Genomic DNA, 56,153 nt, shown 5'->3' with positions numbered 1-56,153 from the left:
GGCGGGGAGGGTGCGCCCTTCGCCCCTCTGTTCCACGCGGCCCTCGCGCAGAACCTGGCTAAGCCTCTCGCGGTTCTAAATGTCGGCGGCGTTGCCAACGTCACCTTCCTTAGCGCCGATGGCGGCGTCTTCGCGGGCGACACCGGGCCAGGAAACGCTTTGCTCGACGATTGGGTAACGCGCCACACGGGCGCGAGCCGGGACGAGGATGGCCGCCTCGCCGCGAAGGGGAAAGCCGACGCCGCCGTGCTCCGGCGCTGGCTGCAAGACCCGTATCTCGTCCGCGCTTTGCCAAAATCGCTCGACCGCCTGCATTTCCACGCTTGCCTTGACGACATCGCGGCACTTTCCCCGGCGGACGGCGCGGCGACATTGGTCGCCTTCACCGCCGGCGCCGTCGCCCGCACCGCGCTGCCCCAGGCCCCCCAAAGATGGCTGGTCACCGGCGGCGGACGACACAATCCGACGATGATGCACGCGCTCCGCGACGCGCTCGGCGTTCCGGTCGAACCCGTCGAAGCTGTGGGCTGGCATGGTGACGCGCTGGAGGCACAATGTTTCGGCTTCCTCGCCGCCCGCGTGACGCGCGGCCTGCCACTCAGCCTGCCGACGACAACCGGCGTGCCAAACCCCTTGTTGGGCGGCCGCATCGTCAACCCGGCCAAGCCCTGAGAGCCACTCACCTTCTTGCCAGCACGTCTCCCCTTTATGTTGCGTTGCCGGCCTGACCTCGCGATGATCGGCTCCTCTCTAGGGGGGGAGGGTCTCATGATCAGCCTGCGTCCCTATCGTAGCCTCGGTGGCGGCCATCATGGATGGCTCAAAACCCGCCACCACTTTGCTTTCGCCGATTACCAGGATCCCGAGCGCCCCAACTGGGGCAAGCTCCGTGTCTGGAACGACGACGAGATCGCGGCTGGTGCGGGATTCCCGGCGCATCCTCACGCGAATATGGAAATCATCACCTATGTCCGTGATGGCGCCATCACCCATGGCGACAGCCTGGGCAACAAAGGTCGCACCGAGGCCGGAGATGTTCAGGTGATGAGCGCGGGGATCGGCCTGCGCCACGCCGAATACAATCTGGAACCGAGCGCCACCTCGATCTTCCAAATCTGGATCACGCCTGATACGGAGGGCGGCGCACCCTCCTGGGGCAGCCGCGCTTTCCCCAAACAGGACCGCGCCGGAACCTTCACTGTCCTGGCAAGCGGCTTCTCCGAGGACACCGACGCGCTACCCATCCGCAGCGACGCCCGCGTCATCGGCATCACGCTGAAAGCCGGCATGTCCGCCGACTATCCGGTGGCGGAGGGGCGGCTGGTCTACCTCGTCCCCGCGACCGGCCTGGTCGAGGTCAACGGCGTCAGCGTTGCGGCACGCGACGGCGCCGCGATCGAGGACGAAACCTCTCTGCACCTCGCGGCGCTGGAGGAAACCGAGATCGTCCTGGTCGAGACTTCGGCTTAGCCTGCAGGCGAAGGAACCGCCGTTCCCGTCTCCAACGTGAGGCTCGCCTCCAACGCCGGGCTCGGCCCCAGCGTCGTGCTCTTCTGCAACGTCAGGCTCGCTTCCTCGTCATCCTCGGCGAAGGCCAAGGATCCGTGCCTTGCTTGTGGCTGCGGCGGTGAAGGCGTGGATGCTCGGCCTTCGCCGAGCATGACGAATCGCCCGATAGATCAACACGGAGACCGACAAACCCTACAAATACCGTCCGACCAGATTCTCCAAATACTCCTGCTGTCCCGACCGGGGCTTAGGATCGAGGCCCTCCTTCGCCACCCGTGCCGCGATCTCCTCCAGGCTGCGCGAGCCATCCAGCATGGCGCGCCCCTCGGCACCCTCCCATCCGGCGTATCGAGTCTCCACGGCCTTCGGCAGCACACCATCCTCAATCATCGCCGCTGCCATCAGCAATGCCCGCGCGCAAAGATCCATGCCTCCAGCATGGGCGTAGAGCAAATCATCGGGGTCGAGCGATTGCCGCCGGATCTTCGCATCGAAGTTGCACCCGCCCGTGGTGAAGCCGCCCGCGCGCAGTAAATGGAACAGGCCAAGCGCCATCGTCGTCGGATCATTGGGGAACTGATCCGTATCCCAGCCCGACTGCCGGTCGCCCCGATTGACATCCAGCGAACCAAAGATCCCGAGCGCGATCGCAGTCGCGATCTCATGCTCATACGTATGCCCCGCGAGCGTCGCGTGGTTGTCCTCGATATTGACCCGTACCTCGTTTTCCAGCCCGAAGCGCTTGAGGAAACCGTAGACCGTGGCAACGTCGAAGTCATATTGATGCTTCGTCGGTTCCTGCGGCTTCGGCTCGAGCAGGATCGTGCCCTTGAAGCCGATCTTGTGCTTGTGCTCGACGACCATCGTGAGAAAGCGGCCGTACTGTGCGATCTCGCGGCTGAGGTCGGTGTTGAGCAGAGTCTCGTAGCCCTCGCGTCCGCCCCACAGCACGTAATTCTCGCCGTCGAGTCGGTGCGTGGTTTCCAGCGCATGCTTCACCTGCGCGGCGGCATAGGCGAAGACTTCGGGGTCGGGATTGGTCGCGCCGCCGGCCATATAGCGGCGGTGAGAGAACAGGTTCGCGGTGCCCCACAGCACGCGCACCTTCGCGGTCTCCATCTTCTTCTCGAAAAGGTCGGCGATCACATCGAGGTTGCGGTTGCTCTCGGCGAGGCTGTGGCCTTCGGGCGCCACGTCCCGGTCATGGAAGCAGAAGAACGGCACGTCCAGCAGGCGGAACAGCTCGAAACCGACCTCGGCTTTGAGCTTTGCCTGGGTCATTACGTCGCCCGCGAGCATCCAAGGCCGCAGGAAAGTCTCGCCGCCGAAGGGATCGCCGCCGGGCCAGGCCAGGCTATGCCAATAGGCAACGGCGAAGCGCAGATGCTCCTCCATGCGCCGCCCCAGCACGACGCGGTCCTTGTCGTACCAGCGGAAGGCGAGGGGGTTGGTGCTGTCTTTGCCTTCGTAGCGCAGCGGCTCGGTCCGCCCAAAAAACTTGATTGGCTCAGACATTCTCGTCCCCCTCGGCCGTTTCTGTTTGCCGGCAAGCGCGTGCGCGGCAAGGGCGGCGCTACTGCCCCGTCACGCGCGGCGAAAGCCGTGCATCCACGCCTTTTTGAGGGACAGAGGCGGCCGCGACAAGAGACGGTCTGCGCTGAGTATGGCCTGCGGGAGCCGCAACCACAGCCCGGCCTACGGCGCCTTTTTGTCCTCCGGGATCACGCCCAGCGACGCGGCGGCCACCGCAGAGACGACGCCGAAGGCGCTCGCCATCTCGCTTGGGATGATGATCGTCGTGCCGCGATCCTTGTTCATCTCGTAGATCAGGTTCATCTGCCGCAACTTCAGCGCGATCGGGTCATCCGCATAGACCTGCGCCGCCGCCTTCACCTTCAGCGCGATGCCGATCTCGGCCGAAGCCAGCGTCTCTCGCGCCTGCTTCTCACGCTCCGCCTGAGCCTGGCGGCTCATCGCATCCTGCAGAGAATTGGGAATCGCGATGTCCTTGATCTCGACCGAGGTGATTTCGACGCCCCAGATTGTCGTCTTGCGGCTGATCGTGGCGCGCAGCTCCTCATCCGCCGTCTGCCGGTCGGACAAAAGTTGCGACAGATCGTGGCTTCCGATCGTCTCGCGCAGGCTGGTCTGCGCCACGCGCTCCACCGCGAGCCGGTAGTTCTCGATCTCGGTCGCCGCCTGCCGAGGGTCGACCACCCGCCAGAAAACGATGGCATCCATGGCGATCGCCACGGTGTCGCGGGTCAGCGCCTCTTCGGCCCTGATCTCGGTGGTGCGGATCCGCAGGTCGATCACGGTCGCGATGGTTTCCAGGAACGGGATCACATAGAAAAGCCCCGGTCCGCCAAGCCCGCGATACCGCCCGAGCCGGAGGATCACCGCCCGGTTCCACTGATCCGTCATCTTGAGCCAGGCCGGAATCGTGATGGCCGCGATCACCAGGATCACGGCCAGGGCGACCGCAAAGACAGCCTCGTGGCTAAGCTCCACCAGGAGAGCCGCAACGACGAGGCAGATCACGGAGAAGATATAAGCAATGGGCGGAGCGTTCATGGCACGCGTTCCTGGCGGAATGAGGTCGTCAGTCTAGACCCTGCTTAGCCGGAAAGCGGTCGAGGAGGGTGGTCCGCATTGCGGGCGGCAGAAGCGCCGCTAGCCTGGCACCCCAGGCGACCCAGCCGGGGAAGGCGCCTCGCACCGCGCCGCGCTCGATCGCTCGCATCATACGGATCGCGGCCTTCTCGGCGCTCATGATGCCGGGCATGGGAAACTTGTTCACCTCGGTCATCGGCGAAGCAACGAAGCCGGGGCAGAGGCTGGTGAGCAGAATGCCGTGCCGCTTCGCCGTCGGCGCGGTTCCCACCACCCAGGAATCGACCGCCGCCTTCGATGCGCAATAGGCCGGCGCCATAGGTCCCGGCAGGAAAGCGGCGACCGAGGCGACGACCGCAATGCGACCACGCACGCCACCGGCGCCCGGCGACTGGGACATCATGAGCCCAATCGTCGGCAGCACGGTATTGAGAACGCCATCCAGGTTGGTCTCGAAAATCGCCCGCGTCTGCTCTCCGCTCTCCTCGCCGCCCTCGCCGGTGCCGCCCGAAATGCCGGCATTGGCGATGACGAGGTCGAGCGGTCCCGAGGCGTAAATCCAGTTCGCCATGCCCATGCGATCGGTCACGGAAAGTGCGCGAGTCGCGACCTCGGCGCCGCGGATGCGGCACCCCGCCGCCGTCGCTCTCAGCCGCTCGTGATCCCGACCACCGAGATAGAGAGTCGTTCCAGGTTGAGCGAGCAGCACGGCGAGAGCCCGGCCGATGCCCGAGGAGGCGCCGGTGATGAGGATGCGCTGGAGGGGCATGGGATCCATACTAGCTTAGGCGTGATGGTCTTCACACGGCGCCGATTCGCAATACAAGGTGCAACATGGAGCGATCCGAACCTTCTTCAGTGCTGCTACCGCAACCCTGTGCGATGACGACATGATCGCCCCTCGTATCGAACGCCGGGGCCTCTGCCTCGTCCTCGCCGCGCCGTCCGGCGCCGGAAAAAGCAGCATCACCCGCGCCCTGCTGGCCGAGGAGCGCGAGTTGCTGCTCTCCATCAGCCTGACGACCCGTGCGCCCCGGCCCGGCGAGGAAGAGGGCAAGCACTATTATTTCCGCTCGGCGGCCGAGTTCCAGGCGTTGCAGGCCAATGGCGGCCTGCTGGAATGGGCGAATGTCTTCGGGCGCGAGACGCTCTATGGCACGCCGCGCGCCCCGGTCGAGGCGGCGCTGGCGGCGGGCAGGGACATGATCTTTACGATCGACTGGCAGGGCTTCCGACAGATGCGCGCGGCGATGCCGGCCGATGTGGTGGGGGTCTTCCTTCTGCCGCCCTCGATGCAGGTGCTAGAGGAGCGGCTAAGACGCAGGGGGCAGGACAGTCCGGAGGAGATCGCACGCCGCATGGCGGCGGCACGCGGCGAGATCGCCCATTTCACCGAATTCGACCATGTCCTCGTCAATTCCGACTTCAACGATGCGGTGCGCGATGTGCGCGCGATCCTGCGGGCCGCGCGGCTGGCGACCCCGCGCCAGATCGGACTGCACACCTTCACGCAGATGGATTTGGTATGAGACTGATTGCTGGCGGCTGCGCGTTCCTGGGCGCGCTCGGTCTCGCGGCTTGCGCGATTCCCGGCCGCGAGGTGGCGTCGCCCACATCCTACCCACCGTCCCTCGTCACCGTCGAACAGACGGAGGGCCAGTCTGGCCGCGTGCCGTTAGTGACGATCGAGACACCGGTTTCGGCTGCCGACTACAAGGGGCCTTTGGCCCAGGCCGTGCAGGCCGCCGAGGCCCGCAAGCCCGATGTTGCTTTCGACGTGCTTGCGGCCGTCCCGCCTAATGGCACTCCGACCCATCAGGCCGACGCTGCCGACGGAATAACGCCGGACGCTACGGCAGTGGCCGAGGCAATTGCTCGTGACGGGGTCTCCACCGACCGCATCCGCCTGGGCGCGGTGGTCACCGTGAGCAATGTGCCGCCAGCGGTTCGCGTCTACGTGCGGTAGGGCTTACGATCCGGCCGGCTTAACCAGCCACCAATCGATCCGCCTCGATACGCGCCACCGCCGCCGCCACATAACCCTCGTCGATCTCGATCCCGACACCCTCCGCGCCAAGCCGCTCCGCCGCGAGGAGGGTGGTTCCCGCGCCGAGGAACGGATCGAGCACCCGAGGCGTCTCAACGCCATGCAGCTTGATGCAGCGCAAGGGCAACTCCACCGGAAATCCCGCCGGATGGCCAAACTTCTGCGTCTTGGATTGCACGGTCTCGTAGGGAATGAACCAGACATTGCCCGCGCAACGCTTATCCCGAGCGTGACCCCAGCGCGCGATATTGGACTTGTCCTTGAACGGCACCCCCACCGCCAGCCGGTCGATCGGCACCGCGCCCGTTTTGGTGAAGTGGTAGATCGCCTCGTGATTCTGGTTGAGGTAACGCGCGCTGTTGATCGGCTTGAAATGACCGATCGTCTCGTCGCCCTCGCTGAAGGACTTCACCCAGAGTATTTGGTTCTGCAGCAGGAAGCCCGCGCCCATCGCACGCGCCACATCCGCCGCGATCCACGGATCCGTCCCCGTGCTGCCCAGGTTGAGGAAAAACGAGCCCGCCGGCGCAAGCACCTTAGCAATGGCGGCACCAACCTCGCCCAGCCACGCGAGATAAACCTCACGCGGCAAACGGTCTCGGTAGGACCGATAAGCAATGCCGATATTATACGGCGGTGAAGTCACGCAGACATCGAAGCTCTCGGGCTCCAGCCGTGCCAATGCCGCAAGACAGTCATCCGCGATGATGCTCTGGCGGCCAACGCGAATGACGCGGCCCGGCGCCGGTGCAATAGCATCCACGCCCTCAGCGATCCGTAAGCCGGAACTCGATGCGCCTGTTGCGCGCGAAAGCATCCGGCGTCTTGCCCGTATCGAGCGGCTGAGTATCCGCGAAGGCTGTCGCCGCGAGGTGATTGGGCGGCACACCATCGAGGATCAGCAATTGCACCACGGAAATCGCTCGCGCGGCCGAAAGCTGCCAGTTGTCCTTATACGGCCCGCTGGTAATCGGCTGGCTATCCGCATGGCCATCGACACGCAACATCCACGACAGATCCGGCGGAATCTCTTTTGCGATGCCACGAATGGCGGCGGCGATCTTGTCGATTTGCGCCTGGCCGCCGCCCGTCATGTCCGCGCTATTGACCGGGAACAGCACGTCACTCTGGAACACGAAGCGATCGCCGACGATGCGGATATCCGGCTGGTTCTTCAGCACATCACGCAGCTTGCCGAAGAAATCACTACGGTAGCGCTGCAACTCCTGCACCTTGGCGGCCAGCGCGAGGTTCAGCTTGCGCCCAAGATCCGCGATCTGCGCGTCCTTGTCCCGCCCCTGGCTCACCTGCAACTGCAGCGCCACCGAAATCGCCGCGAGCTGATCGCGCAACTGCGCCATCTGCTGACGCAGCAGCTCGATCTCCGCCTGTGCCGAAGCGGTGAGATCCTTCTGCTGATCGAGCGCCGTGCTGCCTGCCGCCGTCACCGCCTTCTGTCGCGCGAGATCCACCTGGTTCTGCTGCAGCTGCACCTGCGCCGCAGCGGTGGCCGCCGTCGCCTGCGTCAAGGCCGACTGCAGATCCGCGAGCCGCGCACTAGCCGAGGTCGCCTGCACACCGCTATCGGCAAGCTGAGCCTGCAGCTTGTCACGCGTCGCGGTCAGCGCGGAGAGTTTTGTCGCATCGCTATTGGCCGTCGCCTCCGCCGCAGATAGCTGCTGCGCCAGCGTGTCACGCGCCGCCGTCACCGCATTGAGGTCATGGGCAAGGCTCGCCACATTGGAACGCAGATCGGAGGTGCGCCCCTGTTCCAGCGACAGCATGTCGGTGAGCTGCGCGATCTCCTGGTTGAGCTTCGCCAGCGCCTTGTCCTTGCTGGTGAGCGTCACCGATAGCAGCCCCTGCGCCAGCACGAAGACCAGCAGCACGAAGATCGTGACCATGAGCAGGGTCGACAGCGCATCGACATAGCCGGGCCAGGCATCCAGCCCATTGCTTTGCCGCCGGCGATGATAACCGGGCATGCTCAGCGGCCCCCTTCGGCCAAGGCCGCGATAGTGCGGGTGAGGACGCGTAGCTCATTGCGCAGCTCGGCCGTGCTCTGCAACCGGCCTTGCTCGGTCTCGGCGATCAACCGCTGCAAGCCGTGTTCGATATTCCGCAGATGGGCGTGCGCCACTTCGTCGGAGGCGCGGTGATCGCGACTTTCGCCGAGCCGCTGCAAGGCCGGCAGCAACCCCGCCTGGGTCTCGGCGATCCGCAGCATAAGTTGCTGGTTAGCCCGCATCGTATCGGTGAAAGTATTGAGCCGGTCGGCCAGCGCCGCCAAAGTTTGCGTCGATTGCCCGCGGCCTTCCTCGCCACGCGACAAGACGGCCTGCAAGCTCTCCATATTCTCGGCGGTCTGCTCCAGCAGCGCCTGCACATAGAGCGGCACATTGCCGCCTTCGCCCTCGCCGCCGAGCACGCCCGAGGACAGCCGGGTAAGGCTCGCGAGCCAATCTTCCAGCTCATTGTAGAACCGATTCTGCGCCTGCCCGGCCTGGAGATCGAGGAAGCCGAGCACCAGCGCGCCGGCCAGCCCGAACATCGAGGAGGAGAAGGCGGTCGACATGCCCGCCAGCGGCCCCGCCAGACCGCTCTTGAGCTGGTCGAACACCGCATTGATATCGCCGCCGCCCACGCTCATGCCGTGGATAACATCGGCGACCGCGCTGACCGTCTTCAGCAAACCCCAAAAGGTGCCGAGCAGGCCGAGGAAGATCATCAGCGCCGTCGCGTAGCGCGAGAGTTCGCGGCTCTCATCCAGCCGGCTTCCGATGCCGTCGAGCAGGCTGCGCATCGCCTGGGTCGAAAGCGTCACGCGGCCATCCGCGCGGGTGCCGCTCTCCGCCCGGCTCGCCAGCATGCGCGCCATAGGTGCGAGCAGTTTGGGCGGCGTGATGCCGGAAATTCGTTGCCGGTTGCGCTGATATTGGCCGACCCAGGAAACCTCGGGCTCAAGCCGCAGCACCTGCCGCAGGTTCCACAGAATGCCGAGCAGCAGCACCAGAAAGATGAAGGCGTTCAGATAGGGGTTGCTGCTGAAGAAAACGCGAAGTTTGGGAATCAGGAAAATCGCGACGACGCCGACCGCGCCCAGGAAGATCAGCATGCGGATGAAGTAGGTAGTGGGGCGGGTCATGTGCGCGTCGGACCGGATCAGTGAGTGGCGGAAGATGGCTGAGGACGGGGCGCCCCGGATGGGCTCGCCACGACCTCGACCCGATTGGGTGGCGAACCGCCCGCATTGCCGAGCGCCAACAGACGGATACGTCCGCCGGGCACTCCGGCTTCGAGCAAGGCGGTCTGGACCGCCTGGGCGCGTGACAAAGCGAGCCGGCGAGGCGTCGATGGGTCGTCGTCGCCGGGCGCTGCCGCGGCATAGGCGCTAACGACGTACTGGGTGGGGCGGCTCGCCCGGTTGTGGGCGAAGTCCCGCAACGCGGCCTGTTCGGCCGGCGGCAGGTCGATATCCTGGACAAGGAACGGCAGCGTCAGCTTGTCGGACCCGGGCGGCAGCCCGACCTCTGCGGACGTCGCGGACGTCGCGGGCGTCGGCTTCCCCGGCGCCGGTGGAGAGGCGGCCGGCAGCGGTGGAGTGGCTGTCGCGAGGCGAGGTTCGGGCAAGGCGGGCGCGGCACCAGGCAGTGCAAGCTCGGGCGGGCTGACTTCGGGCGGGGTAGGCTTGGCCGCGGGCGGCACGACAGCCGCTTTAGGCTCCGGTCCCGGCAAAGGCGGAGGTGTCCATGGCTTCGGTTGTGCCGGGACCGCCGACATCGGGGCTGGCAAAGGCGGCGGTGCAGTGGCGATGGTAGTCAGCGTGGAGACCGAGTTGGGCGGCGTCTTCCCGCTTCCGATTCCGGTGCCGGTCCCGGTCGCGACGGCTGCGGGTGGCGCGGCCTGACCTTGGTTTGGGGCGCCGCGCGCCACGGCACGGTGACGGTGACGCGGAAGCAGGTGGTGCGGTTTCGCCTCCGGCGGCACGGGCAATCCTCCGCCTAGCCGGTCGAGCGCGTTGAGATCGACCGTCACCTGCGCCTGGGCGCCCAGCGGGGCACTCGCCAGGATCACGGGCAAGAAGAGAGGGAAAAACCGACGCATATCATTCGGCTTCTAAGGTAGTTCCGGCTCCGGTGGGAGGGGTTTCACGCGCGAGGCGAGTGCGCCGCCAAGCTGCTCTCGGCGCGGGGCCGTTGCGCGAATGGGCAACTCTCTCCACCTGTGCGGAAAGACTGAGGAAACTCGAGGGAGTGAGCCATGGCGAGCGCCGCATCGGGAACCGCCCCTATCGCTGAGTCCAGGCCGCGCGCATTGCGCGCCTTCCCCGCCATCTTGCGGGTGACCAGCGGCAACTTCCTCGAAATGTACGACTTCATGATCTACGCCTATTACGCCACCTATATCGGTCAGGCGTTTTTCCCTTCGCGTGATCCCTTTGCCTCGCTGATGGCCTCGCTGGCGACCTTCGGCGCCGGCTTCCTCATGCGGCCGGTGGGGGCGGTGGTGCTCGGCGCCTATATCGACCGCTACGGCCGGCGGCGTGGCCTGATCCTGACCCTCGGGCTGATGGCGGTGGCGCTGATCGTCATCGCGCTGACACCGGGCTACGCCAGCATTGGCATCGCGGCGCCGATTCTGGTGGTGATCGGGCGCCTCGTGCAGGGGTTCTCGGCCGGGGTCGAGCTTGGCGGCGTCTCGGTCTATCTGGCGGAGATCGCGCCGCCCGGCCGTCGCGGCTTCTTCTGCGCCTGGCAATCCGGCAGCCAGCAGGTGGCCGTCGCTGTCGCCGCTTTGCTCGGGGTTTTCCTGACCCTCATCCTCACGCCGGAGCAAATGGCCGCCTGGGGTTGGCGCATCCCTTTGCTCGTCGGCTGCGCGATCGTGCCGTTCCTCTTCGTCCTGCGCCGTTCGCTGCAGGAAACTCAAGCCTTCGCTGAGCGTGTCCATCCCAGCATCGGCGCCATCCTCCGCTCGATCGCGAGCCATTGGGCGATCGTGCTGATCGGCATGATGCTGATCGCGATGACGACGGTGAGTTTCTACCTGCTGACCGCCTATACCCCGACCTTCGGCCGCAAGGTTCTCGGTCTCGGCAATACTCATGTGATGCTGGTGACGCTGGCCGTGGCGGTCTCGAACTTCATTTGGCTGCCCGTCTGGGGCGCGATCTCGGACCGCATTGGCCGCCGGCCGGTTCTACTGGGCGCGACGATCGCCTCATTGGTAACAGGCTTTCCAGTTTTACTCTGGCTGACCCGCGACCCTTCTGTCGGCCATTTACTGGTCTCCGAGTTGTGGCTCTCGCTGCTCTTCGGCGCTTTCAACGGCGCGGCGGTGCCTTTCCTGACCGAGGTCATGCCCGAAGCCGTACGGACCACAGGCTTCTCGCTGGCCTATAGCCTCGCCACGGCTTTGTTCGGCGGATTTACACCGGCGATCTGCACCTTGCTCATCCACGCGACAGGCAGCCGAGCGATGCCGGGCCTATGGCTGAGCTTCGCGGCGGTGCTGGGTCTGGTGGCGACGCTCTTGGCGACCCGCGGAGGTGTCGGCCGCCGGAGCGCCGCGCGAGCCTAGGCGTGGCGCCTCAACTTCCTAGCGCGCTGCCGGCCGCGGCCAACCCCTCCGCCACGGCCTGGAGCAGTACCGGATGGAAATGCGGATTGCCGGAGACGATGTCCGCGCCCACCGTCTCGCGGCCTTCGGGATCGGTCACATAGCCGCCGGCCTCGCGCACCAGCAGGGTTCCGGCCGCGATGTCCCAGGGCTTGATCCCGATCTCCCAATAGCCATCGAAGCGACCGGCCGCGACCCAGGCAAGATCGAGCGCGGCGGAGCCGAAACGCCGGATGCCCGCGATCTGCGGCGACAACAGCCCGAGCGTGCGGGCAAAGGCCAGCCGCTGGCGCGGCGGCGCGATGGCGAATGGAATGCCGGTGGCGAAAACCGCCTCCGACAGATCGCGCCGCGCCGAAACGCGCAGACGGCGGTCATTCATGTAGGCGCCGGCGCCCTTCTCGGCCATGAACATCTCGTCCACCGCCGGGGCATAGATCACTGCCGCCGCGGGCTCGATCTCGCCGGTCGGCAAACGCCGCTCCAGCCCGATGCTGATCGCCCAATGCGGAATGCCGTGCAGGAAGTTGGTGGTGCCATCCAGCGGATCGACCACCCAGCGCCAAGTCCAGTTGTCGGAGCCCGAGGCGCCGGACTCCTCCATGAGGAAGGCATAGCCGGGACGCGCCTTGTTGAGATCCTCGCGGATCGAGTTCTCCGCCCGCACATCGGCCTGCGACACGAAGTCGGACGGGCCTTTGATGCTGACCTGCAATTGCTCGACCTCCGCGAAGTCGCGCAATAGCCGCTTCGCCGCCTTCTGCGCGGCATTGGCCATGATCGTGAGGTTGGGGGAGAGACGGGGTGCCATGTCAGGACCCTCGCGCTGTCAGGACTTCGCTCGCTCCATATAGGTCGCGTCCTCGATGCGGACGACGATGCGTTCCCCCGTCTCGATGAAGGGCGGCACCATGGTCTTCACGCCGTTGGAAAGCCGCGCGGGCTTGTAGGAACTGGTCGCCGTCTGGCCCTTCACCACCGGATCGGCCTCGACGACTTCAAGCGTTGCGGAAACTGGCAGGTGGAGACCCACCGGATCGCCTTCGACCAGATCGACGACGACAGGCATGTTGTCCTGCAGGAACGCCGCGGTGTCACCCAGCAGCGCCACGGGAATCATCGCCTGCTCATAGGTCTCATTATCCATCAGAACGAGGTTGTCCCCGTCGGTATAGGAATAGGTGTATTCCTTGTTGTCGGTCATCAGCCGCTCGACCGTGTCGGCGGTGCGCCAACGTTCGTTGGTCTTATTGCCGGTTTTGAGATCGCGCATTTCAACCTGGATGAACGCGCCGCCTTTGCCCGGTGTGATGATCTGCTGCTTGAGCACCGTCCAGCGGCGCCCGTCATGCTCGATCACTTGGCCGGCGCGGATGAGGTTCGCCTGCTGCTTCATGAGTCTGCTCGATCGGAGAATTGGGAAGGCGGGGTTTCTATCCGCCCGCGCCTCCGGCGGCAAGCACGCAGGCTAGGGGATGGCGGGTTCGTGCAGGACATGCCGCTTGCCGGAGGGATCGTTCACCCCGCCTTGCGCATCGAGATAGCTCGGACCGATCGGCACCTTGCCGGCGCCGCCGGGGATGTCGAGCACATAAGTCGGCCAGGCGAGACCCGTCACGCGCCCGCGCAGCCCCGCGAGCAGCGTCTGCCCCTCCGCGATCGGGACATGAAAGCGGGCGGTGCCCGGCGCCGGGTCGAGCTGGTGCAGGTAGTAGGGCTTCACCCGCGCGGCGATCATGGCCCGCAGCAGCCCCTCCAGCGCCGCCTCGCTGTCATTGACGCCGCGCAGCAGGACCGACTGGCCGAGTACCGGAATGCCGCGCCGCTGCGCCCGGCGGAGCGCGGCACGCGCGGCGTCGGTGAATTCGCGTGCGTGGTTGGCATGGACCACCAGCCAAAGGGAGCGCTCGGTTTCCATTGCATCCGCCAGCGCCTCGGTCAGGCGCTCGGGCATCGCGACCGGCAGGCGGGAGTGCAGCCGGATGGTTTCGACATGGGGGATCGTCGAAAGCCGCGTCACGATGTCGCGAAGGCGTCGTGGCGAGAGCATGAGGGGGTCGCCGCCGGTCAGGATGACCTCGCGCAAGGCAGGTCGCGCGGCGATCCAGTCGATCGCGGTCGAGAGTTCGGCTTCTGACAGCAACCCGCCATCCGGGCCGACATGCTCGCGGCGGAAACAGAAGCGGCAATAGACCGGGCAGATCAGCAGCGGCTTGAGCAGCACGCGGTCGGCGTAGCGATGCACGATGCCAGGCACCGGCGAAAGGCCGTCGTCGGCGATCGGATCGGCACTTTCATGCGGAGCGAGGAGGCGTTCGTCAGGATGCGGCACCACTTGGCGCCCGATCGGGTCGTCCGCGTGCTCGATCAGCGCCGCCATGGCGGGAGGGATGCCGATGGCGTAGCGGGCGCCCACCGCCTCCAGCGCCGGGCGGTCCTCAGGCGTGGCGAGACCGGCGCGCAGTAGCCCGTCGATGTCGCGGATCGCCGTCAGTTCTGACGTCAGAACCGACGGGGCCTCGGCGGCCATCGCGGTCAGCTTTCCTCGGGCACCAGCAGGGCGACCGCCGCCTGTGCCGCGATGCCCTCGCGCCGGCCGGTGAAGCCGAGCTTCTCAGTGGTCGTCGCCTTGACCGAGATGCGGCTGAGGGGAACGCCGAGCAACTCGGCGAGGCGGCCGCGCATGGCCGGGGCGTGGGGGGTGATCTTGGGTGATTCGCAGATCAGCGTGACGTCGGCGTTCGTGAGAATGCCTCCACGCGCTGCGATGCGGCTCGCGGCGTGGATGAGGAACTGGGCGCTGTCGGCATCCTTCCAGTCCATCTCGCTGGGTGGAAAATGGCGCCCGATATCGCCCTCCGCCAATGCCCCGTAAATCGCGTCGCAGAGCGCGTGGATGCCGACATCCGCATCCGAATGTCCCGCTAATCCAAGATCATGCGGCACTTCGATGCCACAAAGGATGAGCTTGCGGCCGGCGGCGAGGGCATGGACGTCGAACCCGGTGCCGACGCGTGGCAGGAGGGCGGGGAGCAATGGGGTGGGCATGGGGACCTAATCTCGGTTGCGGGGGTCTAATCCGTCCGGCGCGATTGCGCGTCAACCGGCTAATCCTGTATCTGCCTAAACTATGGGCAATCACGAGAGACTAGAACCGGCGCCTGAGCGGATGCCTAGGAATGGCTCGCCGCTGGGGCGGCTCCGCCCGATCGCGCTGGGCGGCGCCGGCAATCCGCGGATCGAGATGCCCGTCATCCTGGCGCCGATGTCGGGCGTCACCGATCTCCCCTTCCGCCAGCTTGCGCGCGATCTGGGCGCCGGCTTGGTGGTCTCCGAGATGATCGCCTCCTGGGCGATGGTGCGCGAGAATCAGGCGACCTTGCGGATGGCCCGCGTCGCTTCTGACGGCGGCCCCAATTCCGTGCAGCTCGCCGGCTGCGATCCGGGCGCCATGGCTGAGGCGGCGCGTATCGCTGTGGGTCTCGGCGCCGATATCGTAGACATCAACTTTGGCTGCCCGGTGAAGAAGGTGGCGGTCGGCCAGATGGCGGGCTCGGCTTTGATGCGGGACGAAAAGGGTGCGGCCGCGATCCTCGAAGCGACGGCGCGCGCGGTCGAAGTGCCGGTGACGCTCAAGATGCGGATGGGCTGGGACCACGCCAATCTCAACGCCCCGCGCCTCGCCCAGATTGCCGAGGAATGCGGGATCCGGATGCTGACGGTGCATGGCCGGACCCGCCAGCAATTCTACACCGGTCAGGCCGACTGGGCCTTCATCGCTCAAGTGAAGGAGGCCGTGAGCATCCCGGTGATTGCCAATGGCGATATCATCACCGAGGAGGATGCCGCCGAGGCGCTGCTCCTATCCGGCGCGGATGGCGTGATGGTCGGGCGCGGCTGCTACGGCCGCCCTTGGTTCCTCGCCCATGTCGCGGAATATCTAACCACGGGCTGCAAGATCCCCGAGCCGACGCTGGCGGCCCGCAAGGAAATCATGCTGCGGCACTACGAGGCGATGCAGCAGCATTTCGGGACGCAGCCGGGAATGCGGATCGCCCGTAAGCATCTCGCCTGGTATTCGCGCGGCCTGCCGGGTTCGGCCGAGTTCCGCCAGGCCATGAACCGAGCCCCGGAAGTGGAGACCGTGCTCGAGATGATCGATCGCTTCTACGATCCGCTGATCGAACGCGGTGTCGCGACGCCGGTAGCCGAAAGGGCAGTGCTGCTGTCTGAGGCAGCATGAGCGGCGTGACCCGAGCCGTCCGCCGGACGGTTCTTTCCGTGGTGAGGCGGCATCCCTCGGCCGAGGAGCCCGGCTTCGATCCGATGATCGTGCTGGGCGCCCTGCCGGTTCCGCTGATCCTGCTCGATGCCGAGGATCGCTTCCGCTACGCCAATCAGGCCGCCGAGCAATTCTTGGGCATTTCGCTCGGCCAGCTGACGCAGATGTCGCTGCATGACGTGTTGCCGGCCGATAGCCCGCTGTTCCTGCTAATCGGCCAGTTGCGGACCGGCGTGACCTCCATCGCCGATCATGAACTCTCCTTCGAGGGGCCGCGCCTGCGCAAGACCGGCATCAGTGTTCAAGGCACGGCGCTGACGGAAGATCCCGGTTCGGTGGTGCTCGTGCTGCAGGATGGCACCATGGCGCGCGCGCTCGATCGGCAAATTTCGGCGCGCACCGCCGCGCGCAGCATCACCGGCATGGCGACAATTCTGGCGCATGAGGTGAAGAACCCGCTTTCCGGAATTCGCGGTGCCGCGCAATTGCTGGAGGCGAGCGTCGGCGAGAGCGACCGCGAACTCGCCGTGCTCATCCGGGACGAGGCCGACCGCATTCGTGCCCTGGTCGATCGCATGGAGGATTTCGGCGAAAAGCCGATTCTGATGGCGCCGGTCAATATCCACCGCGTGCTGGAACATGTGCGCCGTGTGGCGGCGACGGGTTTTGCCGCCGATATCCGCTTCAGCGAGAATTACGATCCTTCCCTGCCGCCCGTTCTGGGCAACCGCGATCAGCTCGTGCAGGTGCTGCTCAACCTGGTGAAGAACGCGGCCGAGGCTTTGCAGGATATCGGCGGAACAGGCGAAATCACGCTGATCACGCGCTATCAGCATGGCCTCCGCCTCGGCACTTCGGCGAGCGAGGCACGCGTGCATCTGCCGCTGCTGGTCGTTGTCAGGGATAGCGGCCCCGGCATTTCCGATGACCTCAAGGCGCATCTGTTCGAGCCTTTCGTCAGCGGGCGGCCCGCCGGCCAGGGACTGGGACTTTCGCTCGTCGCCAAGATCATCGCCGACCATGGCGGATTGATCGAGGTCGAGAGCATGCCGGGCCGCACCGAATTTCGCCTGCACTTGCCGATGGTTTCAGACGAGGACGGAGAATGATGCCCACGGTCCTGGTGGCGGACGACGATCGGTCGATCCGCACGGTTCTGACCCAGGCGCTGGGCCGTTCGGGCTATCAGGTTCGGACCACTGGCAATGCCGCGACGCTGTGGCGCTGGGTGGAAGATGGGGAAGGCGACCTCGTCATCACTGACGTCCTTATGCCGGACGAGAATGGGCTCGATCTCATTCCGCGCATTCGCCGGCTTCGCCCTGATCTGCGGGTCATCGTGATGAGCGCGCAATCGACGCTGACGACGGCGGTCAAGGCGACGCAGCGGGGCGCCTACGAATACCTGCCGAAGCCCTTCGATCTGCGCGAGCTGCTCTCGGTGGTTGACCGCGCGCTCGCGGCGCCGCAGCCGGTCATCGAGCCGACCGAGCCGGTGGAACCTCGCGACGAGGAAGGCCGCTTGCCGCTCATCGGCCGCAGCCCGTCGATGCAGGAGATTTACCGGACGGTCGCGCGGCTTACGACCACCGACCTCACCGTCATGATCAGCGGCGAATCCGGCACCGGCAAGGAGTTGGTGGCGCGGGCGCTGCATGATTACGGCCATCGTCGCACGAAGCCATTTGTCGCGATCAACATGGCGGCGATTCCACGCGAGCTCATCGAGAGCGAATTGTTCGGGCATGAGCGCGGCGCCTTCACCGGTGCGACGACACGCACGCAAGGGCGCTTCGAGCAGGCCAATCGCGGCACGCTGTTCCTCGACGAGATCGGCGACATGCCGCAGGAGGCACAGACGCGTTTGCTGCGCGTCTTGCAGGAGGGTGAGTTCACTCCGGTCGGCGGCCGCCAGTCGGTGCGGGCCAATGTGCGGATCATCGCCGCGACGCATCGGGACTTGCGCATGGCGATCCGGCAAGGGCTGTTCCGCGAGGATTTGTTCTATCGCCTGAACGTTGTTCCCATCCGCCTGCCGCCGCTGCGCGACCGGGTCGAAGACATTCCTTTGCTGGCGCGGCATTTCCTCGATCGCGCCAAGGCGGATGGCTTGCCGGCCAAGACCCTGGAGCCGGCCGCGCTGGATCGGCTGCGGACGCATCGCTGGCCGGGCAATATCCGGGAGCTCGAAAACCTTATGCGCCGGCTTGCGGCTTTGCATCCGCGCGAGAGTATCGAGGAAGAGGCGGTCGCGCGCGATCTGGCGAGCGCCGCCGCGGCACCCGAGGAGGGAAGCGTCGCCTCGCCTGAGGCGCTTGGGCCGGCGATGGAGCGGCACATCCGGCGTTTCCTCGCGGCGCATGAATCGGGGCAGATGGGCAATGATATCTACGACCGGGTGATTGCCGAGGTGGAGCGGCCGCTGATCCAGCTCACTTTGGTGGCGACGCGCGGCAACCAAATCAAGGCGGCGGCGATGCTGGGGCTCAATCGCAATACGCTGCGAAAGAAGATCCGGGACCTCGACGTGCCGGTGGTGCGCGGTGTTTCTTAGGGGCGCTGTCTCGTTGGGCGAAGACGCGGCTGCGCCTTCGTCACACTCCCGTCATGGCACGCGAAGGCGTGCCATCCACGCCTCACTCGCGGCACGAAGGCAAGACGTGGATGCTCGGCCTTCGCCGCGCATAACGGGAGGGGTGCGAAGGCGCTCCGCGTCGACACTGCGGGGGAAAGCCCCATGCTGATCAGCAATACCCGCTCGGCGATGCCGCTGCTTGGCGACGAGACCGCCGATCCGAAGAACCGCTCGCGGTTTGGGCTGATCGTCAATGTGGCGCTCGGCAAGTCGGTGACGCTGATGCTGGCGGCGGCCGCGCTTGTGCTGGCCGTTGCGAGTTTTGTCATTCTTTCCGGCGGCATGTCGCTCGGCCTCAGCCATCGCGCCGTTGTCGCATTGGTGCCGGCGAATTTCGCGTTGCTGTTGCTGCTGGTTGCCTCCGTCGCGGGACGCGTGGTGCGCGTGACGCTGGAACGTCGTCGCGGTTCGGCGGGATCGCGGTTGCAGGCGCAGCTCGTTCTGCTGTTCAGCGTCGTCGCGGTAACACCCGCGATCGTGCTGGCGATTTTCGCAACCGTCTTCTTCCAGCTCGGCATCCAGGCCTGGTTCAATGAACGCGTTCGCACCGCGATCGACGAAAGCATGCAGGTGGCGCAAGGCTATCTCACCGAGCACAAGGATGAGATCCGCACGGATGCTTTCGCGATGGCCAATGATATGGCACGCGCTGGACCCTATCTGACCAGCAACCTGAACAACTTCGGCCAATTCCTCGGCACACAGATTTCCTTGCGGGGCCTCACGGAAGCGATCGTTTTCGAACCGACCACAGGCCAGATCATCGCGTCCACCGGAATGCTCGGCAGCGCTTCGGGTGGGCTGCCGCCGCCATGGGCCGAGGATGTGGCGCGGAATGGCGATGTCGTAGTCATGGGATCGCGGGATGGGTCTAGCGTGACGGGACTGGTGCAGCTCGATTCCACGCCGCCCCTGATGCTGTTGATCCAGAAGCCGGTCGATCCCACGATCCTCGCGCATATGGCGCGGACCGAGGCGGCGGCGGCGGAATATCACCGGCTAGAAGCGCATCGGCATAGCCTGCAGATCACCTTCGTCGTCATCTTCGCGATGGTGGCGTTGCTGGTTCTATCCGCCGCGATTCTATTTGGCCTGGTCTTTGCCAATCAGATCGCACGCCCCGTCGGCCGGCTCATTCGCGCGGCCGAACGCATCCGGTCGGGTGATCTCGGCGTGCGTTTGCCGGAAAGCCGGCGCGATGATGAGATCGCGGGACTTACGCGTGCCTTCAATCGCATGACGGGCCAGCTTGGTGCTCAACGCTCCGAACTTATGCAGGCCTACAGCCAGATCGATGACCGCCGGCGCTTTACTGAGGCGGTGTTGGCGGGTGTCTCGGCGGGCGTCATCGGGTTGGATCCCGCGGGCCGGATCGAATTGCCCAACCGCGCCGCTTCCACGCTGCTCGGCGTCGATCTTCTCGCCGCGATGGGGCAGCCGCTGGCCGAGGTCGTGCCGGATTTCGCGCCGCTGATCGAGGTCGCACGCGCCATGCCGGAGCGGCCGCGCCGGGTCGAGATTTCGATCGGCCCGGCGGCTCATAAGCGGCTACTCAACGTGTGGCTCAGCGTCGAGCTGACGGAGGAGCGGGTTGACGGTTTCGTCATTACCTTCGACGACATCACGGAACTCGCCTCGGCGCAGCGCAAGGCCGCCTGGGCGGATGTTGCTCGCCGCATCGCGCATGAAATCAAGAATCCGTTGACCCCCATTCAGCTATCCGCCGAGCGGCTGAAGCGGCGGTTCCTGTCGGAGATTACCTCGGATCCCGAGACTTTTCGGCAATGCGCGGATACGATCGTGCGTCAGGTCGGCGATATCGGGCGCATGGTCGATGAGTTCTCCGCTTTCGCGCGAATGCCGCAGCCGGTGATCAAGCCCGAGGAGATCGGCTCGGTGGTGCGTGACGCGCTGATGTTGCAGCAGCATGCGCGGCCGGAAATCAATTTCACGGCCGACATTCCTCTCGGTGGTTTCCGGGTGCCCTGTGATCGCCGGCTGATCGGTCAGGCGATCACCAATCTTCTGCAGAATGCCGCCGACGCCATCCAGATGCGGCCGGGCGCGGGCCATATCGATATCGTGGTGAAGCGCGTCGATCAGACCGTGCATATCAGCGTGAGTGACGACGGGGTCGGGCTGCCGGAGGAGGAGCGGGGGGAACTGACGGAACCGTATGTGACGACGAAGCAGAAGGGCACCGGGCTTGGCCTCGCGATCGTCAAGAAGGTCATGGAGGATCACGAGGGCACGGTGCTGCTCGATGACCGGGAGCCGGGGCCCGGCGCGGTCGCGACGCTGGTGCTACCGCTGGTTTCGGAGGCCGCTCAAGTGCAAAGCGTGATGCAGGCTGACGATGGCCGCTGATATCCTCATCGTCGACGACGAAGCCGATATCCGCATGCTGATCGACGGCGTGCTGCGCGACGAGGGCTATCTCACGCGCCAGGCGGCGAATGCGGATGATGCGATCGGCGCGTTCCATGCGCGGCGGCCGAGCCTCGTAGTGCTCGACATCTGGCTGCGGAACTCGCGGCTGGATGGTTTGGGGATCTTGGAGGCGCTGCATCGCGAGCAGCCGCATGTGCCGGTGGTGATGATCTCGGGCCATGGCACGATCGAGACGGCGGTGAATGCCATTCAGCTCGGCGCCTATGACTTCATCGAAAAGCCATTCAAGGCCGACCGGCTGCTGCTGATCGTGCGCCGGGCGTTGGAGGCGGCGCGGCTGGCCGCCGAGAATGCCGAGCTGCGGCTGCGCGCGGGTGCGGAGTCGCAGCTGATCGGCGAGAGCGCGGCCTTGCAGGCGATCCGCGCGGCGGTGGAGCGGGTGGCGCCGACGGGGTCCCGCGTGCTGGTGACGGGTCCGGCGGGGGCGGGCAAGGAGGTGGCGTCGCGCATGCTGCATGCGCTGTCCCGCCGCGCCGACCAGCCGTTCGTGGCGCTCAACTGCGCCACGCTCAATCCCACGCGGTTCGAAGAGGAGCTTTTTGGGGTGGAGGCGGCGGCCGGGGAGCCGCGGCGGGCCGGGGTGCTGGAGCGCGCCCATGGCGGCACGCTGCTGCTCGACGAGGTGGCGGATATGCCGCTGGAGACTCAGGGCAAGATCGTGCGGGCCTTGCAGGACCAGGCGTTCCAGCGGGTTGGCGGTTCGGCGCGGGTGAGCGTCGATGTGCGGGTCATCACCACCACCAACCGGGACCTTCAAGCGGAGATTGCCGGCGGGCGGTTCCGCGAGGATCTGTTTTATCGGCTGGCGGTGGTGCCGCTGCAGATCCCGGCGCTGCGGCAGAGGCGGGAGGATGTGCCGGTGCTGGCCCAGTATTTCCTCGCCCGCGCGGCGGAGAGTGCGGGGATGGCGCCGCGTATTCTGGCGGCCGATGCGGTCGCGGCTTTGCAGGCCTATGACTGGCCGGGGAATGTGCGGCAGCTGCGCAACCTGATGGATTGGCTGCTCATCATGGCTCCCGGCAGCGCTGTCGATGCGATCCGGGCGGATGTGCTGCCGCCGGAGATCAGTTCCCATGCCCCGCGGCTACTGTCGCTCGATCCGGCCGCCGACATGATGGGGCTGACGCTGCGGGAGGCGCGGGATCTGTTCGAGATCCAATACCTACAGGCGCAGCTCGTGCGGCTGGGCGGCAATATCAGCCGCACAGCCGCGTTCGTGGGCATGGAGCGCAGCGCTTTGCATCGCAAGCTCAAGCAGCTCGGGGTGACGACTGAGGAACGGGGCTGAGGTGGGTGTCGCCGTATGTTGCGAGCGGAGTATCCGCGACTTTGAAGCCACCTAGATCGTCGGCCTTTTCCTTAGGGTTACGTTAAGGCGCTGGCGCCAACGCCGGCCGATGTCAGACGTCTCGGATCTGGTACAGTCCGGCAAGCTCGATTGGTGTGTTTTGCGCGAGCGGAGCGGTGGGAGCGGGAAGGTAGCTTTGGGCGGCCCCGGCGCCTTTGCGGATGAGCACACCTGCGGAGTAAGCCACTCCTGCGATGACGACCACGCTAGCCGCAACGGGGGCCACACGAGCCGCTCGCTCCATCAGCCACCGCAGCGAGTAATTGTTGCCCAATACAAGGACATTGGAAGGGATGGGGGCGCGCCAGGGTATGTCAGGCTTCGACCCACCAAACGTGATTTGCCTCATATGATTTTCCCCCAGACTGAAGAAGTCAGCTTGGGGTCTAGAGATTACTAGAAGGTGAATGTCATGACGCTAAGCCACGCCTGAGAAGGTTTTCTTCGTTTTACGGAGCGTGGCCCGCCGAGGTCCTGCCGTTACCCGACAGCCTTAGCCGAGCGAGCCCTCCGTCTTGACGCCCAAGCGCCCCGCCAAATCCTGAATGTACTGCCATGCCACGCGGCCCGAGCGGCCGCCGCGCGTGACGGACCATTCGACAGCGCCGGCTCGCAAGGCTTCCGGCTCGATTGGCAATGCAAGGGCCTCGGAATAGCCCTCGACCATGGCGAAGAAGGTGGGCTGGTCGCAGTTGTGGAAACCGATCCAGAGGCCGAAACGGTCCGACAGGGAGACTTTCTCCTCGACCGCCTCGCCGGGATTGATCGCGGTCGAACGCTCGTTGTCGATCATGTCGCGCGGCATCAGGTGACGGCGGTTGCTCGTGGCGTAGAACAAGACGTTATCCGGCCGCCCCTCAATGCCGCCGTCGAGAACGGATTTGAGCGCTTTGTAGTCGGCATCCTCGCGTTCGAAGGAGAGATCGTCGCAGAGGATCACGCACCGCTCCGGCCTGCCGCGTAGCAGGTTCAGCAGGTCGGGGAGGGTGCGGATGTCCTCGCGATGGATTTCGATGAGCTTGAGGGTGCCGGGCGTTTCGGCATTTACGGCGGCATGGGCGGCCTTGACCAGGGACGACTTGCCCATGCCGCGGGCGCCCCACAGCATCGCGTTATTCGCGGGCAGGCCGCGAGCGAAGCGGGTCGTGTTCTCCAGCATCGCCTCCTTCTGGCGATCGACGCCACGGATAAGGTCGAGTGCGACGCGGGAGATGCGAGGCACGGGAACGAGTGCCGGCGGCCGGGGCTGCCAGACGAAGCCATCGGCCAGAGTGAGGTCCGGAGCGGCCGGAGGCGGCGGCGCCAGACGCTCCAGCGCCTGGGCGATGCGCGTCAGCAGGTCAGGCAAAGTCGTATCCATCAGGCGAGGATCCATCTGGCTTAGGAAGGGAGGCTTGACGGCCGGGGTGCGGAAACTATGGTCCCGCCCCAATCACCGCAAGCTGGACGACCGACAATGCACCTCATTTCCCCGGCCTATGCCCAGTCGCTCGGCGGCGGCATGTCGATGGCGTCGCTGACCCAGTTCGCGCCGCTCATCCTGATCTTCGGGGTGTTTTATTTCATCCTGATCCGGCCGCAGCAGCAGAAGCAGAAGGCGCTCAAGGCAAGCCTCTCCTCCATCAAGCGTGGCGACCGGGTGGTGACGGCGGGCGGTATCCTTGGCACCGTCCAGAAGACCCGCGAAGGCACCAACGAGATCGAAGTCGAGATCGCGCCGAATGTGCGGGTGACGGTGTTGCGGGAGACGATCTCCAATATCGTCAAGCCGACGGTCGCGAATGACGTGAAGCCGGCGTCGCCGCCCGCCAAGGTTTCCTGAGGCGAGTTGCTCCAAGGACGTGCTTCTAAGAGGGATGCAGCCACCGGGTCCATCTGGAAACTGGCGCTGTAATAAGGCTGACCTGATTTCCGAACGCATGATAGCGCTTCAGGTAGCTGGTGAATCCGGGCACTCGTGAAATGGCGCCATACCTCTGCTGGTTATATTTCTGCCTGAACCTTGTGTCGTCGGACGGCACGGACGGCACTGGCGGGACCGGTGTCTGGCGCACCGGTCGGCTCATGGGTTCATTCCAATCCGTGATGCTCCCGATGGTGGCCGTCTGGACATCGCTTCGAGCGGGGCGCGTCCAGTTCTCTTGAATAGCCGGGCTTGGAGATTGCGGCCTATCTTGCCAGCGTAGCCAGTCGGCCATCTCTGCCGGGCTCATCTGCAGCCCGAGAGTCTGGGATGCCTGGGTGACCTGAGCCGGCCAATTGGTTGCGAAGAGTGTGCCTGTCGCCAACGGCCCAGCGCCACTTTGCAGTCGGCTATTGTGGACCGCGTAGGGCAGGGATGCGGGAGGCCCAATGTAAGGGCGCTCTCCAGATTTAGTAACGACCATCGCCGGAATTGGTTGGCCAGCCGGTGTTGCCGTCTGAGGAAGCGTGAAGAACTCGGAGTTTGAGTCGTCAAGTCGGACGACGACCGTCTGATAATCCGACGGCTGATGACCCGGCGTTCGACCAACCGGCGTCGCCCTAGTCGGCCCTGAAAAGGACATTAAGCCTCAACTTGCAAATGAGAATTATTCTCAACTAGCGATTTGTGCTTAACGAATTGTGAAGGCGGTGGTAGCCGACGCGGAGGCTACCTTCCGGCAACCCCCGCCACCGCTGGTTTCGCCGCGCTTAAGCCAGTTCGTTCGCCGCGAAGTCGTAATTGGCGATCTTGTCCAGCCAATTGGTCACGTAGTCCGGGCGGCGGTTGCGGAAGTCCAGGTAGTAACTGTGCTCCCAGACGTCGAGGCCGAGCAGCGCCTTGCCCTCGCCGGTGGCGAGCGGGTTGGAGCCGTTGGGCGTCTTGGTCACCTTGAGCTTGCCGTCAGCGGCGAGGATCAGCCAAGCCCAGCCCGAACCGAATTGGGTCGTCGCGGCGGTCTTGAAGGCGTCCTTGAAAGCCTGCACCGAGCCGAAATCGGCGGTGATCTTGGTTTCCAGCTTGCCGGGCAGCTTGCCGCCGGTCGGCGACATGTTCTTCCAGAACAGAACATGGTTCCAATGCTGGCCGGCATTGTTGAAAACCGGAGCCAGGTCGCTCTGGCCGTAGGAGAGCTTCACGATTTCTTCGAGGGATTTGCCCTGGAGATTGGCGTTCTTCTCGACGAAGCCGTTGAGCGCGGTGACATAGGCTTGATGGTGCTTGCCGTGGTGCAGTTCCAGCGTCTCCTGGCACATGCCGGCGCCCGCTAGCGCCGAGGTCTCGTAGGGCAGCGGGGGAAGCTCGAAAGCCATGAGGCGTTCTCCGATGTTCTAGTGACGGCGTTCTTGTGACGCAGGCCAGCGCGCAATGGAAAGGGCACGCTGCCTTGACGCCCTTACCTTATGCCCGCGTCACGACCCGTCAACCCGAGTGGCCCGCGTGCCAGGGCTCGCATCACCGCACCGGCTTGTCTGGGCGCGCGAGAAACGCCATCACGCGGCGATGCTTTCCCCGATTGGCGAAATTGTCCGTCGTCATGACCCGGACCGGTTCCTTACGGCGCTGTTTGCTCCGCCGGAGCGGCGCGAGGCGCTGCTGACGCTCTATGCCTTCAACCACGAAATCGCACGGGCACGTGAAGTCGCCAGCCAGCCGCTGCTCGCGCTGATCCGGCTGCAATGGTGGCGGGAGGTGGTGGAGGGGGAGGCGAAGCCGCATGAGGTCGCGACGCCGCTGGCCGAGGCTCTCGCCGAGGGGCGGCTCTCGCGGCCGGATTTGCTGGCGCTCATCGCCGCTCGGGAGACTGAGGTGGAGGGCGAGATCGCGACGGCGGACGCCTGGCGCGACTGGCTGTTCGCGGGCGCGGGGGGCGTTTCGGTGGCGGCTGGGCAAGCGCTGGGGGTGACGTCGCCGGAGGCGTTAGAGGGGCTGAGGCTGAGCGGGGCCGCTTATGGCGTGGCCGGATTGCTGCGGAGCCGAGGGCCGCTTGGGCGCCGGGGCTGGGCGCCTTGGCCCGCCGATCGCCTCGCGCTTGCAGGGCTGACGGCCGCGGCAGCGGCGGCGGCGCCCTTCGATCCGGCTTTGGTGCCGGTGCTTGCCGAACTTGCCGCCGAGGCGCGGGGATGGCTGCATCGGTCCCGCGATATTCGGGTGCCACGCGTTGCCGTGGCCGCGTGGCTGCCAGGCACGCTGGCGCGGCGGGACCTGCGATCGCTGAGCGTTGGGGAGCCTCGGCCGAGGGGGCTGACGGACCGCGCGGCCGTGCTCTGGGCGGGGCTGTCGTACCGGCGTTAGCAACTCGCGCCGTGTCAGTTGGTTTGCAAGTCGAGGCCGAGATCGATGATGGGGGCGCTGTGGGTTATCCAGCCGACCGAAATCAGATCTACGCCTGTCGCCGCAATGGCGCCGACGGTGGCAAGCGAGATGCGTCCCGAAGCTTCCGAGATGGCGCGGCCATTGATCATGCGGACCGCCTGACGCAGCAATTCGGGCGTCATGTTGTCGAGCAGCACGGCATCCACGCCGATTGCCAGAGCCTCAGCGAGTTGAGTGAGGGTATCGACCTCGATCTCGATTTTCACGAGATGGCCGACCGCCGCTTTCGCGCGCTCAAGCGCGGGGCGAATGCCGCCCGCCACGGCGATGTGGTTGTCCTTGATCAGGATGGCGTCGTCCAGCCCGAAGCGATGATTGCCACCGCCGCCGGCGCGCACCGCCTGTTTCTCGAGAACGCGCAGCCCCGGCGTCGTTTTTCGCGTGCAAACGATGCGCGCGTGGCCGTGGTGCCCCGCGGTGCGCATAAGCGCCGCGGTGACTGTTGCGATGCCTGAGAGGCGGCAGAGGAAGTTGAGTGCGACCCGCTCGGCCGAGAGCACGGCGCAAGCGGGTCCTCGGAGCCGTAGCACGATGTCCTCCGGAGCGACTTCCGCGCCGTCTGGCCGCTCGATGATGATGGTGATGGCGGGATCGACGAGCGCGAAGGCGAGTGTGGCGGCCTGGGTGCCGGCGATGACGCCGGCGTCACGGGCGACGATGGCACCCTCGGCCATCGCCTCGGGCGGGATGACGGCGTTGGAGGTGATGTCTCCAGCGCGCCCAAGATCCTCGAGCAGTGCGGCGCGGATCATCGGTTCCACGAGAAGGCGCGGCAGGGGCGGCGGGGTCGGCAACCCGGCGTCCTAGGTGATTGCGATCATGCGCTCGACCGCCGCGCGGGCGGAGACGGCGAGAGCGGGGTCGATCAGGATTTCCTGTGTCATCGTCTCCAAGGCATGGCGAATGCCGGGCAGCGTAATACGCTTCATATGCGGGCAAAGATTGCACGGCCGCAGGAAGGTAACGTCGGGGAATTCGAGGGCGAGGTTGTCGCTCATCGAGCATTCCGTGACGAGCGCGACGCGAGCGGGGCGGCGGGCAGCGACGAACGCCGCCATTTGCGCTGTGGAGCCAGCGCAATCCGCGGCCGCGACGACGGCTTCGGGGCATTCCGGATGGGCCATTACGACGACGTCGGGGTAGCGGGCGCGGACGCCCGCGATGTCCGCCGGAGTGAAGGTTTCGTGCACTTCGCAATGGCCGGACCAGACGATGATCTCGACCTCAGGGATTTGGTTGGCGATGTTGCGGGCGAGGTATTCATCGGGGAGCATGATGACGCGCGGTGCGCCGAGCGAGCGGATCACCGCGAGGGCATTGCCGGAGGTGCAGCAGATGTCGGATTCCGCCTTCACCGCGGCGGAGGTGTTGACATAGGTCACGATCGGGACGCCGGGATATTCGAGGCGCAGTCCGCGAACATCGGCGGCGGTGATGGAGTCGGCGAGGGAGCAGCCGGCGCGAAGATCGGAGATCAGCACACGGCGTTGCGGATTGAGCAGCTTGGCAGTCTCGGCCATGAAATGGACGCCGGCGACGAGGATGACCTCGGCCTGCACCGTTGCCGCTTGGCGGGCGAGCGCCAGGCTGTCGCCGACGATATCGGCGATGGTGCTGGTGATTTCCGGCGGCTGGTAGTTATGCGCAAGGATGACGGCGTTACGCTCGCGCTTGAGGCGGAGGATTGCCGCGATATCGCGCGCCATGATGGGCCACTCGATTGGCGTGACTTGGCCACGCAGGCGGTCATAGAGATCCGGCAGGGGAATAGGGTCCAGCCGGCCCGCAGCAGTCACGCTCATCAACCGTACCGTGTGGTGAAGTGGTGAGCGTTACAGGGCGAAGGTTAACGAGGGGCTAATGCGGAGGTGTGCTTGTCTGGGAGGGTGTGCGGGTGTCACTCAGTCTCTGAACTTACTGCGCCTCGTCAACACTTCTCCCCTCCCTTGCAGGGAGGGGAGATCACGTACTCACTGAATACGCAGCTCACTTGATGCGTGCCATGCCGCGGTTTGGGACGCGGGTTCAGACGGGGGCGAAAACGAGGGTTAAGAGGCGTTGTTCGATCCGCAGTGGGAGAAGTATTGCCCGTGGAAATGTTTCACCAACTCGGGGTCCGCCCCCACTCCCCACTGCTTACAGGCTTCTGCGCAGAAGGCCGCGTACTGTTCTTTGGACATGCAAAAGCCCGTCTTCTGTTGTGAAGCGGGGGCGTGCGGCTGTACGTAGCTTGAGGGGCCGGGAGCGACCGGATATCCTCTCGCATGATGCTGTGCACCAGACTGCGCCGATGACCCGGGACCAGGCCGCTCTCTGAACAGTTCCTCCGTAAGGGTGGGCTGATCCGGATTGAAATTTCCTGCCGAGACGTGTTGTGTTTGTTGTGTTGGATGTGAGACGGACACCGAGACCTCCTGGATTGATAGAGAAATGACTCGCGCATGCTGAGCGCTACCGCTCAGGACACTGAACGCGGTCGGCGAAGATGGGCGAAGAAATCGATACGAAATTGCACCGAATTGTTGATTGTGCGAAGCCGTTTCGTTCCGCAAAATTAGTTGGCGGAACTGTCTAAACTCTAAACGTCCACGCGTTGGTTTTGTGACGTGTCAGAGTTAGCGCCGTATCCGCGCACAGCTTTCGGCCTGCCGCTCGGCAGGCGGGCCACCAGTCTTCGGTCAGCGCCAGGATCAGGCGCGCTTGCGGGCGGCCTTGGGCTTTACCGGGATGACGGGCAGTCCCTCGAGCAGAGGCGTCAGGAAACGGCCGGTGTGGCTTGCCGGGTTTGCCGCGATGTCTTCCGGCGTGCCCTCCGCGACGATGCGGCCGCCGCCGTCGCCGCCTTCGGGACCGAGGTCGAGAATCCAATCGGCGGTTTTAATGACTTCCAGATTGTGCTCGATGACCAGGATCGTATTGCCCTGATCGACCAGCGCATGCAGGACTTCCAGTAGTTTCCGAACATCCTCGAAATGCAGTCCGGTGGTCGGCTCATCCAGGATATAGAGCGTGCGCCCGGTGGCGCGGCGGGCGAGTTCCTTGGCGAGCTTGATGCGCTGCGCCTCGCCGCCCGACAATGTCGTCGCCTGCTGGCCGAGCTTGACGTAGCCCAGACCGACGCGGTCGAGCACGGAAAGTCGCTCGAAAATGCGCGGCACGGCGGCGAAGAAGGGCAGCGCCTCCGCCACCGACATGTCGAGCACATCGGCGATCGATTTGTCGCGGAACTTCACTTCCAAAGTCTCGCGATTGTAGCGCTTGCCCTTGCAGACGTCGCAGGTGACGAAGACGTCCGGCAGGAAGTGCATTTCGATCTTGATGAGCCCGTCGCCCGAGCAAGCCTCGCAGCGGCCGCCCTTCACGTTGAAGCTGAAGCGGCCGGCTTTGTAGCCGCGCGCGCGACTATCCGGCAGCTCGGCGAACCAGTCGCGGATCGGGGCGAAGAGATCGGTATAGGTCGCGGGGTTGGAGCGCGGCGTGCGGCCGATCGGCGACTGGTCGATGTCGATGATCTTGTCGAGTTCGCCTAAGCCGTCGATGCGGGTATGCGGCGCCGGCACCTCGCCGCTGCCCATCAGCCGGCGCGAGACCGCCTTGTAGAGCGTATCGACGACGAGGGTCGATTTGCCGCCGCCCGAAACGCCGGTGATGCAGGTGAAGGCACCGAGCGGGAAGCGCGCCGTGACGTCCTTGAGGTTATTGCCCGTGGCACCGACCACGGTGAGCATGCGCGCACGATCGACCGGGCGGCGGCGCTCCGGCACCGGAATCATGTTGCGGCCTGAGAGATAGGCGCCGGTGATCGACTTCGGATTGGCCGCCACCTCGGCCGGAGTGCCTTGGGCGATGACGTAGCCGCCATTGACGCCGGCGGCGGGGCCCATGTCGATCACATGATCGGCAGCGCGGATGGCGTCCTCGTCATGCTCCACCACGAGCACGGTATTGCCGAGGCCGCGCAGGCGCCTGAGCGTGCCCAGCAGCCGTTCGTTGTCGCGCTGATGCAGGCCGATTGAGGGTTCGTCCAACACATAAAGCACGCCGGTCAGGCCGGAGCCGATCTGGCTCGCGAGCCGGATGCGCTGGCTCTCGCCGCCCGAGAGGGTGGTCGAGCCGCGAGCGAGGGTCAGGTAGTCGAGCCCGACATCCATCAGGAATTTCAGCCGGTCGACGATCTCGCGCAGGATGCGGCGAGCGATTTCCTGCCGCTGGGGCGTGAGTTGTTCGAGCACACCCTCGAACCAGGGAAGCGCCCGCCGGATGGCAAGTTCGGAAGCCTCAGCGATGGTCGAGCCTGCGATCTTGACCGCCAGCGCCTCGGGCTTGAGGCGAGCGCCGTTGCAGACGGCACAGGGCTTGTCGGCCTGGTAGCGGCTGAGTTCCTCGCGCAGCCAGGCACTGTCGGTTTCCTTCCAGCGGCGGGCGAGGTTTTTGAGCACGCCCTCGAAGGGTTTGTTCACGGAATAGGCGCGCACACCGTCCTTATAGGTCAGCTCGACCGAGACATCGCCCGTACCGTAAAGGATGCCGTCTCGCGCCTTCTGGGGCAGCTCGTCCCAGGGCGTCGTCATCCGGATCTTGAAGTGCTTGGCGAGACCCTGCAGCGTCTGGTCGTAATAAGGTGTCTGGCTATGGCTCCAGGGTGCCACGGCGCCGGCGTTCAGCGGCCGCCGCTCATCTGGCACGACCAGCGCGCCGTCGAAGAAGCTTTCGAGGCCGAGGCCGTCGCAGGCCGGGCAGGCGCCGTGCGGCGAATTGAAGCTGAAGAGCCGAGGCTCGATCTCCTCGATCGAGAAGCCGCTGACCGGGCAAGCGAAGCGGGAGGAGAAGGTGATGCGCTGGCTGCCATCCGCTGCGGCATCGGGCGGCTCGGCATAGACCACGCCATCCGCGAGGCCGAGCGCGGTCTCAAAGCTGTCAGCCAAACGCGGCTCGATGCCGGGGCGAACGACCACGCGGTCCACCACCGCCTCGATCTCATGCTTGGTCTTGCGGTTCAGCGCGGGGACATCGCCAATTTCGTAGAGCTTGCCGTCGACCTTGACGCGGGTGAAGCCGCGGCGCTGCAACTCCGCGAGTTCCTTGCGATACTCCCCCTTGCGGTCCCGCACCACCGGGGCGAGCAGCAGCAGCCGCGTGCCCTCCGGCATGGCGGCGACTCGATCGACCATCTGGCTCACAGTCTGCGCCTCGATCGGCAAGCCGGTGGCGGGGGAATAGGGGATTCCGACTCGTGCCCAGAGCAGGCGCATGTAGTCGTGAATTTCGGTGACGGTGCCGACCGTGCTGCGCGGATTGCGGCTGGTGGTTTTCTGCTCGATTGAAATGGCGGGCGAAAGGCCCTCGATGCTGTCGACATCGGGCTTGCCCATCAGTTCGAGGAACTGGCGGGCATAGGAGGAAAGGCTCTCTACGTAGCGGCGCTGGCCCTCGGCATAGATCGTGTCGAAGGCGAGCGACGACTTGCCCGAACCAGAGAGCCCCGTGATGACCACGAGACTGTCCCGGGGAATCGAGACGTCGATGTTCTTGAGATTATGCTCCCGCGCGCCGCGCACGGTGATGAAGGAGCCGTGCCGAATGTCCGTCACGCTGAGACCGATGTTCCTGAGGTGTTCCGTCTACGACAGGCGGGTGCCGGGTGCAAACCGCCGCCATGGAAGATCGGCATTGCGTCGCCGGATTTAAAGCTCCAGAGAATACTTGCAACCCCGGGTTGAATCTGAGAACTTTAGCTCAATGCGACGGACTGGAAACTCGTTTCGATGCACGAATTAAAGTCTGGCCCATTGCAACCGCTGGTCCCAGACTGGGGCGTAAGGTATAGGCCGCGTGGCAAATACCAGCGTTCTTGTTGAGGAACCAGCCTATGGCCGGCAGCGTTAACAAAGTGACTATCGTGGGCAATCTCGGCAAGGATCCCGAGGTCCGAAACACCCAGTCCGGCATGAAGATCGTCAATCTTCGGATTGCCACTTCGGAGAGCTGGAACGACAAGGCGAGCAATGAGCGCCAGGAGCGCACTGAGTGGCATAGCGTCGTCATCATGAATGACCGCCTTGCCGATGTGGCCGAGCGCTTTCTTAAGAAGGGCAGCAAGGTCTATCTCGAGGGCAAGTTGCAAACCCGGAAATGGACCGATCAGGCTGGCCAGGAGCGCTATTCGACCGAGGTTCTGCTCGGTCGCTTCGGCGCCGAACTCGTGTTGCTCGATCGACCCGCCGAGGGCAGCGGCGCCGCACGTGGTAGCGAGCGGTCCTACGATCAGGCACCTGATCGCGCGGCACGGCCCGCGGCGGCGCGCAGTGGCGCGGGCGGCGGAGCTGGTGGCGGTGGCGGTGGCTGGGATGCCGGCCGGGGCGGCGGCGACCTTGACGACGAGATACCCTTCTGAACGCGCCGCCCAAGAACGACCCGGCCATAGCGGACGGACGGGAGGAGACGCCGGCCAATCCGCCATTCGGCAGCATGCCACCGTTGCTCGCGCGCGCCTGGCGGCTGTCCTGCACCGGTGAGGTCGAGACCGCGCTCGCCGAAGCTCAGCGCGTGCATGACCAAGCCGCCGGCGAGAAAGATGAGTCTTTCCTGCGTGGCATGGCGGCAAGCCACATGGCTTGGTACTGCTTCATGCTCGCCTATTACGAGGAGGGCATCCTGCATGTCCTCTCGGCTCGCGACCTGTTCAAGGCGCGTGGCGACAAGCCCCGCGAATCCTGGTCGCGCTGCGTTCATGCCTGGCTGCTGATCGAGATCGGCGCGCCGAATGAGGCGCTCGACGAGGCGATGCTCGGCCTTGGACTGGCTGAGGCGTCGGGCGAGGATACCGCCATCGCTTTCGCGCTCAATGTGGTGGGTGTGGTCTTCTGGATGCTTCGGCAACTGGACCGGGCGCTGGAATTCACGGAGAGATCGGTCGAGCTGGCACGGCGTGTCGGCATCGATGTCGACCTCGCCCGGTATCTCGTCAATCTGGCGGGGATCGAGGCGGAGTTCTGGCACGCCACCCACGACGATCATGGCACCACGACCCGACCCGACGAGGTGCGGCGGCGAATGGAACGCGCCGTTCTGCTCGCCAGCGAGGCACAGGAACGATCCAGCGCCGCGGGCGATGCCTGGACCGAGCGGATAAGCCTCTGCAACATCGCGGAATACGAGTTGTTTCTGGAGCGGCCGGAGAATGCGGCCGAGGCGCTGAGCAAATGGAACCGGCTCGGCGGCGGCGGCGGCGCGCGTTCGCAGATCTATTACCTCTTCGCGCTCGGTAAGCTGCAGCTTGCCACCAATGAGAGGGAGTTAGCGGTTGGGACGCTGCGCGAATGCGCGGCCACCGCCGCGGATGCCGGCGACCTCGAAATCGGCGTGCCCTGTTGCCGCTCCTTGGCTGAGGCCTATGGCGGCCTCGGCAAGTTCGAGGACGCGCTTTACTGGCATCGGGAGTTTCATGCTCGGCATGTCCGCAAGAGCACCGATACCTCGCAGATCCGGTCACGGGTGGCGGCGATCCATTACGAGACCAACCAGCTCCGCACCCGGATCGAGGCCGAGAGGTCGCGCGCCGATGGGCTGGAGCAGATGAACAAGGCGCTGGCCCAGGAGGCGAAGCTCCTCATGCATGCGAGCATGGAGGATGTGCTGACGGGGCTGCCCAATCGCCGCCGGCTCGAGCGCGCGCTGCTCGACGTGGAGTCCGAGACCAAGGTCTATGCCTGCGCGATGATGGACATCGACAGGTTCAAGCTGGTCAACGACACCTTCTCCCATTCGGTGGGCGATGACGTGCTGCGGCAGGTCGCCGCCCTGCTGCGCGACGCGACTCGCGACATCGACCAGCTCTTTCGCTATGGCGGCGAGGAGTTCGTTCTTCTGATGAACGAGACGAGCATCCTGGCGGCGTCGAAGATCTGCCGGCGGGTGCAGGATGTCATTCGCGGCTGGAACTGGTCGCTGATCCACCCCGATCTGCGGATCACGCTGAGTATCGGTGTCGCCGAGTCGGAGGAGGCCGGCAGTCCGGCTCAGGTCATGTCGATCGCCGACGAGCGGCTTTACGAGGCGAAGCATACGGGACGAGACCGTGTGGTTACTCGCGGCCGCTTCGCCGTGCTGCATTCCGGACCGACGGCGCCGTTGCTGCATTAAGGCCCGGCGTCCCATTCACCTGCGCTTTCCAGGCAGTAATGAGGATGGGTGGAGGCCGGGTGGCGGGGTGTGGTAGTTAGGGGATGTCCACGGGAGAGTAGTAGCCGGACATGTCCTTTCACACCCTCATTGCCTATTGGCCGCTCAAGCTTGCGGTCATCGTTATTTTCCTGGGTTCGGCGATGCTGGTGCATTTCCGGGGCAAGGTGCGGCATCGGTTCAGCCGGCAGCTGACCGACCACTCGACCTTCCTCGCGCCCTATAACGCCCTGGTTTACCTGTTTTCCCGAGTGCCATCGAAGCCGTTCCTGCGCGAGGAGGACCTGCCAGGGATCGCCGCTCTCACCGCAAAATGGGAGATCATCCGGGACGAGGGCATGCGGCTCATGGATGACGGCATGGTCCGCGCGTCCGAGGGCTATAACGATCTCGGCTTCAATTCCTTCTTCCGGCGTGGTTGGAAGCGCTTTTACCTTAAGTGGTACGACTCGCCGCTGCCCTCCGCCGAGAAGCTCTGCCCCGAGACCGTGAAGGCGCTGGAGCAGGTGCCGGGTTTGCATGGAGCGATGTTCGCGATGCTGCCGCCGGGCAGCCGGCTCGTGTCCCACCGCGATCCCTTCGCCGGCAGCCTCCGCTATCATCTCGGGCTGCGTACCCCGAACAGCGACGACTGCTTTATCGAGGTGGACGGCCAGCGGCGGAGCTGGCGGGACGGGCAGGCGCTGGTCTTCGACGAGACCTTCATCCATTTCGCCGAGAACAAGACTGACGTCAATCGCCTCATCCTCTTCTGCGACGTCGAGCGGCCGTTGCGCTCGCGGCTGATGACAGGGATCAATCGCTTCGTCATCCATCACCTCGTCAAGGCGACCGCGACGCAGAATATGGAGGGCGACAAGGTCGGCTTCGCCAATAAGGCCTTCGGTAGCGTCTATAAGATCAGGCTGGTCGGCAAGCGGCTGAAGAAGTGGAACCGCAAGGTCTATTACGCCTGCAAATACGCGATCGTTCTCGGCGTGCTGGTGTTGATCTTCTACTAAGCAGACGGGCCCGCCGACCTTCGACGTGACAGGCCGCTGGTGACAGCGCTCTCCGCGCGCAGGATAAGCGCAGATGCGCATCAACCGACGTTTGTTCCGCCAGCTCCGGCGTCTACCGCTGGTCTCGCCGCGACTTTGGCTGCGGCGGATCGCTTTCTGGGCGGGGGCGGTCATGGTGGCGCTGATGGCGATCGCCTTCGCCTGGCTCGCGGACGAGGCGCAAGCCACGTTTCGCTGGATGACGGGACCTCGCCCCTGGCTGGTGCTGATCCTGGCGCCGGGCGGCCTGGCGCTGGCGGTGACGCTGACTCGCAGTGTCTTTCCGGGTGCGCAGGGCAGCGGCATTCCTCAGGTGATCGCAGCGCTGCATATGACGGACCTCGCAAATATCTCGCGCGTGCTTTCGTTGCGGGTGAGTTTGGGCAAGGTTTTGCTGACGCTGATCGGACTCCTCAGCGGCGCTTCGATCGGGCGCGAGGGACCTACGGTGCAGGTGGGCGCCTCGATCATGCATGCGCTCGGGCGCGCTCTACGACTGCCCCGGCCCGAGACGCAGCGTGGCCTTATCCTGGCAGGGGGCGCGGCGGGCGTGGCGGCGGCTTTCAACACGCCGCTCGCGGGCATCGTCTTTGCGATCGAGGAACTGAGCCATAACTTCGAGGCGCGCACCAGCGGCACGGTGCTCACCGCCGTCATCATCGGTGGCATCGCGACCTTGGCGCTGTCAGGGAACTACACCTATTTTGGCGTGACCACCGTGAGCCTGCCGCTTGGCGTGGGCTGGCTGGCGGTGGTTCTTTGCGCCGCCGCCGGCGGGCTGCTGGGCGGCGGGTTCAGCCAGATTCTTATTCTCGCGCCGTTCAGCCTGCCTGGGCGGCTAGGCATGTGGGTGCGCGGCAGGCCCGTCGCCTTCGCGGCGATTTGCGGGCTGGTGATTGCCCTGGTGGGTCTGGTGTCCCATGGCGCCACTTATGGCACCGGCTATGCCCAGGCGCGCGCGCTGGTCGAAGGCAATGCTCGGCTGCCGGTGAGCTTTTTCCTGCTCAAATTCATCGCCAACGTCGCGTCCTATCTTAGCGGCATACCGGGCGGGGTCTTCGCGCCAGCGTTGTCGGTCGGCGCCGCGCTGGGGAGCTGGCTCGCGCATTTCTTCCCGGAGACACCAGCGCGAGCGATCGTGCTGCTCGGTATGGTCGCTTATTTTTCGGGCGTCGTGCAGGCGCCGATCACGGCTTTCGTCATCGTGCTGGAGATGACGGCGAACCAGCAGATGGCGATCCCGATCATGGCGACCTCAATGCTGGCTTTCGGCTTCTCGCGTCTGGTCTGCCGCAGACCGCTGTACGGCACGCTGGCGCAGCGGTTTCTGCGCGAGACAGAGGGGGCGGCGGCGCGCCTAAGGCGGGCGCCCCGCAAGCCTCAGCTTCGGCCGTAGGTGTCCTCTAGCCGCACGATGTCGTCCTCGCCGAGATAGGCGCCGGACTGGACCTCGATCAGGGTGAGGGGAATCTTGCCGGGGTTGTAGAGGCGGTGGACGCAGCCCAAGGGCAGGTAGATGCTTTCGTTCTCGCGCACCAGGACCTCCTCGTCGTTGCGGGTCACGATGGCGCTGCCGGCGACCACGACCCAGTGCTCGGCGCGGTGGAAATGCTTTTGCAGGGACAGCCGCTCGCCGGGCTTGCAGACGATACGCTTGACCTGGAAGCGATCGCCCTCGGTCAGCACCTCGTAATGGCCCCAGGGGCGGTAGCTGATGTTGTGCATGATCGCCTCGGGCCGACCCTGAGCCTTGAGGCGCTCGACGATCTTCTTCACGTCCTGAGTGCGGTCGCGGTGCATGGCGAGCACGGCGTCCTCGGTCACCACGATGACCGCGTCCTCCAAGCCCAGTACCGCCGTCAGCATGCCGTCACTGCGGACGTAGCAGCGTTTGGCGTCCTCGAGCAGCACGTCGCCGACCGCGACATTGTTCGCGGCGTCCTTTTCGCCGAGGTCCCAGAGCGCGCCCCAGCTTCCGACATCCGACCAGGCGAATTCGGCGGCGATGACGGCGGCGCGGTCGGTGTGCTCGGCGACGGCATAGTCGAGGCTGATATTCGGACAGGCGGCGAATTCGTCGCGGCCGAGGCGAATGAAGTCGAGGTCCGAGGTTCGGGCTTCGACGGCGCGGCGGGCGGCGGCGAGCACGCGAGGAGCGTGGCGCTGCATCTCCTCGATTATGGTGCCGACGGTGAAGACGAAGATGCCGGAGTTCCACAGCACCTTGCCGGTCGCGATGAGCGTGGCGGCGAGTGCAGCGTCGGGCTTTTCGATGAAGCGGGCGAGGGCATGGGCCTCGGGCGCTTCCGGCAGGGGGTCGCCCATCTCGACATAGCCGAAGCCTGTCTCCGGGGCGGTGGGACGGATGCCGAAAGTCACGATACGGCCGGCTCGGGCGACCTTCGCGGCGGTCAGCAGGGTGGAGCGAAGTTTCGCGGTGTCGGGGATCTCGTGGTCGGCGGCCATCATGCAGATGACGGTTTGCGGGTCATCCTGCGCCAGCAGCAGCGCGGCGGCGGCGATGGCGGGGGCGCTGTTGCGGCCGACGGGCTCGAGCAGGATACGGGCGCCTTTGACGTTGGAGTCCCGCATCTGCTCGGCGACCAGGAACCGGTGGGTCTCGTTGCAGACGATGAGGGGCGGCGCGAATTCGCCGCCGGCCGTGCGGAGCGCCGTTTCCTCGATCAGGGATCGGTCGGAGACGAGCGGCCAGAACTGCTTGGGGAAGCTTTCGCGCGAGACCGGCCAGAGGCGAGTGCCGGAGCCGCCGGAGAGGATGACCGGAACGATGCGTCCGGCGGCGCGCCCGGTCTTGGCCAGGCTGCGGGCGGCGAGATCGGGCGTGACATCGGAGGACATGGCGGGCCTGCTTCCTTGGGTCGAGCGGTATCCGGGTTAAAGTCGAGCCGGGTGGCTGAAAGATGGCGCTAACGCCGATGACGGCTGACTTCGGCGCCGGCATTGGGGGCGAGGCGCCAGAAGTCGAAGGTGGGCAGGGCGCAAAGCAATGCCGTTGCCAGGAAAGCAAATCGGAAGGCGTCGGGTGAGAGGCTTGTGCTCTCTAGGAGCGGCGGCCCAAGCCGAAGCATGACGGCGCCGAAGGCGATCCCTAGCCCCACCGAGACCTGCTGGCCGAGGTTGAACAGGGTATTGGCCGAGGTCATGCTGGCGGGCGGCACCTCGGCATAGGCGAGGGTATTGATCGCGGTGAACTGCATCGATCGCGTGGCGCCGCTGAGAATGAGCAGCGGCAGCAGCAGCCATAATGGCGTGGCCGGGCTCAGCCAGGCGAAGCCCGCAAAGGTGGCGGCCAGGATAAGGCCGTTGACGATGAGCACGCTGCGGAAGCCGAAACGGCGGAGGATCGCGGAGGTCAGCGGCTTAATCCCGAGATTACCGGCGAAGAGGAACAGCAGCAGCGAGCCGGAGGCGACCGCGCTGCGGTGAAAGCCGATTTGGAACAGCAGCGGCAATAGAAAGGGCGCCACGTTGATGGCGATGCGCACCGTTGAGCCGCTCCAGAGCGTCGTGGCGAAGCTGCGGATCCGGAGCGCCGAGAATTCCATCAATGGCGCCGGGTGACGGGCCGCGTGACGCGCGGTGGCGACGGCGCCGATCGCTCCGAGCAACATGAGGCCGAGGCTCACGGCGATGTTGCCATTGGCCGTGCCGAGCAGGCTCGCGCCATAGACGAAAGCGATGGCGGCGCTCGCGCTGAGGATAACGCCCGTCCAGTCCAGCCGCCGGGCCTCCGTGGTGCGACCGCCCGAGAGGAGGAAGAGGGTGGCGCCAAGGCCGAGCAGGCCGAGCGGCAGGTTGATGAAGAAGGCCCAGCGCCAGGAGGCGTAGGTGGTGAGCACGCCGCCGACGACTGGTCCCAGGACCGGGGCCACCAGGGCGGGCCAGGTGATGAAGGCCGTGGCGCGCATCAGATCGCGCTTCGGCGTGCTGCGCAACACCAGGAGGCGGCCGACCGGCACCATCAAGGCGCCGCCCACCCCTTGGATCACGCGGGCGGCGCAGAACCACCAGAAGCCGGTCGCGATGCCGCAGAGAACCGAGGCGAGGGTGAAGATCAGGATGGCGGATGCGAAAACGCGGCGGGCGCCGAAGCGCTCGGCCGCCCAGCCACTGAGCGGAATGCCGGCCGCCAGCATGATCATGTACGCGGTCATGCCGAGGTTGAGGTCGATGGGATGGACGTGGAAGCTGCGTGCCATTTGCGGGATGGCGGTGGCGATGATGGTGCCGTCCAGCATCTCCATGAAAAAGGCGCCCGCGACGAGGAGCGGGATCGACGCCGGAAATCGCCCGGCGAGCGGGCTCTGGATCTGTGCGATGGGTGCGGCAGTCACGGCGTGACGCGCCGCATCTCGGCACGGGTATGGGCGAGGTAGAAGCTCAGCGCGAGCATGGGCGGAACGACGCCGACCAGCGTGACCATCGGCCAGCCGTCCCGCGCATAGGCGAAGGGTGCGACCGCTGAACCGATGGAGGCAGCGAGGAAGGCGCCGGCGATATAGAGCGCGTTGAGCCGGCTGCGATGCTCTGGCGCGAGGCTGAAAAGCGCCCGCTGCGCGAAGGCGGTGTGGCCCTGCACACCCGCGTCGATCAGGATCGCGCAAAGGCCGAGGATCGCGAGGCCCAGCAATCCCGGTCGCAACGCGCCCGGCCAGGCAAACAGCGTGCCGCCGATCACGAGCGAAATGCAGATCGCGGTGCCAATGCGGCTCCAGCCGCCATCCGCGAAGCGCCCGGCGATCGGCGCCACCAGCGCGCCCCCCGCACCGACCAGCGAGAACAAAGCGATGCCGCGCTGGGACAAGCCGTACTCGTCGGTAAGTTCGAGCGGTATCGAGGTCCAGAACACGGTGAAGGCGAAGAAGAGAGTCATATGATAGGCGGCGCGCCGCTGGAGAACCGGTGTGCGGGCGAGCAGCGGACCGAGAGACCTGAGCAAGGCGAGATAGCCGAGGCGCCCGTGTGGACGGCGCTCCGGCACGTAGCGCCAGAAGATCGCGGCTGTCGTCGCCATCATGATCGCCGAAACGACGAAGACGCTGCGCCAGCCGGTGAAGCTTGCGATGATGCTGGAGATCGGCCGGCTGAGCAGAATGCCCGTGAGCAGGCCGCTGACCACGGTGCTGACCTGCCGCCCCATGCGTTTGGGCGCCGCGAGATGAGCCGCCATCGGCACCACCATCTGCGTGGTCACGGAGGTAATGCCGATCATCAGGCAGGCGAAGAGATAGAGCGCGGCATTGTGGGCGAGCGATGTCAGCAGCAGCGTGATCGAGCCGCAGAGCAGGGTGATCGTCATCAGCCGGCGGTTCTCAACGCGATCGCCGAGCGGCACGAGGAGCAGTAATCCTATAGCGTAGCCGAACTGGGTCAGCGTGACGACGAGCCCATAGGCATCGGGCCGCAAATGAATGGCGGGGCCGATCAGGCCAATGAGCGGCTGCGAGATATAGAGGTTGGCGACACTCACCGCCGCGGTGAAGGCGAGCAGAAACGTCATCCCGGCGGACATACCGTCAGGACGGGACAGGGAGCGATTTGGCATAGTTCAGCTATTGCGCCGCAGCACGCTCTGTCAATCAAGCGCTGCGGTGAATTGTTACACGATCACAGCTTAGAGATCGTCGCCGACCAGAATTGACACCATGTGAGCAGAACGGCCTAAGTCCTTCGCGTCTCAACTCAATTCCAGGCGGTTCGCGCGCATTCATGGCAGCGATCTTCACTCCGGCCGCCAACGGCGCCATGCGCGGTGCATTGCTGGCACTCGGGTTGCTGATCGCGGCTCTCGTCGGTTTCTGGTGGCTGTGGCCGAGCTCGCTCTACATGCGCAAGACTGGCTTCGTGATCGAGCAGCCGGTGCCGTTCAGTCATCAGCATCATGTCGCGGGCCTGGGCATCGATTGCCGTTTCTGTCACGCAACTGTTGAGACTTCCGCCGATGCCGGGATGCCACCCACTTACACTTGCATGACGTGCCATTCGCAGATTTGGACCAATGCGAAGCTGCTCGAACCGGTCCGGCTCAGCCTCGCGGAGAACAGGCCGATCGTCTGGAGCCGGGTCACCAATCTGCCCGACTATGTCTATTTCAATCATAGCATCCATATCGCGAAGGGTGTCGGCTGCGCGAGCTGTCACGGTGCGGTGGATCAGATGCCGCTGACCTATAAGGCGGTGAAGCTCACGATGCAGTTCTGTCTCAACTGTCACCGCAACCCGGGCCCGCAACTGCGGCCGAAGAGCGAGATCTTCAATACGTCCTGGAGGCGCGACGCGAGCACGCCTAGCCCGCAGCAGCTCATCGCCTTTTATCATGTCGGTGGGCGCAATCTCACCGACTGCTCGATCTGTCACCGGTAGGCGCGCGCGATGACGAAGACTCCGGCTCCGCGCCAGGTTTCCGGAAAACAGTGGCGGAGCCTGCTCGAAGATCCCGACACGGTGGCGCGGCAGTATCCGGTGCTGGCGGAGATGATCGGCCATCCGGCGAGCCGCCGGCGTGTGTTGCAGGTGATGGCGGCAAGCATCGCGCTGGGTGGGCTCGCCGGATGTGACAACGGCGAGGCGGATGGCAAGCTCATCCCGGCGGTGATCGCGGCGCCCGGTATCGTGCCGGGTCGTGCCAATGCTTACGCGACGGCGAATGTCGTGGGCGGCGACGCGATGGGGATCACCGTCGCGCATCAGATGGGCCGGCCGCTGAAGGTCGATGGCAATCCGCTGCATCCCGCGAGCCTGGGCGGCAGTGATGCTTTCGCTCAGGCGATGATCCTCGACTTCTATGATCCGGATCGAGCGGCGGGCATCATCACCCAGGGGCAGCCTTCGGACTGGCCCTCATTGCAACGCGTGATGGCGGACGAGCGCGAGCGGCTGGTGCGGAGCCGTGGAGTGGGGCTGCGGGTCCTGACCGGCAGCGTGGTGTCGCCGACAACAGGGCGGACGATCGACGCTCTGGCCGCCGCCTATCCCGGGATGCGCTGGCATCAATGGGAGGCGGCGTCGCGGGATACCGTGTCGAACGGCACGGCGCTGGCCTATGGCCGGAGGCTCGATGTAGTGCCGCATGTCGAGCGGGCTTCGGTGCTTCTTGGCCTCGACAGCGATCTCATCAGCGGCGCGCCGGGCCATGTGCGCCATGCGCGGGACTTCGCGGCGCATCGCAATCCGACGCGCGGTCCGATGAGCCGCGTCTATGCGGCGGAGCGCGCGCCGACATTGCTGGGCACAGCGGCGGATCATCGTTTCATCATCGGCGGCGCGGAGATGCCCGCGCTGGTCGCCTGGCTGGCGGCGGCGGTTTTGCGTGGCGAGCAGCCGGGCTCCGCGCCGTCTTGGTTCGCGCCGCTGGTGGCGGATCTGAAGGCGGCTCGGGGCGGTGCCTTCATCCATGCCGGGCCGGATCTGCCGGTGGAAGCGCAGGCTCTGGTTCTGGCGATGAACGAGGCGCTGGGCGGCCGAGGACGGACCTTCGATGTGATCGAGCCGGTGGCCTATCGCGCGGTCGATTTCGGCGCCGATCTGCGCGCGCTGACCGACGATATGGCGGCGGGCCGGGTCGAGACGCTGCTTGTGCTCGACACTAACCCGGTCTTCTCCGCCCCTGGCTTCACTGAAGCCTTGGCGCGCGTGCGGCTGAGCGTTGCGAGCGGGCCTTCGCTCGACGAGACGGGGGATGCCGCGACCTGGTATGTGCCGGGCGCCCATGCCTTCGAGGCTTGGAGCGATGCGCGCGCCTATGACGGGACGGCGACGATCATGCAGCCGCAGGCGATGCCTCTGTTCGATGGCATGAGCGCGGTCGGCGTACTCTCGATGCTGCGGCCAGGCTTTGAGGGGACGCCGCAGGACTCGCTGGCGGCGGTGCGCGCGTCCTGGACTTCGCTGGCGCGCGGCGACGCCTGGGTTCGGGCGCTGGCCGATGGCGTAGTGCCAAACAGTGCTAGCCGGCCGGCGCAGGTGGCGATCAGGCCGGAAGCGGGGCGCAGCGTGATTCCCTCTGTCGTGTCAGGCGAGGCTTTGGTTACGGTCGCGCTGGTGACGCGGCCGGATCCCGGGCTGTTCGACGGGCGCTTTGCGAACAACCCATGGCTTCAGGAGTTGCCCCGCCCGCTGACGAAGGTGGTGTGGGACAATCCGCTGCTACTGGCGCCAGGGCTCGCGCATCGGCTGGGTTTGCGGCAGGGCGAGGAGGTTGAAGTCACGGTCGGCGCGGCGAGCGCTCGGCTTCCGGTTTGGATCGCGCCGGGGCAGGCGGAGGATGTGGCGGTCGCGCTATACGGCTACGGCCGGCGCGTCGTCGGCGCGGTGGGTGCAGGGACGGGTGTGGATGTCTATCCGCTCCGTTACGCCGCCGGTCCTGCGACGCTGCGTCGCACGGGCCGGGTGCTGAAGGTCGCGACGACCGATCATCACGACGTGCTCGATACCGGCGACACCAGCGATATCGTCCGCCACGCGACGCTCGCCGATTTTATGCGCGACCCCGCGCTTTTGCAGGGTGGGGTGGGTAGTCCGCTGCTTTATCGCAATCCGCCCAGCGGACCGGTCGCCTGGGGGATGAGCATCGACCTCAATTCCTGCATCGGCTGCAATGCCTGCGTGGTCGCCTGCACGGCCGAGAACAACGTGCCGGTGGTGGGCAAGACCGCGGTGCTGCATCAGCGCGAAATGCACTGGCTGCGGATCGACCGCTACTTCGAGGGGCCGGCGGAGAAGCCGGAGGCGTATTTCCAGCCCATGCTTTGCATGCATTGCGAGGAGGCGCCTTGCGAGGTTGTCTGCCCCTTCGGTGCGACGGTGCATGACCAGGAGGGGCTGAACGTGATGGTGTATAACCGCTGCGGCGGCACGCGCTTCTGCTCCAACAACTGTCCCTATAAGGTGCGCCGCTTCAACTACGGTCCGTACGCGGCGGAAGAGGCGCGGCCGGTCGAGAGTCGCAATCCGGATGTGACGGTCCGCAGCCGGGGCGTGATGGAGAAATGCACCTTCTGCGTTCAGAAAATCGCGGCGACGCGCATCGCGCATGACATTTCGGGTGTCGCGGAGGAAGCGGTAACGGCCTGTCAGGCGGCCTGTCCGACGCAGGCATTTTCCTTCGGCAACCTCAACGAGCCTGACAGCGAGGTAGTGCGGCGCAAGCATAGTCCGCTCAACTATGTCTTGCTGCCCGAACAGAATACCCGGCCGCGCGTGACCTATGAGGGCCGCATCCGCAACCTCAACGCGGAGATCCCGGCATGAGCGAGGCGCTGCCCGTGGTGCTGCCGGGGCAGACCGCCCGGACCATGACCGATCACGTGGCGGGCGTCGCGCTTGGCGAGGAGCGGTCTTACCTGTGGTGGTGGATGGCCTTTCTGCCAAGCCTTGGTTTGCTTGGCCTTGGTATTGTCGCGACGGTTTGGCTGTTCCTCAACGGGATTCAGATTTTCGGCAATGATTGGCCGAATGTCTGGGGTTTTCCGATCTTCGTTTATGTCTGGTGGATCGGCATCGCCTCCGGCGGGACCTTCATCTCGGCGTTCTTTTTCCTGACGCGGGTCGATTGGCGGACCTCGATCAATCGCATCGCCGAGACGATGACGCTGTTCTCGGCGGCTTGCGCTGGGATCTATCCGATCCTGCATCTCGGCCGGCCATGGATTTTTTATTGGCTGATCCCCTATCCGAATACGATGAGCCTATGGCCGAATTTCAAGAGTCCGCTGATGTGGGATTTTATCGCGGTGCTGGCCTATATCGTGGGCTCCGTGCTGTTCTGGTATCTCGGGTTGTTGCCTGACCTTGCCTCCATGCGGGACCGCACGCGGACACGCTTCAAGCAGGTTGCTTACGGTGTTGCGGCGTTGGGTTTTCGTGGGTCGGGAACCGAATGGACGCATTTCCGTGCGGTTTACGGCATCATGGCGGCGATCATGGCGCCGATGGTGTGCTCAGTGCATAGCGTCGTCGGGCTGGATTTCGCGGGCGGCAATATGCCGGGTTGGCACGGCACGGATTACCCGCCGTTCTTTGTTTTCGGTGCCGTCTTCTCCGGTTTTGCGGCGGTGCTGCTGCTGATCATTCCGCTGCGCCGCTTTTGGGGCCTCACGCCTTATATCACCGAGCGGCATGTCGATGTGCTCTGCAAGCTCATGCTGACCGCGAGCCTTTGCGTCGCCTATGCTTATATGATGGAGGCCTTCTCGGTCTTCTATGGCCATGACGCCGCCGAGATCACCATGTTCAAGGCGCGGATCGGCGGCTTCGATGCCGGGGTTTATTGGTCGACGATCATCCTGAACTGCGTCTTGCCGCAGCTCTTCTGGTTCCGCGTCTGCCGGCGCTGGGTGCCGATTGTGCTGCTGGTCGGCTTCGGCGCGGTCGTCGGCATGTGGCTGGAGCGTTACGGCATCGTGATCCAGGTGCCGCATAAGACGGCGCTGCCGTCGGCCTGGGGTGTCTATTTTCCGACGCTCTGGGATTGGGCGCTGTTCGCCGGAACCTGCGGCCTATTCGCGAGCGGGTTTCTGCTGACCATCCGGCTGGTGCCTGCCATCTCGATGTTCGAGATGCGTGAACTGATCACGCGGAAACTCGCTCGATGATCGTGCTCGGCGCCTTCGAGAGCGAGGCGGCGATGGCGCGGGCCGTTGCGCGTCTGGAAGCCGATGGCGTGCATGGTGTCGAGACTTATTCCCCGACGTCGCCGGCGCGCTCGGTGGGGCGCCTGCAATCTCGGCTGCCGCTGGTTATGCTGTTTGCCGGGTTGGTTGGAGCGGCGGCGGGGCTGCTGCTGCAGATCTACGCGGTGACGGGGATATTCACGGATAGTTTGTGGGGGCAGTTGGGCGGCGGCTATCCCGTCAATATCGGGGGGCGCCCGAATGTGTTTTGGCCGTCCTTTATTCCCTTCGGTTTCGAGACCGGGTTGCTATTCGCGATGGTCGCCGGTTTCCTCGGTTTCCTTCTGATCAACCGGCTGCCACGGCTCTACGACCCGATCGACGAGAGCGATGCGTTTCGCGAGGCGACCCGGTCGGGCTGGTTCATTGCCATTCGCACGGCTGCCAAGCCTAATCACGACCGCGCTCTTGCCGCGCTGCAAGCCAGCGGTGCGCCGCAGATCGAGGAGATCCTCGAATGAGGTTTTCCGCCCTTCTGCTGGCGGTGCTGGTGCTCGCTGGCTGCGACGACATGATCCATCAGCGCAAGAAAAACGCCTGGACGCGCAGCCAGGGTGATCCGCAGACGCCGCCCGCCGAGACCGTGCAGTTTCAGGAAAAGCCCGTCGCGGCACCGCCGCTCACGCTCGCCTTGCTGCGGCACGGCGGAGAGCGCTTTCACATCTACTGCGCACCCTGTCATTCCGAGCTTGGTGATGGGCATGGCATGATCGTGCAGCGTGGTTTCAGCCCGCCGCCGAACTATGAGGAAACACGGCTGCGCGGGGGTTCGACACAGCACTTCTACGACGTGATCACCCAGGGCCATGGCGCGATGTATTCCTTTGCGCAGCGCGTGCCACCCACTGACCGCTGGGCCATCGCCGCCTATATCCGCGCGCTGCAACTCAGCCAGCACGCGGTTCTGGCGGATCTTTCCTCTTCGCAGCGTAAGGCGCTGGAGGCGGGGCCGTGAGCCGCGCGGAACGCAACGGCTGGATCGCGGGCGGCGTCGGGCTGGTGCTGTCGCTGTTCGGTTGGATTTTGGAGCCTGGCGTTTCCCCCCACGCCTGGCTCGCCGCCGTTTACACTTGGATGCTGTGGCCGCTGGGCAGCATGGCCGTGATCCTGGCGCATGCTCTGACAGGCGGAAGATGGGGCGAGGCGGCGCGGCCAGGTTTGCTCATCGGTGTTTCGAGCTTGCCGCTGTTGTTGCCTGCGATGGTGCCGCTGCTTTGCACGATGCCGGTGCTTTACGATTGGGCGCAGGCGGGGGCGCATGCGCCGAATGGTTTCTACCTCAACCCTCCGGCTTTCGCGGCGCGCGGCGTATTGTATCTGCTCGTTTGGTTCGGATTGGCTTTGGTGATTCTCGCGTCGGAGCGGCGCGGGGGGGTATTGCGGCTTTTCGCGGCGCCGGGGTTGATCCTTTTGGCGGTCAGTTTCAGCTTCGCGGTGATCGACCTCACCATGTCACTGCAGGACTTCACCTCCACGATCTATCCGATGACGGAGGCGGCGAGTGCTGGCTTGCTGGCCTTGTCTGTAGCCATACTCATCAGCCTAGCCTTTGCAGATGAGAAGGCACGTGACGATCTTGGCAAGCTCCTGCTCGCGTTGGTCGTGCTGTGGACCTATCTCGACTTCATGCAGTTGCTCATCGTGTGGGAATCCGATCTAGCCTCGGATGGGCCTTATTATCTTCGGCGGACGGATGGCTATTGGGGCGGCGTGATGGCGCTGATCGAAATCGGACGGTTCGCGGTGCCATTCTTTCTGCTGCTTTCGCCCCGAGGAAGACGGAGCAAGCGCGTTCTCGGTGTCGCCTGCGTCCTGGTTGTCGCAACCGCGATTCTGCGTGGCTGGTGGCTGGTATTGCCTGCGGCACATCACGCGGCGGGCCGAAGAATCGGCTGGATCGATCTCGCGGCGATGCTGGCTTTTGGTGGTGCTTCATTCGCATGGATTGCGCGTGGCGACGGGCTTAGCGTCTCTGTAGTGCGTAGGCCGCAGAATGTCTGACTACGCGGAACATCCCGAACTCCCCCTGGCTGAGCGCGAGCTTCAGGATGTCGCTCCGCGCGCCATCATCATCGGCTTGCTGCTGGTGGTACTGGTGTCGGTCCTGCTGGCGGGGCTCAGCATGTGGATGTTTCCAAGTTCACTACGTGACCGGCCAGCCAATGTCGGGGTCAACGAATTTCCTCTGCCGCGCCTGCAGCCGAATACGCCGCTCGATATGAATCGCTTCTATGCCGAGGAGATGAAGCGCCTGCATGGCACCGGCTGGGTCGATCGAACAAAAGGGCTCATCCACATTCCGATCGATGATGCGATGGCGCTTGTGGCAGAGCGCGGGATCGCAGACTGGCCGAAGCAGTCGCCGACTGGGATCTCGCGGTGAGGATCTTGTTTCTCGTAATCGGGCTCATGCTGGTGGCCGTTCAGGCTCAAGCGCAGCGCGCGCCTGATACTTCCGGGATCGGCTATCGTCCGCAGCTTGGCCGAAACCTCCCGCTCGATGCGGCTTTCACCGATCAGGCTGGACGGAGAACCGCTTTGGCCGATGTCGTTGTCGGCCGCCCGACGATCCTGGCGCTCGGCTACTACGCCTGTCCCGCGCTGTGCGGTGTGATCCGTGACGATCTACTGACGGCACTTGGGCGCAGTGGTCTCTCGACGCCCGCTGACTACCAGGTCGTGTTTGTCAGCATCGACCCCCATGAGACCGTGTCGGATGCACATAGAGCCTGGGCGGATGACCGCGCGCGCTATCCGACGGTGGGCTCGGCCGACGGATGGCATTTCCTCAGCGGCACGTCAGAGTCCGTCGCGGCGGTGGAGCGGGCGGTGGGATATTACAGCCGCTATGACGTGGGGCTGAAGCAATTCATCCATCCGGCCGGCATTGTGGTACTGACGCCGCGCGGCGCGGTGTCCGGCTATGTGCTCGGCATCGGATATCAGCCGGGGGATTTGCGCGCCGCGATCATCCGCGCGAGCAGCGGCGGCGTGGAACAAACGGTGCAGCCGGTTTTGCTGCTGTGCTTCCATTTCGACCCGACCACCGGCCGCTACACCTTCGCCATCATGAAGGTGCTGCGGCTGACCGGCCTGCTGACGGTGCTGACACTGATTGGCGTCATGCTCATCCTGCGGCGGCGAGAGGGGCGGGCATGAATTTCGACCTTCCCGTTGCCTCTCCGGGCGCCGCTGAGACGGATCAGTTGCTCGGTGCTTTGCTGCTCATCAGCCTCGCCGTGCTGGTGCTGGTTTTCGGCCTTATGGCGCTTTACGGCATTCGCTACCGCGCCCGCAGCACCGCTCATCGCGGCGCGCCGGGGGAGAAAAGCTGGCGGTTCGAGATTGCCTGGACCACGGTGACGATTGTAGCTTTCTTCGCGCTCGATGTCTGGGGTGCCGATGTCTATATGCGGCAGTCGCAGACGCCGGCGCATGCGATGAAGGTCTACATCATCGGCAAGCAATGGATGTGGAAGGCCGAGCATGAGGGCGGCCAGCGCGAGATCAATGCGCTGCATGTGCCGACCGGCCGCGACGTGCAACTCATCATGACCTCGGAAGACGTGATCCATGATTTCTCGGTTCCCGCCTTTCGTGTGAAGCGGGACGTGCTGCCGGGCCGCTACGAGACGCTGTGGTTTCACCCCAACCGTGCCGGGACCTATCCGCTCTATTGCGACCAATTCTGCGGCACTGGGCATTCTGAGATGGTCGGCGATATTGTCGTGTTGAAGCCGGTGGAGTTTTCCGCCTGGCTGTCGGCGAATGGAGAAAATGGCGGCACGCTGGCCGATCAGGGCCATACGCTGTTCATGCGCTATGGCTGCAGCGGCTGCCATGAGACGACCGAGGGCGGCGGTGGCGGCACGGTGCGCGCGCCGCCGCTGATCGGGCTTTACGGCAGCCTGGTGCCGCTCGCGGACCGGACGGTGGTGACGGCGGACGATAAATACATCCGGGATTCGATCCTCATGCCCGCATCGCAGATCGTGGCGAGCTATCCGAATCTCATGCCGTCCTATGCGGGCCAGATCAGCGAGGAGAACCTCGTCAAGGTCATCGCCTATATCAAATCGATGGCGGGGGAGACGCCAAGATGAGCATCGCCGCCGGATTGCGGTCGGATAACTACATCAACCACGAGACTACGGTGCGCTCGTGGCTGGTCACGACCGACCACAAGCGGATCGCTATCCTGTATCTTTGCTCGATCACAGCCTTCTTCTTCATCGGCGGGGCGGCGGCGGCGCTGATGCGCTACAATCTGCTGAGCCCTCGGGGCGCCCTAGTCTCACCTGAGATGTACAATCGACTTTTTACGATGCACGGCATCGTCATGGTGTGGTTCTTCCTGGTGCCAGCGGCGCCTGCCGTGCTGGGCAACTTTGTGCTGCCATTGATGCTCGGCGCTCGGGATCTTGCTTTTCCGCGTATCAATCTGTTGAGCTGGTATTTGTTCATTGCTGGCGGCGCGATCGCTATGTTCGCGGTGACTTACGGTGGCCTCGATACGGGCTGGACTTTCTACACACCGCTCTCGACTAATTTCTCCAAAGGCTTCGTTGAGGTCGCCGCACTCGGGATCATTCTGTCCGGCTATGCCTCTATCGCGACCGGGCTCAATTTCATCGTCACCATCCATCGGCTGCGAGCGCCGGGGCTCACCTGGTATCGAATGCCGATTTTCGTCTGGTCGATGTATGCGACGAGCGTGTTGAACGTGTTGGCGACGCCGGTGCTAACCATGGCGCTGATCCTCATCGCGATGGAGCGGATTTTCCATATCGGCGTCTTCGATCCGGCGCTGGGTGGCGATCCGGTGCTGTTCCAGCATCTGTTCTGGTTCTACTCGCACCCCGCCGTCTACATCATGATCCTGCCGGGGTTCGGGATCGTGAGCGAGATCATCCCCTGCTTCGCGCGGCGTCCGCTGTTCGGCTATAAGTTTGTCGCCTGGTCCAGCATTGCCATCGCGGTGATCGGCTTCTTCGTCTGGGCGCATCATATGTTCGTGGCGGGCGTCTCGGTCTATTCGGCTTTGGTGTTTTCGCTACTGAGCTATGTGATTGCCGTGCCCTCGGCGATCAAGGTCTTCAATTGGCTCGGCACGATGCATAAGGGCTATATCCGCTACAATACGCCGATGCTTTACGCGTTGGGCTTCGTAGGGCTTTTCACGATCGGCGGACTTTCTGGATTGTTCACGGCGGCGCTGGGCGCGGATGTGTATCTGCACGACACCTATTTCGTGGTCGCGCATTTCCACTTCATCATGGTCGGCGGCATGGTGACGGCCTTCTTCGCCGGGCTGCATTTCTGGTGGCCGAAGATGACGGGGCGGCTTTATCCCGAGAGCTGGGGCAGGGTGGCGGCGTTGCTGCTGTTCGGCGGGTTTATCCTGACGTTCCTGCCGCAATTCGTGCTGGGGTATCTCGGGATGCCTCGGCGCTACCCGATCTATGATCCGGGCTTCCAGGTTCTCAATGTGCTGTCCTCGGCCGGAGCCACGATTCTGGCGGGCGGCTATCTGCTGCCGATGGGTTACCTGCTCTGGTCGCTCGTCTATGGCCAGCCGGCCGGTGACAATCCTTGGGATGCGACGGGGCTTGAGTGGCGCACGCAATCGCCGCCGCGTGTACAGAATTTCTCCGTGACGCCGCGCGTGACGGAAACCGCCTATAACTATCCGCCGCCCGAACAGCAGGAGCCGATGGCATGAGCGCCGCGACGCGTCATCGCGAGGACTTGCCGGGACCGGAGACCGAGTTCCAGTACCCCAGCGAGCGCGAGCAGCACGACACCTCTATGACTGGGATGTGGCTGTTCCTGGCGACGGAAACGCTGTTCTTCGGCGGGTTGTTCCTGATCTGGCTCTATTACCGCTATCTTTTCCCTGCTGGTTTCGCCCTTGCCACGGAGCACACCGAGTTCGCGATCGGCACGGTGAACTCCGTTTTGCTCATCACCAGCAGCGTGACCTATGCCTGCGGCGTCGCCGCCATTCGGGTCGGCGATCGCAAGCTACTGTTCCGGCTTGCCGTGGCAACGATCGCGCTCGGTGTGGTCTTCATGCTCCTGAAGGGCGTCGAGTGGTATCTCGACATTGACGCGGGGATGGTGCCCGGGCCTGGTTTCGCGTTGCGGGGACCTGGTTCGCAGGGCGCGGCGCTGTTCTGGATCTTCTACTATCTGGCGACCTTGCTGCATGCGATCCATCTGCTGATCGGCCTCGGTCTCGTTACCTGGATCGCGCTGCGGGCACGCAACGGCACGGTGACGCGCGAGAGCCACGCATCGGTCGAGATCGTCGGTCTCTACTGGAGCTTTGTCGATATGGTGTGGCTGGTGCTCTACCCCATGATCTATCTGGCGGGGCGCGCCGGATGATCCTCACCCGCACGCGCGACTATCTGCTGTCCTGGGCCGGGCTGATAATCCTGCTCGCGGTCGAGGCGGTGGGCGGGCGTTGGTTGGGCTGGGGGAATGTGACGCCTTTCATCGGCATCGTGATGGCGGCGGGCGTCGGTATGGTGCTGATGCATCTTCGCCATGGCACAGGGGAAGCGAAAATCTTCGCGTTCACCGGCGCGCTTTGGCTGGTGATCATGCTGAGCCTCACGATGATGGACATCGTGACGCGCTCTCCGGATCCGGTATCGCAAGCGACGCCGGGGTTTTCGCTCGCGAACCGTGGTGGGTGAGGGCACGCAAAACCCTCGACTGCCGAGTAATCTGATCGTCGATTCGTCATGCTCGGCGAAGGCCGAGCATCCACGCCTTCAACGTCGCCGCCACAAGTAAGGCTTGGATCCTCGACCTTCGCCGAGGATGACGTGGAGTGGCTAACTCCCCATCTCATCCAGCGCCGCCAATAATCCGCGGAAATCCTCCGGCGGCTCCGTCTCAAACGACATCGGGTCGCCAGTACGCGGATGCGCGAAAGCAAGACTCGCCGCATGCAGCGCCTGCCTCGGAAAATCCAGCAGCAGGTGGCGCAACTCTGAGGGCAAACCACGTGAGGCCGGGGGAACGCGTCGCAGATAGACGGGATCGCCGACGACCGGGTGGTTGCGGCTCGCGAGATGCACACGGATCTGATGGGTTCGCCCCGTCGATAGCTTGCAGTCAAGCAGCGAGACGCACATCCGCCAATTGCGCTCCGTCTTGTAATGCGTGAGCGCCTCGCGGCCGCCGGCGTCCCGCAGCGCCATACGCTTGCGGTCGCGCGGGTCCCGCCCGATGGCGCCCTCGATATCGCCTGAAACCGGCGACAGCATGCCCCAGACCAGCGCCTTGTAGTGGCGATCAAGATCGCGAGTCGCGAAGATCTCGGAGAGCCGGGTATGGGCGAGCTCGGTCTTCGCGGCCACCATGACGCCGGAGGTGTCGCGGTCGAGGCGATGGACGATGCCTGGCCGCTTCTCGCCGCCGATGCCCGTGAGGCTGTCGCCGCAATGGGCGAGCAGGGCGTTGACCAGCGTGCCCTCGAGATGGCCCGGCGCCGGATGCACCACCAGCCCCGCTGGCTTGTCGAGCACCACGAGATCGGAATCCTCATAGAGGATGGTGAGCGGGATATCCTCCGGCTGAGGGGTTGCCGCCACGGCATCGGGCACCGTCAGGGCATAGGTTTCGCCTTCACGCACAAGTTCGGACGGGTCCCGGAACGAGGCGCCGCCGACGCTTGCCATCCCATCCAGGATCAGGTTCTTGATGCGCGAACGGGAGAGGGAGTCCAGGCTCTCGGCGAGGAATCGGTCAAGGCGCTGGCCCGCTTGCCCGGCATCGGCAGTCACTTCGAATAAGGTCATGCCGCAGACATAGCCAAGAAGCGGCCGGGGGGCGAGGCGATGCGATCCATGCGGTCGATGTTGATCACGGTGATCACGATGGGGGTGCTCATCGTCATCGCGACCGCGGCGCTGCTGTTCAAGCTCGTCACCGATTTTGGCGCACCGGCGGCGGGACCCCCAGGAACCTCGCTGACCGTGAGCAACCTGCAACAGGCGGCGGGCTCTCGGATCGTCAATATCACCGGCGTCGGCGCCAGTCTCGCGGTGCTGCTGACGGGTGGCGGACCCGACCGCATTCTGCTCGTCGATCCTCGCAACGGCCGGGTGACCGGCCGGCTGGAAGCCACGCCCTAGCCCATGTCGAACGCATTCGACCGCGTTTTGACCTCGGCGGCGGAGGTCGATGCCACGGCTCGCCGCTCGCTCCGCAGGCATCGGGCCTTCGCGAGCGGGTTGCTCGTTGTCATGGCGGCCCTGGTTCTGGCGAGCTATGCGTTGCCGCCCACGATGTGGCGCGAGTTGCTGCAATCCTGCGCCAAGGCGGGGCTGGTGGGCGGCCTCGCCGATTGGTTCGCGGTGACGGCGCTGTTCCGCCATCCGCTCGGTATTCCGATTCCGCATACTGCGATCATTCCGGCGCAGAAGGAACGGCTGGGGCGGGCGCTTGGGCGGTTTATTGGCACCCATGTCATCACCCAGGACGAGGTGCTGCGGGTTCTCGGCCGCGCCGATCTGCCGGGGCTGCTGCATCGCTATCTGGCCGATCCGGTGACTGCTCGGCCCGCCGCCGAGGCGATGGCGGCGAGCCTGCCGAAGCTGCTCTCGGCGATCGAGGATGGCCGGGCGGGACGTCTGATTTCCCGGCTGTTGCCGCGCCTGCTGGGGGGGGCCGCCGCCGGGCGGGTGGTGGCGCGGGCGCTGCAAGGCTTGGTGGAGGGTGGCCGCCATCAGGAGGTCTTCACCTTCATCCTCACCCAGCTTCGCGGCATGCTGGCGGAGAAAGAGGAAGATCTGCGCAAGGGGATTCGCGACAGGGTGAAGGAGCAAGGCGGCCAGCTCCTCGGCTGGGCGATCGGGGCGAGCATCGCCAAGCGGGTGATTTCCGCGATCAACGACGAACTGGACAATGTCGGACCCGACGGGTCCACGATGCGCGCGGCCTTCGACGAATGGGTGCGGCGCGAGATCGCGGCGATGGAGGAAGATCCGGCGCGGGCGGCCGAGATGGGCGCGGCCATCCGCAGGGTGCTCAGCCATGAGTCGGTGCGGCTGTGGTTTGGCGATGTCTGGCTAAGGCTGAGGGCTGTGGTGGAGCGGGATGCGGTGCGTCCGGGGGGACATACGATCAGCTTCATCGAATCGACCCTTGCTGCCGTCGGTCGCGCGATCGAGGAGGATCCGGCGGTTCGTCAGGGGTTGGAGCGCGGGATCGCTAATGTCGTCGCCGGGCTATTGCCGATGGCTCAGGAACGCTCGGCCGATTTCGTCGCGTCGGTGGTGTCCCAATGGGATGCGCGCACGGTGACGGAGCGGCTGGAACTGCGGGTGGGACGGGACCTGCAATACATCCGGGTCAACGGCACGCTGGTCGGCTTCCTCGCC

At 65.1% G+C, this 56,153-nt stretch carries 51 protein-coding genes and 1 pseudogene (2 of these 52 cut by a window edge); 30 read left to right on the top strand and 22 right to left on the bottom strand.

What is annotated here, in order from left to right; translation table 11 throughout:
• Together GSQ92_RS04830 and GSQ92_RS04825 are read left to right on the top strand one after the other, a co-directional pair.
• Nucleotides 1-672, top strand: the 3' portion of a protein-coding gene (locus GSQ92_RS04830) for an anhydro-N-acetylmuramic acid kinase (protein WP_174246641.1). 396 nt of this gene lie to the left of the window's left edge; 672 of the gene's 1,068 nt are visible here — the last part of the coding sequence; its start codon lies off the left edge, out of view; the stop codon is at nt 670-672.
• Nucleotides 673-768: 96 nt separating this feature from the next.
• Nucleotides 769-1,470 (top strand): pirin family protein, encoded by a 702-nt coding sequence (locus GSQ92_RS04825; protein ID WP_158802284.1) that lies wholly within the window; start codon nt 769-771, stop codon nt 1,468-1,470.
• On the opposite strand, the gene GSQ92_RS31380 is transcribed toward GSQ92_RS04825, so the two are convergent.
• From GSQ92_RS31380 to GSQ92_RS04810, 4 genes are all read right to left on the bottom strand, one after another.
• Nucleotides 1,467-1,598 (bottom strand): hypothetical protein, encoded by a 132-nt coding sequence (locus tag GSQ92_RS31380; RefSeq protein ID WP_256367073.1) that lies wholly within the window; start codon nt 1,596-1,598, stop codon nt 1,467-1,469. The genes GSQ92_RS04825 and GSQ92_RS31380 overlap by 4 nt on opposite strands.
• 103 nt (nt 1,599-1,701) lie before the next feature.
• On the bottom strand, nt 1,702-3,024 hold the full coding sequence (xylA, locus tag GSQ92_RS04820; protein ID WP_158802283.1) for a xylose isomerase: 1,323 nt from the start codon (nt 3,022-3,024) through the stop codon (nt 1,702-1,704).
• A gap of 180 nt (nt 3,025-3,204) precedes the next feature.
• The gene (locus GSQ92_RS04815; protein ID WP_158802282.1) at nt 3,205-4,083 is read right to left on the bottom strand and encodes a slipin family protein; all 879 of its coding nucleotides are present in this window, start codon (nt 4,081-4,083) and stop codon (nt 3,205-3,207) included.
• 28 nt (nt 4,084-4,111) lie between these two features.
• On the bottom strand, nt 4,112-4,891 hold the full coding sequence (locus GSQ92_RS04810; protein ID WP_254065555.1) for an SDR family oxidoreductase: 780 nt from the start codon (nt 4,889-4,891) through the stop codon (nt 4,112-4,114).
• A gap of 121 nt (nt 4,892-5,012) precedes the next feature.
• On the opposite strand from GSQ92_RS04810, the gene gmk reads away from it, so the two are divergent.
• Together gmk and GSQ92_RS04800 are read left to right on the top strand one after the other, a co-directional pair.
• Nucleotides 5,013-5,651, top strand: coding sequence for a guanylate kinase (gene gmk / locus GSQ92_RS04805; RefSeq protein WP_158802280.1), 639 nt, complete (start codon nt 5,013-5,015; stop codon nt 5,649-5,651).
• Nucleotides 5,648-6,088 (top strand): hypothetical protein, encoded by a 441-nt coding sequence (locus tag GSQ92_RS04800; RefSeq protein ID WP_158802279.1) that lies wholly within the window; start codon nt 5,648-5,650, stop codon nt 6,086-6,088. The genes gmk and GSQ92_RS04800 overlap by 4 nt, the downstream gene beginning before the upstream one ends.
• A 19-nt stretch (nt 6,089-6,107) precedes the next feature.
• Here the strand turns inward: GSQ92_RS04800 and GSQ92_RS04795 are convergent, their stop codons facing one another.
• From GSQ92_RS04795 to GSQ92_RS04780, 4 genes are read right to left on the bottom strand one after another with little or no spacing between them, the layout of a single operon-like run.
• On the bottom strand, nt 6,108-6,986 hold the full coding sequence (locus tag GSQ92_RS04795) for a site-specific DNA-methyltransferase (protein ID WP_158802278.1): 879 nt from the start codon (nt 6,984-6,986) through the stop codon (nt 6,108-6,110).
• Nucleotides 6,937-8,154, bottom strand: coding sequence for a peptidoglycan -binding protein (locus GSQ92_RS04790; RefSeq protein WP_158802277.1), 1,218 nt, complete (start codon nt 8,152-8,154; stop codon nt 6,937-6,939). The genes GSQ92_RS04795 and GSQ92_RS04790 overlap by 50 nt, the downstream gene beginning before the upstream one ends.
• A 2-nt stretch (nt 8,155-8,156) precedes the next feature.
• On the bottom strand, nt 8,157-9,314 hold the full coding sequence (locus tag GSQ92_RS04785) for a flagellar motor protein MotA (protein ID WP_158802276.1): 1,158 nt from the start codon (nt 9,312-9,314) through the stop codon (nt 8,157-8,159).
• Nucleotides 9,315-9,331: 17 nt separating this feature from the next.
• Entirely contained in the window at nt 9,332-10,273 is a 942-nt protein-coding gene (locus GSQ92_RS04780) for an OmpA family protein (RefSeq protein WP_158802275.1), read from the bottom strand.
• A 156-nt stretch (nt 10,274-10,429) separates the two neighbouring features.
• Here GSQ92_RS04780 and GSQ92_RS04775 point away from each other — a divergent pair, with 156 nt between their 5' ends.
• The gene (locus GSQ92_RS04775; RefSeq protein WP_158802274.1) at nt 10,430-11,749 is read left to right on the top strand and encodes an MFS transporter; all 1,320 of its coding nucleotides are present in this window, start codon (nt 10,430-10,432) and stop codon (nt 11,747-11,749) included.
• Nucleotides 11,750-11,759: 10 nt separating this feature from the next.
• Here the strand turns inward: GSQ92_RS04775 and GSQ92_RS04770 are convergent, their stop codons facing one another.
• The 4 genes and pseudogenes from GSQ92_RS04770 to ispF form a co-directional block, all read right to left on the bottom strand.
• The gene (locus GSQ92_RS04770; protein WP_158802273.1) at nt 11,760-12,599 is read right to left on the bottom strand and encodes an inositol monophosphatase family protein; all 840 of its coding nucleotides are present in this window, start codon (nt 12,597-12,599) and stop codon (nt 11,760-11,762) included.
• An 18-nt stretch (nt 12,600-12,617) separates the two neighbouring features.
• Entirely contained in the window at nt 12,618-13,184 is a 567-nt protein-coding gene (efp, locus tag GSQ92_RS04765; RefSeq protein ID WP_158802272.1) for an elongation factor P, read from the bottom strand.
• A gap of 72 nt (nt 13,185-13,256) precedes the next feature.
• Nucleotides 13,257-14,318, bottom strand: a complete 1,062-nt coding sequence (locus GSQ92_RS04760) for a lysine-2,3-aminomutase-like protein (RefSeq protein WP_158802271.1) — start codon at nt 14,316-14,318, stop codon at nt 13,257-13,259.
• 5 nt (nt 14,319-14,323) lie between these two features.
• Nucleotides 14,324-14,815: pseudogene (gene ispF / locus GSQ92_RS04755) on the bottom strand (2-C-methyl-D-erythritol 2,4-cyclodiphosphate synthase); the annotation flags it as partial.
• 142 nt (nt 14,816-14,957) lie between these two features.
• On the opposite strand from ispF, the gene dusB reads away from it, so the two are divergent.
• The 5 genes from dusB to GSQ92_RS04730 all read left to right on the top strand — a co-directional run bounded on the left by dusB (nt 14,958) and on the right by GSQ92_RS04730 (nt 22,444).
• A complete protein-coding gene (gene dusB / locus GSQ92_RS04750; protein WP_158802269.1) occupies nt 14,958-16,031 on the top strand; it encodes a tRNA dihydrouridine synthase DusB in 1,074 nt (357 codons plus the stop codon).
• Nucleotides 16,028-17,179, top strand: coding sequence for an ATP-binding protein (locus tag GSQ92_RS04745; RefSeq protein ID WP_158802268.1), 1,152 nt, complete (start codon nt 16,028-16,030; stop codon nt 17,177-17,179). The genes dusB and GSQ92_RS04745 overlap by 4 nt, the downstream gene beginning before the upstream one ends.
• Nucleotides 17,176-18,624 carry a nitrogen regulation protein NR(I) gene (ntrC, locus tag GSQ92_RS04740; protein WP_158802267.1) on the top strand — a complete coding sequence of 483 codons (1,449 nt, stop codon included), beginning with the start codon at nt 17,176-17,178 and terminating at the stop codon, nt 18,622-18,624. Before GSQ92_RS04745 ends, ntrC begins: the two co-directional genes overlap by 4 nt.
• A gap of 183 nt (nt 18,625-18,807) precedes the next feature.
• Nucleotides 18,808-21,072, top strand: coding sequence for a PAS domain-containing sensor histidine kinase (locus tag GSQ92_RS04735; RefSeq protein ID WP_254065553.1), 2,265 nt, complete (start codon nt 18,808-18,810; stop codon nt 21,070-21,072).
• On the top strand, nt 21,062-22,444 hold the full coding sequence (locus GSQ92_RS04730) for a sigma-54 dependent transcriptional regulator (RefSeq protein WP_158802266.1): 1,383 nt from the start codon (nt 21,062-21,064) through the stop codon (nt 22,442-22,444). Before GSQ92_RS04735 ends, GSQ92_RS04730 begins: the two co-directional genes overlap by 11 nt.
• A gap of 112 nt (nt 22,445-22,556) precedes the next feature.
• Here the strand turns inward: GSQ92_RS04730 and GSQ92_RS04725 are convergent, their stop codons facing one another.
• The gene (locus GSQ92_RS04725; RefSeq protein ID WP_158802265.1) at nt 22,557-22,853 is read right to left on the bottom strand and encodes a hypothetical protein; all 297 of its coding nucleotides are present in this window, start codon (nt 22,851-22,853) and stop codon (nt 22,557-22,559) included.
• A gap of 144 nt (nt 22,854-22,997) precedes the next feature.
• Nucleotides 22,998-23,864 carry an ATP-binding protein gene (locus tag GSQ92_RS04720; protein WP_158802264.1) on the bottom strand — a complete coding sequence of 289 codons (867 nt, stop codon included), beginning with the start codon at nt 23,862-23,864 and terminating at the stop codon, nt 22,998-23,000.
• 96 nt (nt 23,865-23,960) lie between these two features.
• Between GSQ92_RS04720 and yajC the strand changes: the two genes are divergently transcribed.
• Nucleotides 23,961-24,326: a preprotein translocase subunit YajC gene (gene yajC, locus GSQ92_RS04715; protein WP_158802263.1), complete on the top strand. Its 366-nt coding sequence runs from the start codon at nt 23,961-23,963 to the stop codon at nt 24,324-24,326.
• A gap of 851 nt (nt 24,327-25,177) precedes the next feature.
• On the opposite strand, the gene GSQ92_RS04710 is transcribed toward yajC, so the two are convergent.
• Nucleotides 25,178-25,780 (bottom strand): superoxide dismutase, encoded by a 603-nt coding sequence (locus tag GSQ92_RS04710; protein ID WP_158802262.1) that lies wholly within the window; start codon nt 25,778-25,780, stop codon nt 25,178-25,180.
• 127 nt (nt 25,781-25,907) lie between these two features.
• Between GSQ92_RS04710 and GSQ92_RS04705 the strand changes: the two genes are divergently transcribed.
• On the top strand, nt 25,908-26,762 hold the full coding sequence (locus tag GSQ92_RS04705) for a squalene/phytoene synthase family protein (RefSeq protein WP_254065552.1): 855 nt from the start codon (nt 25,908-25,910) through the stop codon (nt 26,760-26,762).
• A 14-nt stretch (nt 26,763-26,776) separates the two neighbouring features.
• Here the strand turns inward: GSQ92_RS04705 and nadC are convergent, their stop codons facing one another.
• The 3 genes from nadC to uvrA all read right to left on the bottom strand — a co-directional run bounded on the left by nadC (nt 26,777) and on the right by uvrA (nt 32,434).
• Nucleotides 26,777-27,595 (bottom strand): carboxylating nicotinate-nucleotide diphosphorylase, encoded by an 819-nt coding sequence (nadC, locus tag GSQ92_RS04700; RefSeq protein ID WP_158802417.1) that lies wholly within the window; start codon nt 27,593-27,595, stop codon nt 26,777-26,779.
• Nucleotides 27,596-27,646: 51 nt separating this feature from the next.
• Nucleotides 27,647-28,645 (bottom strand): quinolinate synthase NadA, encoded by a 999-nt coding sequence (nadA, locus tag GSQ92_RS04695; RefSeq protein ID WP_158802261.1) that lies wholly within the window; start codon nt 28,643-28,645, stop codon nt 27,647-27,649.
• A gap of 888 nt (nt 28,646-29,533) precedes the next feature.
• Nucleotides 29,534-32,434, bottom strand: coding sequence for an excinuclease ABC subunit UvrA (gene uvrA / locus GSQ92_RS04690; RefSeq protein WP_254065551.1), 2,901 nt, complete (start codon nt 32,432-32,434; stop codon nt 29,534-29,536).
• Between the two features lie 278 nt (nt 32,435-32,712).
• On the opposite strand from uvrA, the gene ssb reads away from it, so the two are divergent.
• The 4 genes from ssb to GSQ92_RS04670 all read left to right on the top strand — a co-directional run bounded on the left by ssb (nt 32,713) and on the right by GSQ92_RS04670 (nt 37,460).
• Nucleotides 32,713-33,237: a single-stranded DNA-binding protein gene (gene ssb, locus GSQ92_RS04685; RefSeq protein ID WP_158802260.1), complete on the top strand. Its 525-nt coding sequence runs from the start codon at nt 32,713-32,715 to the stop codon at nt 33,235-33,237.
• A gap of 74 nt (nt 33,238-33,311) precedes the next feature.
• Complete coding sequence (locus tag GSQ92_RS04680; RefSeq protein WP_159013094.1) at nt 33,312-34,985, top strand: diguanylate cyclase; 1,674 nt, start codon at nt 33,312-33,314, stop codon at nt 34,983-34,985.
• Nucleotides 34,986-35,095: 110 nt separating this feature from the next.
• On the top strand, nt 35,096-36,025 hold the full coding sequence (locus GSQ92_RS04675) for an aspartyl/asparaginyl beta-hydroxylase domain-containing protein (protein ID WP_159013093.1): 930 nt from the start codon (nt 35,096-35,098) through the stop codon (nt 36,023-36,025).
• 73 nt (nt 36,026-36,098) lie between these two features.
• Nucleotides 36,099-37,460 (top strand): chloride channel protein, encoded by a 1,362-nt coding sequence (locus GSQ92_RS04670; RefSeq protein WP_158802257.1) that lies wholly within the window; start codon nt 36,099-36,101, stop codon nt 37,458-37,460.
• Here the strand turns inward: GSQ92_RS04670 and GSQ92_RS04665 are convergent.
• The 3 genes from GSQ92_RS04665 to GSQ92_RS04655 form a co-directional block, all read right to left on the bottom strand.
• Complete coding sequence (locus GSQ92_RS04665) at nt 37,445-38,923, bottom strand: mannose-1-phosphate guanylyltransferase/mannose-6-phosphate isomerase (RefSeq protein WP_159013092.1); 1,479 nt, start codon at nt 38,921-38,923, stop codon at nt 37,445-37,447. The genes GSQ92_RS04670 and GSQ92_RS04665 overlap by 16 nt on opposite strands.
• 68 nt (nt 38,924-38,991) lie before the next feature.
• Nucleotides 38,992-40,419 (bottom strand): MFS transporter, encoded by a 1,428-nt coding sequence (locus tag GSQ92_RS04660; protein WP_216849968.1) that lies wholly within the window; start codon nt 40,417-40,419, stop codon nt 38,992-38,994.
• The gene (locus tag GSQ92_RS04655; protein WP_216849967.1) at nt 40,416-41,585 is read right to left on the bottom strand and encodes an MFS transporter; all 1,170 of its coding nucleotides are present in this window, start codon (nt 41,583-41,585) and stop codon (nt 40,416-40,418) included. Before GSQ92_RS04655 ends, GSQ92_RS04660 begins: the two co-directional genes overlap by 4 nt.
• 209 nt (nt 41,586-41,794) lie before the next feature.
• Here GSQ92_RS04655 and GSQ92_RS04650 point away from each other — a divergent pair, with 209 nt between their 5' ends.
• Genes GSQ92_RS04650 through GSQ92_RS04595 form a run of 12 tightly spaced genes read left to right on the top strand, consistent with a single transcriptional unit; the run spans nt 41,795 to nt 53,459 of the window.
• The gene (locus GSQ92_RS04650) at nt 41,795-42,448 is read left to right on the top strand and encodes a cytochrome c3 family protein (protein ID WP_158802256.1); all 654 of its coding nucleotides are present in this window, start codon (nt 41,795-41,797) and stop codon (nt 42,446-42,448) included.
• A gap of 9 nt (nt 42,449-42,457) precedes the next feature.
• On the top strand, nt 42,458-45,334 hold the full coding sequence (locus GSQ92_RS04645) for a 4Fe-4S dicluster domain-containing protein (protein ID WP_158802255.1): 2,877 nt from the start codon (nt 42,458-42,460) through the stop codon (nt 45,332-45,334).
• Complete coding sequence (nrfD, locus tag GSQ92_RS04640) at nt 45,331-46,677, top strand: NrfD/PsrC family molybdoenzyme membrane anchor subunit (protein WP_159013091.1); 1,347 nt, start codon at nt 45,331-45,333, stop codon at nt 46,675-46,677. The genes GSQ92_RS04645 and nrfD overlap by 4 nt, the downstream gene beginning before the upstream one ends.
• Nucleotides 46,674-47,216 (top strand): DUF3341 domain-containing protein, encoded by a 543-nt coding sequence (locus tag GSQ92_RS04635; RefSeq protein ID WP_158802253.1) that lies wholly within the window; start codon nt 46,674-46,676, stop codon nt 47,214-47,216. The genes nrfD and GSQ92_RS04635 overlap by 4 nt, the downstream gene beginning before the upstream one ends.
• Complete coding sequence (locus GSQ92_RS04630; RefSeq protein ID WP_158802252.1) at nt 47,213-47,710, top strand: cytochrome c; 498 nt, start codon at nt 47,213-47,215, stop codon at nt 47,708-47,710. Before GSQ92_RS04635 ends, GSQ92_RS04630 begins: the two co-directional genes overlap by 4 nt.
• Nucleotides 47,707-48,756 carry a hypothetical protein gene (locus GSQ92_RS04625; RefSeq protein WP_158802251.1) on the top strand — a complete coding sequence of 350 codons (1,050 nt, stop codon included), beginning with the start codon at nt 47,707-47,709 and terminating at the stop codon, nt 48,754-48,756. The genes GSQ92_RS04630 and GSQ92_RS04625 overlap by 4 nt, the downstream gene beginning before the upstream one ends.
• On the top strand, nt 48,749-49,138 hold the full coding sequence (locus GSQ92_RS04620; RefSeq protein WP_158802250.1) for a hypothetical protein: 390 nt from the start codon (nt 48,749-48,751) through the stop codon (nt 49,136-49,138). Before GSQ92_RS04625 ends, GSQ92_RS04620 begins: the two co-directional genes overlap by 8 nt.
• Complete coding sequence (locus GSQ92_RS04615) at nt 49,135-49,914, top strand: SCO family protein (RefSeq protein ID WP_158802249.1); 780 nt, start codon at nt 49,135-49,137, stop codon at nt 49,912-49,914. Before GSQ92_RS04620 ends, GSQ92_RS04615 begins: the two co-directional genes overlap by 4 nt.
• On the top strand, nt 49,911-50,858 hold the full coding sequence (coxB, locus tag GSQ92_RS04610) for a cytochrome c oxidase subunit II (RefSeq protein ID WP_159013090.1): 948 nt from the start codon (nt 49,911-49,913) through the stop codon (nt 50,856-50,858). The genes GSQ92_RS04615 and coxB overlap by 4 nt, the downstream gene beginning before the upstream one ends.
• Nucleotides 50,855-52,477, top strand: a complete 1,623-nt coding sequence (locus tag GSQ92_RS04605; RefSeq protein WP_158802247.1) for a cbb3-type cytochrome c oxidase subunit I — start codon at nt 50,855-50,857, stop codon at nt 52,475-52,477. The genes coxB and GSQ92_RS04605 overlap by 4 nt, the downstream gene beginning before the upstream one ends.
• Entirely contained in the window at nt 52,474-53,145 is a 672-nt protein-coding gene (locus GSQ92_RS04600) for a cytochrome c oxidase subunit 3 (protein WP_159013089.1), read from the top strand. The genes GSQ92_RS04605 and GSQ92_RS04600 overlap by 4 nt, the downstream gene beginning before the upstream one ends.
• Nucleotides 53,142-53,459 carry a hypothetical protein gene (locus GSQ92_RS04595; protein ID WP_159013088.1) on the top strand — a complete coding sequence of 106 codons (318 nt, stop codon included), beginning with the start codon at nt 53,142-53,144 and terminating at the stop codon, nt 53,457-53,459. Before GSQ92_RS04600 ends, GSQ92_RS04595 begins: the two co-directional genes overlap by 4 nt.
• Before the next feature lie 141 nt (nt 53,460-53,600).
• Here the strand turns inward: GSQ92_RS04595 and GSQ92_RS04590 are convergent, their stop codons facing one another.
• A complete protein-coding gene (locus GSQ92_RS04590) occupies nt 53,601-54,569 on the bottom strand; it encodes an RluA family pseudouridine synthase (protein WP_158802244.1) in 969 nt (322 codons plus the stop codon).
• 48 nt (nt 54,570-54,617) lie between these two features.
• On the opposite strand from GSQ92_RS04590, the gene GSQ92_RS04585 reads away from it, so the two are divergent.
• Both GSQ92_RS04585 and GSQ92_RS04580 read left to right on the top strand, forming a co-directional pair.
• Entirely contained in the window at nt 54,618-54,905 is a 288-nt protein-coding gene (locus tag GSQ92_RS04585; RefSeq protein WP_158802243.1) for a hypothetical protein, read from the top strand.
• Nucleotides 54,906-54,908: 3 nt separating this feature from the next.
• Nucleotides 54,909-56,153: the 5' portion of a DUF445 domain-containing protein gene (locus GSQ92_RS04580; protein ID WP_158802242.1), read on the top strand. Its footprint extends 54 nt past the window's final position; 1,245 of the gene's 1,299 nt are visible here — the first part of the coding sequence; its start codon is at nt 54,909-54,911; its stop codon lies off the right edge, out of view.

Source organism: Acidisoma sp. S159, from assembly GCF_009766125.1.
Taxonomy (GTDB): domain Bacteria; phylum Pseudomonadota; class Alphaproteobacteria; order Acetobacterales; family Acetobacteraceae; genus Acidisoma.
The sequence above is the reverse complement of the archived record's forward strand: the minus strand, read 5'-3'. Positions and strand labels throughout refer to the sequence as shown.

Bases quoted from the DNA above. Each gene is read 5' to 3' on its own strand.
- GSQ92_RS04825 (WP_158802284.1), top strand. From the start codon at position 769: ATGATCAGCCTGCGTCCCTATCGTAGCCTCGGTGGCGGCCATCATGGA.
- xylA (WP_158802283.1), bottom strand. From the start codon at position 3,024: ATGTCTGAGCCAATCAAGTTTTTTGGGCGGACCGAGCCGCTGCGCTAC.
- GSQ92_RS04815 (WP_158802282.1), bottom strand. From the start codon at position 4,083: ATGAACGCTCCGCCCATTGCTTATATCTTCTCCGTGATCTGCCTCGTC.
- GSQ92_RS04810 (WP_254065555.1), bottom strand. From the start codon at position 4,891: ATGCCCCTCCAGCGCATCCTCATCACCGGCGCCTCCTCGGGCATCGGC.
- gmk (WP_158802280.1), top strand. From the start codon at position 5,013: ATGATCGCCCCTCGTATCGAACGCCGGGGCCTCTGCCTCGTCCTCGCC.
- GSQ92_RS04800 (WP_158802279.1), top strand. From the start codon at position 5,648: ATGAGACTGATTGCTGGCGGCTGCGCGTTCCTGGGCGCGCTCGGTCTC.
- GSQ92_RS04795 (WP_158802278.1), bottom strand. From the start codon at position 6,986: ATGCTTTCGCGCGCAACAGGCGCATCGAGTTCCGGCTTACGGATCGCT.
- GSQ92_RS04790 (WP_158802277.1), bottom strand. From the start codon at position 8,154: ATGCCCGGTTATCATCGCCGGCGGCAAAGCAATGGGCTGGATGCCTGG.
- GSQ92_RS04785 (WP_158802276.1), bottom strand. From the start codon at position 9,314: ATGACCCGCCCCACTACCTACTTCATCCGCATGCTGATCTTCCTGGGC.
- GSQ92_RS04780 (WP_158802275.1), bottom strand. From the start codon at position 10,273: ATGCGTCGGTTTTTCCCTCTCTTCTTGCCCGTGATCCTGGCGAGTGCC.
- GSQ92_RS04775 (WP_158802274.1), top strand. From the start codon at position 10,430: ATGGCGAGCGCCGCATCGGGAACCGCCCCTATCGCTGAGTCCAGGCCG.
- GSQ92_RS04770 (WP_158802273.1), bottom strand. From the start codon at position 12,599: ATGGCACCCCGTCTCTCCCCCAACCTCACGATCATGGCCAATGCCGCG.
- efp (WP_158802272.1), bottom strand. From the start codon at position 13,184: ATGAAGCAGCAGGCGAACCTCATCCGCGCCGGCCAAGTGATCGAGCAT.
- GSQ92_RS04760 (WP_158802271.1), bottom strand. From the start codon at position 14,318: ATGGCCGCCGAGGCCCCGTCGGTTCTGACGTCAGAACTGACGGCGATC.
- dusB (WP_158802269.1), top strand. From the start codon at position 14,958: ATGCCTAGGAATGGCTCGCCGCTGGGGCGGCTCCGCCCGATCGCGCTG.
- GSQ92_RS04745 (WP_158802268.1), top strand. From the start codon at position 16,028: ATGAGCGGCGTGACCCGAGCCGTCCGCCGGACGGTTCTTTCCGTGGTG.
- ntrC (WP_158802267.1), top strand. From the start codon at position 17,176: ATGATGCCCACGGTCCTGGTGGCGGACGACGATCGGTCGATCCGCACG.
- GSQ92_RS04735 (WP_254065553.1), top strand. From the start codon at position 18,808: ATGCTGATCAGCAATACCCGCTCGGCGATGCCGCTGCTTGGCGACGAG.
- GSQ92_RS04730 (WP_158802266.1), top strand. From the start codon at position 21,062: ATGGCCGCTGATATCCTCATCGTCGACGACGAAGCCGATATCCGCATG.
- GSQ92_RS04725 (WP_158802265.1), bottom strand. From the start codon at position 22,853: ATGAGGCAAATCACGTTTGGTGGGTCGAAGCCTGACATACCCTGGCGC.
- GSQ92_RS04720 (WP_158802264.1), bottom strand. From the start codon at position 23,864: ATGGATACGACTTTGCCTGACCTGCTGACGCGCATCGCCCAGGCGCTG.
- yajC (WP_158802263.1), top strand. From the start codon at position 23,961: ATGCACCTCATTTCCCCGGCCTATGCCCAGTCGCTCGGCGGCGGCATG.
- GSQ92_RS04710 (WP_158802262.1), bottom strand. From the start codon at position 25,780: ATGGCTTTCGAGCTTCCCCCGCTGCCCTACGAGACCTCGGCGCTAGCG.
- nadC (WP_158802417.1), bottom strand. From the start codon at position 27,595: ATGATCCGCGCCGCACTGCTCGAGGATCTTGGGCGCGCTGGAGACATC.
- nadA (WP_158802261.1), bottom strand. From the start codon at position 28,645: ATGAGCGTGACTGCTGCGGGCCGGCTGGACCCTATTCCCCTGCCGGAT.
- ssb (WP_158802260.1), top strand. From the start codon at position 32,713: ATGGCCGGCAGCGTTAACAAAGTGACTATCGTGGGCAATCTCGGCAAG.
- GSQ92_RS04680 (WP_159013094.1), top strand. From the start codon at position 33,312: ATGCCACCGTTGCTCGCGCGCGCCTGGCGGCTGTCCTGCACCGGTGAG.
- GSQ92_RS04675 (WP_159013093.1), top strand. From the start codon at position 35,096: ATGTCCTTTCACACCCTCATTGCCTATTGGCCGCTCAAGCTTGCGGTC.
- GSQ92_RS04670 (WP_158802257.1), top strand. From the start codon at position 36,099: ATGCGCATCAACCGACGTTTGTTCCGCCAGCTCCGGCGTCTACCGCTG.
- GSQ92_RS04665 (WP_159013092.1), bottom strand. From the start codon at position 38,923: ATGTCCTCCGATGTCACGCCCGATCTCGCCGCCCGCAGCCTGGCCAAG.
- GSQ92_RS04655 (WP_216849967.1), bottom strand. From the start codon at position 41,585: ATGACGTTTCTGCTCGCCTTCACCGCGGCGGTGAGTGTCGCCAACCTC.
- GSQ92_RS04650 (WP_158802256.1), top strand. From the start codon at position 41,795: ATGGCAGCGATCTTCACTCCGGCCGCCAACGGCGCCATGCGCGGTGCA.
- GSQ92_RS04645 (WP_158802255.1), top strand. From the start codon at position 42,458: ATGACGAAGACTCCGGCTCCGCGCCAGGTTTCCGGAAAACAGTGGCGG.
- nrfD (WP_159013091.1), top strand. From the start codon at position 45,331: ATGAGCGAGGCGCTGCCCGTGGTGCTGCCGGGGCAGACCGCCCGGACC.
- GSQ92_RS04635 (WP_158802253.1), top strand. From the start codon at position 46,674: ATGATCGTGCTCGGCGCCTTCGAGAGCGAGGCGGCGATGGCGCGGGCC.
- GSQ92_RS04630 (WP_158802252.1), top strand. From the start codon at position 47,213: ATGAGGTTTTCCGCCCTTCTGCTGGCGGTGCTGGTGCTCGCTGGCTGC.
- GSQ92_RS04620 (WP_158802250.1), top strand. From the start codon at position 48,749: ATGTCTGACTACGCGGAACATCCCGAACTCCCCCTGGCTGAGCGCGAG.
- coxB (WP_159013090.1), top strand. From the start codon at position 49,911: ATGAATTTCGACCTTCCCGTTGCCTCTCCGGGCGCCGCTGAGACGGAT.
- GSQ92_RS04605 (WP_158802247.1), top strand. From the start codon at position 50,855: ATGAGCATCGCCGCCGGATTGCGGTCGGATAACTACATCAACCACGAG.
- GSQ92_RS04600 (WP_159013089.1), top strand. From the start codon at position 52,474: ATGAGCGCCGCGACGCGTCATCGCGAGGACTTGCCGGGACCGGAGACC.
- GSQ92_RS04595 (WP_159013088.1), top strand. From the start codon at position 53,142: ATGATCCTCACCCGCACGCGCGACTATCTGCTGTCCTGGGCCGGGCTG.
- GSQ92_RS04590 (WP_158802244.1), bottom strand. From the start codon at position 54,569: ATGACCTTATTCGAAGTGACTGCCGATGCCGGGCAAGCGGGCCAGCGC.
- GSQ92_RS04585 (WP_158802243.1), top strand. From the start codon at position 54,618: ATGCGGTCGATGTTGATCACGGTGATCACGATGGGGGTGCTCATCGTC.